The 56,918-nt window shown below is 41.9% G+C and carries 56 protein-coding genes, 3 tRNA genes and 1 pseudogene (2 of these 60 only partly in view); 27 read left to right on the forward strand and 33 right to left on the reverse strand.

The genetic code is table 11. The features are described 5' to 3' along the window. From QM738_RS14350 to miaB, 7 genes and pseudogenes are all read right to left on the reverse strand, one after another. Window positions 1–673, reverse strand: the 5' portion of a protein-coding gene (locus tag QM738_RS14350) for a YihY/virulence factor BrkB family protein (protein WP_462277416.1). Its footprint begins 299 nt before the window's first position; the window shows 673 of its 972 coding nt (coding positions 1–673); its start codon is at window positions 671–673; its stop codon lies beyond the left edge, outside the window. Between the two features lie 21 nt (window positions 674–694). Further along, the gene (gene mltG, locus QM738_RS14355; protein ID WP_462277417.1) at window positions 695–1,714 is read right to left on the reverse strand and encodes an endolytic transglycosylase MltG; all 1,020 of its coding nucleotides are present in this window, start codon (window positions 1,712–1,714) and stop codon (window positions 695–697) included. A 129-nt stretch (window positions 1,715–1,843) separates the two neighbouring features. Beyond that, complete coding sequence (secG, locus tag QM738_RS14360; protein WP_462277418.1) at window positions 1,844–2,212, reverse strand: preprotein translocase subunit SecG; 369 nt, start codon at window positions 2,210–2,212, stop codon at window positions 1,844–1,846. 1 nt (window position 2,213) lies between these two features. After that, on the reverse strand, window positions 2,214–3,281 hold the full coding sequence (locus QM738_RS14365; RefSeq protein WP_462277419.1) for a hypothetical protein: 1,068 nt from the start codon (window positions 3,279–3,281) through the stop codon (window positions 2,214–2,216). A 41-nt stretch (window positions 3,282–3,322) separates the two neighbouring features. Further along, entirely contained in the window at window positions 3,323–3,847 is a 525-nt protein-coding gene (lptE, locus tag QM738_RS14370) for an LPS assembly lipoprotein LptE (protein ID WP_462277420.1), read from the reverse strand. A 117-nt stretch (window positions 3,848–3,964) separates the two neighbouring features. Continuing rightward, a pseudogene (locus QM738_RS14375) lies at window positions 3,965–5,201 on the reverse strand (sigma-54 interaction domain-containing protein). A gap of 15 nt (window positions 5,202–5,216) precedes the next feature. Then, on the reverse strand, window positions 5,217–6,644 hold the full coding sequence (miaB, locus tag QM738_RS14380) for a tRNA (N6-isopentenyl adenosine(37)-C2)-methylthiotransferase MiaB (RefSeq protein WP_462277421.1): 1,428 nt from the start codon (window positions 6,642–6,644) through the stop codon (window positions 5,217–5,219). A gap of 159 nt (window positions 6,645–6,803) precedes the next feature. Here miaB and QM738_RS14385 point away from each other — a divergent pair, with 159 nt between their 5' ends. Beyond that, a complete protein-coding gene (locus QM738_RS14385) occupies window positions 6,804–9,245 on the forward strand; it encodes a TonB-dependent receptor (RefSeq protein ID WP_462277422.1) in 2,442 nt (813 codons plus the stop codon). On the opposite strand, the gene QM738_RS14390 is transcribed toward QM738_RS14385, so the two are convergent. The 3 genes from QM738_RS14390 to QM738_RS14400 all read right to left on the reverse strand — a co-directional run bounded on the left by QM738_RS14390 (window position 9,242) and on the right by QM738_RS14400 (window position 11,269). After that, entirely contained in the window at window positions 9,242–9,709 is a 468-nt protein-coding gene (locus QM738_RS14390) for a hypothetical protein (RefSeq protein ID WP_462277423.1), read from the reverse strand. The two genes, QM738_RS14385 and QM738_RS14390, sit on opposite strands and share 4 nt — an antisense overlap. A gap of 164 nt (window positions 9,710–9,873) precedes the next feature. Beyond that, the gene (locus QM738_RS14395) at window positions 9,874–10,383 is read right to left on the reverse strand and encodes a hypothetical protein (RefSeq protein ID WP_462277424.1); all 510 of its coding nucleotides are present in this window, start codon (window positions 10,381–10,383) and stop codon (window positions 9,874–9,876) included. 109 nt (window positions 10,384–10,492) lie between these two features. Next, on the reverse strand, window positions 10,493–11,269 hold the full coding sequence (locus QM738_RS14400; RefSeq protein WP_462277425.1) for a (Fe-S)-binding protein: 777 nt from the start codon (window positions 11,267–11,269) through the stop codon (window positions 10,493–10,495). A 90-nt stretch (window positions 11,270–11,359) separates the two neighbouring features. Between QM738_RS14400 and QM738_RS14405 the strand changes: the two genes are divergently transcribed. From QM738_RS14405 to QM738_RS14415, 3 genes are all read left to right on the forward strand, one after another. Continuing rightward, window positions 11,360–12,409, forward strand: coding sequence for a hypothetical protein (locus QM738_RS14405; RefSeq protein WP_462277426.1), 1,050 nt, complete (start codon window positions 11,360–11,362; stop codon window positions 12,407–12,409). 165 nt (window positions 12,410–12,574) lie between these two features. Further along, window positions 12,575–13,246 (forward strand): LysE family translocator, encoded by a 672-nt coding sequence (locus QM738_RS14410; protein WP_462277427.1) that lies wholly within the window; start codon window positions 12,575–12,577, stop codon window positions 13,244–13,246. Between the two features lie 18 nt (window positions 13,247–13,264). Then, window positions 13,265–13,759, forward strand: a complete 495-nt coding sequence (locus tag QM738_RS14415) for a DinB family protein (RefSeq protein ID WP_462277428.1) — start codon at window positions 13,265–13,267, stop codon at window positions 13,757–13,759. Between the two features lie 5 nt (window positions 13,760–13,764). On the opposite strand, the gene QM738_RS14420 is transcribed toward QM738_RS14415, so the two are convergent. After that, window positions 13,765–14,094, reverse strand: a complete 330-nt coding sequence (locus QM738_RS14420) for a DHCW motif cupin fold protein (protein ID WP_462277429.1) — start codon at window positions 14,092–14,094, stop codon at window positions 13,765–13,767. A 92-nt stretch (window positions 14,095–14,186) separates the two neighbouring features. Between QM738_RS14420 and QM738_RS14425 the strand changes: the two genes are divergently transcribed. The 3 genes from QM738_RS14425 (at window position 14,187) to QM738_RS14435 (ending at window position 19,320) form a co-directional block, all read left to right on the forward strand. After that, window positions 14,187–15,356 carry a class I SAM-dependent methyltransferase gene (locus QM738_RS14425; RefSeq protein ID WP_462277430.1) on the forward strand — a complete coding sequence of 390 codons (1,170 nt, stop codon included), beginning with the start codon at window positions 14,187–14,189 and terminating at the stop codon, window positions 15,354–15,356. A gap of 263 nt (window positions 15,357–15,619) precedes the next feature. Then, a complete protein-coding gene (locus QM738_RS14430) occupies window positions 15,620–16,960 on the forward strand; it encodes an exonuclease domain-containing protein (RefSeq protein ID WP_462277431.1) in 1,341 nt (446 codons plus the stop codon). Between the two features lie 113 nt (window positions 16,961–17,073). Further along, window positions 17,074–19,320, forward strand: coding sequence for a Tex family protein (locus QM738_RS14435; RefSeq protein WP_462277432.1), 2,247 nt, complete (start codon window positions 17,074–17,076; stop codon window positions 19,318–19,320). 62 nt (window positions 19,321–19,382) lie between these two features. Here QM738_RS14435 and QM738_RS14440 read toward each other — a convergent pair whose 3' ends face one another. Beyond that, window positions 19,383–19,976, reverse strand: a complete 594-nt coding sequence (locus tag QM738_RS14440) for an outer membrane beta-barrel protein (RefSeq protein ID WP_462277433.1) — start codon at window positions 19,974–19,976, stop codon at window positions 19,383–19,385. Window positions 19,977–20,097: 121 nt separating this feature from the next. Next, window positions 20,098–20,727 (reverse strand): leucyl/phenylalanyl-tRNA--protein transferase, encoded by a 630-nt coding sequence (gene aat / locus QM738_RS14445; protein ID WP_462277434.1) that lies wholly within the window; start codon window positions 20,725–20,727, stop codon window positions 20,098–20,100. A gap of 159 nt (window positions 20,728–20,886) precedes the next feature. On the opposite strand from aat, the gene QM738_RS14450 reads away from it, so the two are divergent. Next, complete coding sequence (locus QM738_RS14450; RefSeq protein WP_462277435.1) at window positions 20,887–21,762, forward strand: helix-turn-helix domain-containing protein; 876 nt, start codon at window positions 20,887–20,889, stop codon at window positions 21,760–21,762. Window positions 21,763–21,773: 11 nt separating this feature from the next. After that, complete coding sequence (locus QM738_RS14455; RefSeq protein ID WP_462277436.1) at window positions 21,774–22,253, forward strand: DUF983 domain-containing protein; 480 nt, start codon at window positions 21,774–21,776, stop codon at window positions 22,251–22,253. 25 nt (window positions 22,254–22,278) lie between these two features. Here the strand turns inward: QM738_RS14455 and plsX are convergent, their stop codons facing one another. The 3 genes from plsX to QM738_RS14470 all read right to left on the reverse strand — a co-directional run bounded on the left by plsX (window position 22,279) and on the right by QM738_RS14470 (window position 24,214). Then, on the reverse strand, window positions 22,279–23,223 hold the full coding sequence (gene plsX / locus QM738_RS14460; RefSeq protein WP_462277437.1) for a phosphate acyltransferase PlsX: 945 nt from the start codon (window positions 23,221–23,223) through the stop codon (window positions 22,279–22,281). 161 nt (window positions 23,224–23,384) lie between these two features. After that, window positions 23,385–23,579: a 50S ribosomal protein L32 gene (rpmF, locus tag QM738_RS14465; protein ID WP_462277438.1), complete on the reverse strand. Its 195-nt coding sequence runs from the start codon at window positions 23,577–23,579 to the stop codon at window positions 23,385–23,387. A 77-nt stretch (window positions 23,580–23,656) separates the two neighbouring features. Continuing rightward, window positions 23,657–24,214 (reverse strand): YceD family protein, encoded by a 558-nt coding sequence (locus QM738_RS14470; protein WP_462277439.1) that lies wholly within the window; start codon window positions 24,212–24,214, stop codon window positions 23,657–23,659. Window positions 24,215–24,406: 192 nt separating this feature from the next. Between QM738_RS14470 and QM738_RS14475 the strand changes: the two genes are divergently transcribed. Then, on the forward strand, window positions 24,407–25,483 hold the full coding sequence (locus QM738_RS14475; RefSeq protein WP_462277440.1) for a DUF3810 domain-containing protein: 1,077 nt from the start codon (window positions 24,407–24,409) through the stop codon (window positions 25,481–25,483). Window positions 25,484–25,515: 32 nt separating this feature from the next. Further along, on the forward strand, window positions 25,516–25,974 hold the full coding sequence (locus tag QM738_RS14480; protein WP_462277441.1) for a TspO/MBR family protein: 459 nt from the start codon (window positions 25,516–25,518) through the stop codon (window positions 25,972–25,974). Here the strand turns inward: QM738_RS14480 and dcd are convergent. After that, window positions 25,971–26,507, reverse strand: coding sequence for a dCTP deaminase (gene dcd / locus QM738_RS14485; protein ID WP_462277442.1), 537 nt, complete (start codon window positions 26,505–26,507; stop codon window positions 25,971–25,973). The two genes, QM738_RS14480 and dcd, sit on opposite strands and share 4 nt — an antisense overlap. 127 nt (window positions 26,508–26,634) lie before the next feature. On the opposite strand from dcd, the gene QM738_RS14490 reads away from it, so the two are divergent. After that, window positions 26,635–27,249 (forward strand): 4'-phosphopantetheinyl transferase family protein, encoded by a 615-nt coding sequence (locus QM738_RS14490; RefSeq protein WP_462277443.1) that lies wholly within the window; start codon window positions 26,635–26,637, stop codon window positions 27,247–27,249. 112 nt (window positions 27,250–27,361) lie between these two features. Here the strand turns inward: QM738_RS14490 and QM738_RS14495 are convergent, their stop codons facing one another. The 4 genes from QM738_RS14495 to QM738_RS14510 form a co-directional block, all read right to left on the reverse strand. Continuing rightward, window positions 27,362–28,291, reverse strand: coding sequence for a zinc-dependent peptidase (locus QM738_RS14495; protein WP_462277444.1), 930 nt, complete (start codon window positions 28,289–28,291; stop codon window positions 27,362–27,364). Between the two features lie 2 nt (window positions 28,292–28,293). Further along, complete coding sequence (locus QM738_RS14500; protein WP_462277445.1) at window positions 28,294–29,451, reverse strand: DUF2130 domain-containing protein; 1,158 nt, start codon at window positions 29,449–29,451, stop codon at window positions 28,294–28,296. Between the two features lie 82 nt (window positions 29,452–29,533). Further along, window positions 29,534–29,617: transfer RNA gene (locus QM738_RS14505), tRNA-Leu, on the reverse strand. Window positions 29,618–29,710: 93 nt separating this feature from the next. Continuing rightward, window positions 29,711–30,871: a sensor histidine kinase gene (locus QM738_RS14510; RefSeq protein WP_462277446.1), complete on the reverse strand. Its 1,161-nt coding sequence runs from the start codon at window positions 30,869–30,871 to the stop codon at window positions 29,711–29,713. 58 nt (window positions 30,872–30,929) lie between these two features. Between QM738_RS14510 and QM738_RS14515 the strand changes: the two genes are divergently transcribed. The 5 genes from QM738_RS14515 (at window position 30,930) to QM738_RS14535 (ending at window position 33,966) form a co-directional block, all read left to right on the forward strand. Next, a complete protein-coding gene (locus QM738_RS14515; protein WP_462277447.1) occupies window positions 30,930–31,958 on the forward strand; it encodes a glycosyltransferase family 2 protein in 1,029 nt (342 codons plus the stop codon). A 47-nt stretch (window positions 31,959–32,005) separates the two neighbouring features. Further along, the gene (locus QM738_RS14520) at window positions 32,006–32,209 is read left to right on the forward strand and encodes a hypothetical protein (protein WP_462277448.1); all 204 of its coding nucleotides are present in this window, start codon (window positions 32,006–32,008) and stop codon (window positions 32,207–32,209) included. A gap of 146 nt (window positions 32,210–32,355) precedes the next feature. Then, window positions 32,356–32,431: transfer RNA gene (locus tag QM738_RS14525), tRNA-Gly, on the forward strand. Window positions 32,432–32,471: 40 nt separating this feature from the next. Beyond that, window positions 32,472–32,557 (forward strand) — tRNA-Leu (locus QM738_RS14530). Window positions 32,558–32,673: 116 nt separating this feature from the next. Beyond that, window positions 32,674–33,966, forward strand: coding sequence for a nucleoside hydrolase-like domain-containing protein (locus tag QM738_RS14535; protein WP_462277449.1), 1,293 nt, complete (start codon window positions 32,674–32,676; stop codon window positions 33,964–33,966). Between the two features lie 158 nt (window positions 33,967–34,124). Here QM738_RS14535 and QM738_RS14540 read toward each other — a convergent pair whose 3' ends face one another. Further along, window positions 34,125–34,835, reverse strand: coding sequence for a YebC/PmpR family DNA-binding transcriptional regulator (locus QM738_RS14540; protein WP_462277450.1), 711 nt, complete (start codon window positions 34,833–34,835; stop codon window positions 34,125–34,127). A gap of 374 nt (window positions 34,836–35,209) precedes the next feature. Between QM738_RS14540 and QM738_RS14545 the strand changes: the two genes are divergently transcribed. Together QM738_RS14545 and QM738_RS14550 are read left to right on the forward strand one after the other, a co-directional pair. Next, window positions 35,210–36,202: a tryptophan 2,3-dioxygenase gene (locus QM738_RS14545; RefSeq protein ID WP_462277451.1), complete on the forward strand. Its 993-nt coding sequence runs from the start codon at window positions 35,210–35,212 to the stop codon at window positions 36,200–36,202. A 148-nt stretch (window positions 36,203–36,350) separates the two neighbouring features. Next, window positions 36,351–36,896 carry a transposase gene (locus QM738_RS14550; RefSeq protein ID WP_462277452.1) on the forward strand — a complete coding sequence of 182 codons (546 nt, stop codon included), beginning with the start codon at window positions 36,351–36,353 and terminating at the stop codon, window positions 36,894–36,896. Between the two features lie 69 nt (window positions 36,897–36,965). Here QM738_RS14550 and QM738_RS14555 read toward each other — a convergent pair whose 3' ends face one another. Together QM738_RS14555 and glmM are read right to left on the reverse strand one after the other, a co-directional pair. Beyond that, window positions 36,966–38,093 carry a cysteine desulfurase family protein gene (locus QM738_RS14555; RefSeq protein WP_462277453.1) on the reverse strand — a complete coding sequence of 376 codons (1,128 nt, stop codon included), beginning with the start codon at window positions 38,091–38,093 and terminating at the stop codon, window positions 36,966–36,968. A gap of 134 nt (window positions 38,094–38,227) precedes the next feature. Beyond that, on the reverse strand, window positions 38,228–39,607 hold the full coding sequence (glmM, locus tag QM738_RS14560; RefSeq protein WP_462277454.1) for a phosphoglucosamine mutase: 1,380 nt from the start codon (window positions 39,605–39,607) through the stop codon (window positions 38,228–38,230). 188 nt (window positions 39,608–39,795) lie between these two features. Here glmM and QM738_RS14565 point away from each other — a divergent pair, with 188 nt between their 5' ends. Further along, window positions 39,796–40,536 carry a class I SAM-dependent methyltransferase gene (locus QM738_RS14565; RefSeq protein ID WP_462277455.1) on the forward strand — a complete coding sequence of 247 codons (741 nt, stop codon included), beginning with the start codon at window positions 39,796–39,798 and terminating at the stop codon, window positions 40,534–40,536. A 75-nt stretch (window positions 40,537–40,611) separates the two neighbouring features. Here the strand turns inward: QM738_RS14565 and QM738_RS14570 are convergent, their stop codons facing one another. Continuing rightward, window positions 40,612–42,591, reverse strand: coding sequence for an LTA synthase family protein (locus QM738_RS14570; RefSeq protein WP_462277456.1), 1,980 nt, complete (start codon window positions 42,589–42,591; stop codon window positions 40,612–40,614). A 181-nt stretch (window positions 42,592–42,772) separates the two neighbouring features. Further along, a complete protein-coding gene (locus QM738_RS14575) occupies window positions 42,773–44,791 on the reverse strand; it encodes an LTA synthase family protein (RefSeq protein ID WP_462277457.1) in 2,019 nt (672 codons plus the stop codon). A 371-nt stretch (window positions 44,792–45,162) separates the two neighbouring features. Between QM738_RS14575 and QM738_RS14580 the strand changes: the two genes are divergently transcribed. Beyond that, window positions 45,163–45,450: a phosphatase PAP2 family protein gene (locus QM738_RS14580; RefSeq protein WP_462277538.1), complete on the forward strand. Its 288-nt coding sequence runs from the start codon at window positions 45,163–45,165 to the stop codon at window positions 45,448–45,450. A 6-nt stretch (window positions 45,451–45,456) separates the two neighbouring features. After that, entirely contained in the window at window positions 45,457–46,755 is a 1,299-nt protein-coding gene (locus QM738_RS14585) for a hemolysin family protein (protein WP_462277458.1), read from the forward strand. 107 nt (window positions 46,756–46,862) lie between these two features. Here QM738_RS14585 and QM738_RS14590 read toward each other — a convergent pair whose 3' ends face one another. Then, window positions 46,863–47,390: a DUF6702 family protein gene (locus tag QM738_RS14590; RefSeq protein WP_462277459.1), complete on the reverse strand. Its 528-nt coding sequence runs from the start codon at window positions 47,388–47,390 to the stop codon at window positions 46,863–46,865. An 85-nt stretch (window positions 47,391–47,475) separates the two neighbouring features. Between QM738_RS14590 and QM738_RS14595 the strand changes: the two genes are divergently transcribed. The 3 genes from QM738_RS14595 (at window position 47,476) to QM738_RS14605 (ending at window position 51,434) form a co-directional block, all read left to right on the forward strand. Further along, on the forward strand, window positions 47,476–48,054 hold the full coding sequence (locus QM738_RS14595) for a HupE/UreJ family protein (protein WP_462277460.1): 579 nt from the start codon (window positions 47,476–47,478) through the stop codon (window positions 48,052–48,054). 59 nt (window positions 48,055–48,113) lie between these two features. After that, on the forward strand, window positions 48,114–50,522 hold the full coding sequence (locus tag QM738_RS14600) for a M1 family metallopeptidase (protein ID WP_462277461.1): 2,409 nt from the start codon (window positions 48,114–48,116) through the stop codon (window positions 50,520–50,522). 96 nt (window positions 50,523–50,618) lie between these two features. After that, entirely contained in the window at window positions 50,619–51,434 is an 816-nt protein-coding gene (locus QM738_RS14605) for an alpha/beta hydrolase (protein WP_462277462.1), read from the forward strand. Between the two features lie 8 nt (window positions 51,435–51,442). Here the strand turns inward: QM738_RS14605 and QM738_RS14610 are convergent, their stop codons facing one another. Further along, complete coding sequence (locus QM738_RS14610; protein WP_462277463.1) at window positions 51,443–51,898, reverse strand: hypothetical protein; 456 nt, start codon at window positions 51,896–51,898, stop codon at window positions 51,443–51,445. A 27-nt stretch (window positions 51,899–51,925) separates the two neighbouring features. Then, window positions 51,926–52,612 carry a hypothetical protein gene (locus QM738_RS14615; protein WP_462277464.1) on the reverse strand — a complete coding sequence of 229 codons (687 nt, stop codon included), beginning with the start codon at window positions 52,610–52,612 and terminating at the stop codon, window positions 51,926–51,928. A 316-nt stretch (window positions 52,613–52,928) separates the two neighbouring features. On the opposite strand from QM738_RS14615, the gene QM738_RS14620 reads away from it, so the two are divergent. Further along, window positions 52,929–53,759 (forward strand): adenine nucleotide alpha hydrolase family protein, encoded by an 831-nt coding sequence (locus QM738_RS14620; RefSeq protein WP_462277465.1) that lies wholly within the window; start codon window positions 52,929–52,931, stop codon window positions 53,757–53,759. An 8-nt stretch (window positions 53,760–53,767) separates the two neighbouring features. On the opposite strand, the gene QM738_RS14625 is transcribed toward QM738_RS14620, so the two are convergent. Genes QM738_RS14625 through msrB form a run of 3 tightly spaced genes read right to left on the reverse strand, consistent with a single transcriptional unit; the run spans window position 53,768 to window position 55,742 of the window. Next, a complete protein-coding gene (locus tag QM738_RS14625) occupies window positions 53,768–54,523 on the reverse strand; it encodes a molybdopterin-dependent oxidoreductase (RefSeq protein ID WP_462277466.1) in 756 nt (251 codons plus the stop codon). A gap of 6 nt (window positions 54,524–54,529) precedes the next feature. After that, a complete protein-coding gene (locus QM738_RS14630; RefSeq protein WP_462277467.1) occupies window positions 54,530–55,252 on the reverse strand; it encodes a cytochrome b/b6 domain-containing protein in 723 nt (240 codons plus the stop codon). A gap of 28 nt (window positions 55,253–55,280) precedes the next feature. After that, entirely contained in the window at window positions 55,281–55,742 is a 462-nt protein-coding gene (gene msrB, locus QM738_RS14635; RefSeq protein WP_462277468.1) for a peptide-methionine (R)-S-oxide reductase MsrB, read from the reverse strand. Between the two features lie 129 nt (window positions 55,743–55,871). Between msrB and QM738_RS14640 the strand changes: the two genes are divergently transcribed. After that, on the forward strand, window positions 55,872–56,036 hold the full coding sequence (locus QM738_RS14640) for a DUF6728 family protein (protein ID WP_462277469.1): 165 nt from the start codon (window positions 55,872–55,874) through the stop codon (window positions 56,034–56,036). Here QM738_RS14640 and lpxB read toward each other — a convergent pair. Beyond that, window positions 56,022–56,918, reverse strand: the 3' portion of a protein-coding gene (gene lpxB / locus QM738_RS14645; RefSeq protein ID WP_462277470.1) for a lipid-A-disaccharide synthase. It continues 228 nt past the right edge of the window; only the last 897 of its 1,125 coding nucleotides appear in the window; the start codon falls outside the window, past its right edge; it ends in the stop codon at window positions 56,022–56,024. The genes QM738_RS14640 and lpxB overlap by 15 nt on opposite strands.

Below are 56,918 nucleotides of genomic sequence, written 5' to 3' on the forward strand. Positions count from 1 at the left end.
TATAAATGAATGCAATGGAATAAAACACCAGCGCAATGATCACGATCCACCGCACATAATAAATAAAGTCTTTCCAGAAATCGCTTTTTACCCCGAACCATTTTAATACAGCACCCTGTGTAATGAGCAACAGCAGGCAGCCCAGCACCAAACCAAATATTAATACGGTAAGCCGGATGGCTATCCAGCGGGTATGTAATCCTTTTCTTTTTTCGAAGCCGATATAATTTTTATTGAACGAACGCATCAAACCCATCATGGCATTGGAAGCAAAGAATAATGCCAGTATCAAACCAAATGACAACAGGCCGATCTTGTTGCCATCAATAAAAGAATCTACAAATTTTATGATGTTGCTGTTGTATCCTTTTGCAGGAACGATATCAGTGATGAGCGCATGCAACTGTATCTTCATGCTCTTCCTGGAAATGAACGGAAGATTGGGAATTAAAGTGAACAGGAATAAAAAAGAAGGCGGAATAGCCATGATAAAATTGTAGGAAATGGCTGCGGCCCTTTCCGTAAGTCCCACAGTTTTTATCTGCCTGTAAAAGAATTTTATTACATCGTATAACGGAACGCCCTCAAAGCCCGGCAGGTACCAGTGCTTGCTTTTGCGTAAGATAAAAGCAAATGGTGTTTTGGTCACCAGTATGCGTTCCAGTTTTGTCATGCAGTGTACAAGATACTAATCTCATTTTATATTTACACTATCCAGGAAATGCTGATAATTCCTGGCATTGATCTTATGCACCTCGTAATCATCCGTAAAGTTGGAAAGCCTTGACCAGTCTGGCTTTGCCACAAAGAAAATATAGTTGGTGCTGGGTGCATTTAAAACCGCATCGATACTTTTTACAGAGGGGGTGCAGATAGGACCCGGCGGTAAACCGGCATTGAAATAAGTATTGTACGGGGAATTTGCTGCTGCCTGTTTATGAGAATCTCTTATTCTTTGTAAGGCAAAATTGCGTAAAGCAAATTTTATAGTGGGATCTGCTTCCAATCTCTGCCCTTTCCTGAGGCGATTGATATAAACACTGGCAACATTGCCCCTGTCTGCATCCATAACCGTTTCTTCCTCCACAATACTTGCCATTGTGTACACCTGCTGAGGCGTCAGGTTCAATGCAGCGGCTTTTTGTTTGCGTTCATCGTTCCAGAATTTCTGCTGATCGTTGTACAGTTTTTTAAAGATCTTTGCAGGAGCGGTGTTCCATAAAATGCTGTAGGTATTAGGTATTACAGCAGTCATTATGGTGTTGCTGTCTAAATTATATTTTTTGAGTGAATCTTCATTGTTCAAAAAACTGATCATACTCAATGAATCACATTCAAAATTAGCTGCTATCTTTTTGGCCAGTTCTTCTTTTGTCCGCAGCTTGGTGATCACCAGGTTTACCGGCGATTGATTGCCTGCCCGCAACATACGCACCAGGTTAAAGATGCTCATGCTATTCTTTATTTCATAACGGCCGGCTTTTACCATCTTGGGATAATCGAGTTTTTTGGCTACGAGGTTGAACCAGAATTCGCCGTTGATTATTTTTTCTGCTGCAAGATTTGTTTTGATGGTCTCATAACTGTCGCCGGTATGGATATAAAAATATTTTTTTTCGGGTGCAGATACAGCGGGGCCAAATAATTTCCAGCATATAAAACCACCGGCGATCAGTAAAATGGCGAGTACGGAGAGTATTGTTTTCTTTTTCATTCCTGCTATAAGATTTGGCTTTTGATCAATGCGGTACAATCTGAATGGCCGGCATCAATTTTTTTCAAAGTAAAATAAAAAACCCCGGTGTTACCATCGGGGCCTTTAAATATTTTTATAAAATTACGCTTATTTAACGCTGTCAGTTTTTTGAGGAGTTGCAGCCCCAGTTCCGGTCATTGGAACGGTAGCGTTTGGTGTAGCTGCAGGTGCAGCAGGGGCGGCCTGCCTTGCCGGAGCATTTACGTCTTTTAATATATTAGAATCAGAAGGTTTTTTCATAAATGCAGGAGATACCAGGCAAAGGATACCTACGATAGCCGCAAATAACCAGGTACCTTTTTCCAATACATCTGTGGTTTGTTTTACACCCATCAGCTGGTTGCTGAAACCACCCAGGCTGGCTGATAATCCACCACCTTTTGGATTCTGTATCAATACGATCAGGCCCAATACTACAGAAGCTATGATCACTAGAACTCCGAATAAAATTAACATGTTACGATCCTTTTAATTGTTCAATTTTGGCTGCAAAGTAAGCGTTTTTGGAGGGATTGAGCAAACTTAATTTTTTATACACTTCCACCGCTTTACCCGCCTTACCCTGCTGGGCCAGCACCTCGGCCATGGCTTCGGTGACCACTTCGCCTTCCTTATTGCTTTTTTCGGCCAGGTTTTGTACCGTAATGTCCTGGTTTACAGCAGGTACACCCGCTGCAGGGGCATGTATCTTCTTCATGGTTTTAAGCCATTCGGTAAAGCTTTTCAGCTGTTTGCCCAGCTTATCAGCCGTTTGCGCATCCTCGCTGAGTTTAATGCCCTGCGATGCAAAATAATCCACCATGTGCATGGGCTCAAAACTGAGTTCATTGCCGGATGTCTGCGGTATTACCGGCGCAGGTATGTTGATCTTCATAGGTTCAATAGTTGATTCGGTTTGTGCAATTTCCTCGGCACTCGTGTCTTCAATAGTCTCTGCAGGTAACGCTGTTTCCGCTGTTGCTGTTATTTCTTCTGTATCATTTGTAATGGGCAAGGTGGTTTCCTGTATTTCTTCAGCAATATGTATGGTATCAGTTGTGGCTTCACTTGTCTCTGCCACTGTCACCGGTTCTTCCATCACCGGTTCGGTTATTTCATTGGGGATTATCACTTCTTCAGCAGAGGTATCCAAAGCAGTATTATCTTCAGTAGCCGGTGTATCAGTAATGCTATCCTCCGGCAATGTTTGTGCAAGCGCTACTGCAGTGATGGCCTCGGTTTCATTTACAGGTATTGTTGCTGCCTCGGGCTCTTCTGCCTCAATAAATGCTTTTGGAACGATGACTTCCACCGCTTCTTCTTCCTGCAATTGAAAATGCAGCCAGTAAGGATTGTTGAACAAAATGCCTGTTCGGGTTGCCTGTTGCTGGTAAGCGGCATCCTCCTGCTTTAACTGCTGCAGGTAAAAAAACTGAACGGGTGAAAAATAAGGGTATTGCCTGGCGGTCTTCTCCAAAAGATATTTATCGGTAATGCCGGGATCTTTTTCTTTTAACAATACTTCAAGTAAAGCGGAATGCTGCATTATTCAAAACTAAAACACAATGCACAAACAGCCAATTGTTTTTACCAGTTGGCAAAGATTTTATTGAATATCTCGTCCACGATATTGCCGACGATCTTGGTGAGGTTGCCCGCTTCTGCCTGTGCAAGACTTTGTGATGCAGGGAAATCGACATAGGTGCTTACATCTGCTTCAAAATTCTTTTTTTCATCCAGTGTGTTCTTAAAAATAAGATGGAAAGAAATATTGAGCCTGTTGGTGGATGCATTGGTGCCGGTGATACCGGTGGTGCTGGTATAATACTGGCTTACATTACCGCTGATATCGTAATGGGCATCATCGCTGTTGGTCTGCCGCAGGCGGGTGGTGTTGATGATCTTCTGCTTTAGTTTTTCGGTTATCTGCGGAGCCAGCTGCGGGTTTACATATTGCGCCCGGTTGGTGAGTGGGTTTACCCGGAATGTTTTTACTTCGGGTGGTATAGGGGCAGTGTCTTTAAAACCGTATTTGCAGGTGGAGTAGGAGAAGCATAATAAAATAAAACAGCAGGCAATCAATAATTTCCATTTGCTGTATAGTAAACCCATGTTATTTGATCTTTTTAAAAGCGTCTCCATTTTTATAAGCAGCAAATTACTCAGATTATTGTAGTTTTTTTGTTAAAGAAGCGATAAGGCATAAGGTTGTGAAAGTATCTGCCATTCTTACTCCTCAATATCATACTCCTTCAACTTCCTGTATAATGTTCTTTCACTGATGCCAAGGTCAAGCGAAGCATCTTTGCGTTTGCCTTTATGTTTTTTGAGGGCTTTAATGATCAGTTCTTTTTCTTTATCCATGATGCTCAGCGATTCTTCCACATCTTCATGATGGTGGATATCATCGTGGTTGCCACCCTGGTGAAGAATTACCGGCTGGTTGGTAACTGCGGGTAATACATTACCGTTGCCGCCATTGTACTCTTTCATTTCGTCGGCAAATACGGGTGCATGTGTGGCCATACCGGGATTCTGTAAAAGATCGAAGAACATTTTCTTCAGTTCGTTCACATCTTTCTTCATGTCGAAGAACAGCTTGTACAGGATCTTCTCTTTCGTTGGCAAATTCTGTTTGGCTTACGGTACTGGCGCCACCGGATAATGCCGGGAGGCGGGAATAATTATGTTCCGGTAAAAAATTTCTTAACTGAACTGCATTTACATTTTTATTCTGGCTCAATACGGATATCTGTTCTGCAATATTTTTTAACTCTCTCACATTGCCTGGCCAGGTATAATTGACCAGTACATTTCTTGCTTCATCATCCAGCTGCACCGGTGGCGCTTTGTATTTGTCTGCAAAGTCGGCCACAAATTTCCTGAACAGTAAAGGAATGTCTTCTTTCCGGTCGCGTAAAGCAGGCACCCTGATGGGTACGGTATTCAAACGGTAATACAGGTCTTCCCTGAATTTGCCGGTCTGTGTAAATTCTATCAGCTCTTTATTGGTAGCAGCAATTACCCTTACATCCGTTTTCTGCACTTTGGATGAACCCACACGGATATACTCACCGGCCTCGAGTACACGAAGTAAACGTGCCTGCGTACCCAGCGGCATTTCACCGATCTCGTCTAAAAAAATAGTACCACCGTTCACTGTTTCAAAATAACCCTTGCGACTGTCTACCGCACCGGTAAAACTTCCTTTTTCATGGCCGAATAATTCACTATCAATAGTTCCTTCGGGAATGGCGCCGCAGTTAACCGCAATAAAAGGATTGTGTTTTCTTGCAGATAAGGCATGAATGATCTGTGAAAAAACTTCTTTACCCACACCACTTTCACCATTTATCAAAACCGAAAGATCGGTATTGGCTACCTGTGCTGCTATATTCAGGGCATAGTTCAATGCCGGCGAATTGCCGATTATGCCGAAACGGTTTTTAATACTTTGTAGATCCATTTGCTTGTCTTTAAATTAATCTTTTACTCCTACCGCTTTATTACTGAATAAAGTGCCGGCGGTACATTTATCTATTGTTACGTAAACATATTCTCCCTTCTTAAAATGCGCTCTTGGAAAGATCACCACTTTATTATGATCCGTTCTTCCCTGCAATTCGTTCTCATCTTTTTTACTCGTGCCTTCTATCAATACCTTAAATGTTTTGCCCACATCCCGCTGCATACTTTGTAATGAATGAATGCGGTGCAGGTCGATCATTTCCTGCAGTCTTCTTTTCTTCACTTCTTCCGGGATATCATCTTTAAATCTTCTTGCTGCTAAAGTACCCGGGCGCTCACTGTAAAAATACATGTAGGCCAGGTCGTAATTACAATATTCCATCAGGCTTAAAGATGCCTGGTGATCTTCTTCCGTTTCGGTACAAAAGCCGGTGATCATATCGGTGCTCAGTCCGCAATCGGGCAATATTTCGCGGATGCGGTTCACTTTGGCGATATACCATTCGCGGCTGTATGTTCTGTTCATCAGCTGCAACACACGGCTGCTGCCGCTTTGCACCGGCAGGTGAATATAGTTACAGATGTTCTCGTATTTCGCCATGGTGAACAACACTTCATCCGTAATATCTTTTGGATGCGAAGTGGAGAATCTTACTCTTAACAACGGCGATATCAACGCCACTTTTTCCATCAGCAGGGCAAAGGAAACGGTCTCGTTATTCTTTTCATCGATCCAGTGATAACTATCCACGTTCTGTCCAAGCAAAGTCACTTCACGGTATCCCTGTTCAAATAATTCTTTACACTCGTTCACAATGCTGGCGGCATCGCGGCTTCTTTCGCGGCCACGGGTAAATGGTACAACACAAAAGCTGCACATATTGTTGCAGCCCCGCATGATGCTTACAAAAGCATTCACGCCATTACTGTTCAAACGGATGGGGGCAATATCTGCATAGGTCTCATCACGGCTCAGTAACACATTCACTGCTTTCTGGCCGGTCTCGGCTTCTTCAATAAGACCGGGCAGGCTGCGGTAAGCATCAGGCCCCACCACCATATCCACCAGTTTTTCTTCGTTCAGGAATTGGGCCTTTAATCTTTCGGCCATGCAGCCCAGTACACCCACCAGCAAAGAAGGATTACTCCTTTTAAATTTGCGGAATTCGGTCAGTCTTTTTCTAACCGTTTGCTCCGCTTTATCGCGGATGCTGCAGGTGTTGATGAAGATCAGGTCGGCATCTTCCACGTTCCTGGTAGCGCCAAAACCCCTTTCATTCAGTATGGACGCCACCACTTCGCTGTCGGCAAAGTTCATGGCACAGCCATAGCTTTCTATGTAAAAATGCTTTTTAAATGTGTTCACCTCGTTGGAAAAAGGCGCATAGGCTTCCCCTTGCCTGGCTTCGTCATGTTCTTTATGTGTCAGTGTTTCCAGCATCTGCCGCTTTTTTTAAGAGTGCAAAGATACATCAAATCGTATAAATTATGACAGGATGGCAGGAGTGTGCTTTCACATAAAATTATACAACCGTTGATAATAAAAACCCTGTCTTTTTGTTGATATAGGATAAATTTGTTCAATAAAACCCTGCTTTACTTGAAATTTATTTTTTCGGCCATTTCCCTCTTACTCTTCCTTACTGTAAGCGCACAAAAAGATTCTGCGGCCAGGGCTGCTGACCCGGGTATCATCATTGGTACGGTGCTGGACAATGATAATTCCAAAGCAGTTACCCCAGCCACGGTTTCACTGACCAGGATGGGCGACAGTACCGTGACCAGGACGATGATCACGGTTAAAGACGGTTCCTTTATGTTCGACCACCTGCCGTATGGTTTTTACCGGCTGCAGGTAAGCATGCTGGGGTATAATAACCTGCGGCTGGATAGTATCAATATCCGTTCGGATAGGTTTGATTTTGACCTGAACGATATCAAGCTGCACCGCAAAAGCACGGATATGGATGAAGTGGTGGTATTTGCCGAAAAGCCATTGATCGAGAATAAGGATGGTAAGATGATCTTCAATGCGGGTGAGTCGGCATTAAGCGCCGGTTCTTCTGCAACAGAATTATTAAAGCAGGCGCCGCTGGTGAATGTGGACAATGATGGTAAAGTGCAACTACGGGGCAAGGATGTAAAAATACTGATCGATGATAAGCCGGTAGAGCTGAATGGCAAACAACTGCAGGACCTTTTGGAAAGTATGCCCGGCAGTATGATCGACAAGATAGAAGTGATGACCACGCCGCCGCCACAGTATGCCAGCGAAAGGGGCGGGGTGATCAATATTGTTACTAAAAAAGGGCGGGTAGGTATGAGTGGCCGGTTGAATGTAAGCTATGGTACCCGTGGTGAGAATGGTGTTACTGCAAGTTTCAGTTATCGCAAGAATAAGATATCATTGAATGCCAATGCCGGCTTTGGCTACAATGCTTTTGAAGGCAGCAGTTACAGTTACCGGCAGAATATTTATGCTGATTCCACCAACTTTTTTAATACTACCGGTACCAATGGCAACAATGCCCTGCGGCCCAATGCTAGGGTAAGCCTGGATTATGATATGAACAAACGCAATGCGTTCAACTTTACTGCTTTTTTCAACAGCAGCAGTATGGAGAGTAATAACAGTAACCAATACACGAATATAAGCAGCCTGAACAATATTTATAAAGCCAGCAACCGTTTTATCAATACCAACAGCAGCAGCGCATCGCCTAATTTTAATGTTACGTATACCGCAAAAGGTAAATTGCCTACCACTGTTTTTAAAGTGATCACCGGGTTGAATTTTGGCAACAATGACAATGAAAGAGGCTATTACCAGCAATATTTAAATCCAGATTATACTTTTAACGGCACTGATAGTACACAACAGCAAAACACGAATATAAAGAACAGTACCATCAGTATACGCCTGAATTATGACCGCCTGCTGAAGGGTGATAAATTCTTCCTGAACCTGGGCAATGGTTTGATAAGGGCTAATAATCACAATCTTTTAAATACTTCGTTTTTAAGAAAAACGGATAACGTGTTTGTAAAGAATGACCTGCTGAGTAATGATATTGAATTTCACCAGAACATCTTCTTTTACAGGGCAGCACTGCGCTACAGCATACAACCCGATTTTAATATTACCGTAGGTACACAGCTGGAGCAGACGACCACTAAATTCAACCTGGTGAATGATACCAGCGATTATGCCAATAATTACTGGAGTGCATTGCCTTTTTTAACTGCCTTAAAAAAATGGGAGAATGACCTGAGCATTACGTTGAGTTATAAACGTACCATTCAGCGGCCGGGCCTCAACCAGCTGAACCCGAGCGTGGATTACAGTGATCCATATAACAAACGCTTTGGTAATCCTTACCTGCAGCCTTATTTCGCTGATAACTTTGATTTTATCATTGGTAAATGGACCAAAGCCTATTATGCCAACATATCATTAGGATACAATATCCTGCAGGATATTTACAGTTCGATAAGAACATTGCAGGCAGATGGTACCACCACTACCACCTGGCAGAATATCAGCGGCAGAAAAGAATATGAAGTGAATACCTGGGGCGGCTATACGATCAATAAAAAAGCCAAAGTGAATTTAAGCCTGGGCTACAGTTACAATGCCTACAGCGAGCACGATAAAACAGTGAACCGTTACCATGATGGAGGTTCCATATTTTCCACTTTCAACGGCAGTTACCAGTTCAATCCATTGCTGAATGCGAATATCAGCATTACGTTTAACCGTTTTGCCAATCCGCAGGGAACGGTGCGTAGCACGCAGAGTATGAATGTAGGCGTGCAACAAAAAATGTTCAAGAAAAAACTCACTCTATCATTGAGTATGATCAATCCTTTCCGCCAGCAGCAGAACAGGAATTATACCTATGCGCCCAATTTTAACCTGGAAAGTTATAATACCACCAAAACAAAGAATTTCAGGATAGCAGTGAGTTATCTTTTTCAGAAGAAACAAAAGAGTAATAATGCCAAAGCTGACCTGATGAAGACTTTAAAAAAACAAGGCTAAAATCTTATGGCAACGGGCTCACTCCAGGTATAATCTTTTGTTGAGTATTTGGGATCGTATGCAAGCCGTGAAAGATCATGCTCCATACTTTTTATTATAAGATCTGAAGTCGTCGCCCAATGCTCATCACCTGGTAGTACTACTCTAAAACCAACGGTTACCGGCAGCGAATTGTTAAGCGTGCTGTCTGAAATTTTGAACCTGCCTGATAATGTATAAGATTCATTTGGCTTCAAGCTGATCGCCTGTGCAATATTTTTGGGACATCCTTCATAGTCCCTGTAAATAATTTCCGGTTTAAAACTGATACAACTGTTCCAGGAGCAGGACATTAGTAAGAAAGAGAATGCAGTGTCTGCTTTGTTTGTAATGATGATCTTTAAATTATGCGCATGATCTTTACTGGTACCGGTATCAGTGTTTTCCAGTTTTATGTCTAAAGGATAGATAGCAGGACTTGCCAATGTATTTACCTGGCAGAAAACTGTTGCGGATAAGCAAATACAAAGAAAGACCAAAAGAGATTTTTGTACCATAACAGAAAAAGGGCTAACTACACTTTAGACGACAACCTCTGTTTTAATTGTCGCAATTCAGCAGGGATCATTTCTTTTGGAATGAGGAGATGTTATACTTTGGCCGATAATCTCTTTGCCAGCCAGCTGTCTTTAACAGGAACGATCCATTTTTCCAGCAAATCTTTTTTGGTAAGAACGGTGTTGTTGAAGTACAGGGTATCGCCGTTGATAAAATTATTCTCTGCGGCATAGTTCAATTGTGATAAAGGCAGCAACTGCACTTTTTCTTTGATAATGAAAGCCAGGTTCTGCCTGTTGAACATATCCACCTTGAATTTTTGTTCAATATCTTTTATCAAATGCACGGAACTATCGGTGCTGCAACCGCTCACGCCGCTTTGTGTTTCATCGGCCATAATAACAATGAATTGCCCGAAAAATAAATTGGCAAATCCCTTTACTTCGTCGCCATGACTTTTCCAGTTCGCCACAAAAGCATGCAGCATATCTTCCATTTCAAAAGCTTCGCTCATTAAGAATAAACGGCTGCTTTGATAGATCCACACTTTGGAATTATCGTCGAAATCTGCGGGGATATGTTCGGTTATGTCGATGTTCATCTTTCTAAATTTTATTTTTATAGTTACGGGTTTATTTCGTTTTTGATCGTTAGCGAAGAATAGCATTCAAAAAATCCGCAAACGATCAAAACCCGCAACTCGTAACTTTTTAAATAGAAGCCGCCACTAGCTCCGCAATATCCAGCACCTTCACACTCTCTTCTTTTTCATTACTCTTTACACCATCCGTAAGCATCGTATTGCAAAAAGGACAGGCAGCTGCAATTACAGCAGCACCGGTATCCAGGGCTTCTTTGGTTCTTTCCAGGTTGATCCTTACATCGCCCTTTTCTTCTTCTTTAAACATTTGTGCACCACCGGCGCCACAACATAAACCATTGCTGCGGCAACGTTTCATTTCCACCAGTTCTGCATCCAGCGCTTCCAGTACTTTGCGGGGTGCTTCGTAAATATCATTTGCACGACCGAGGTAACAACTATCGTGGTAAGTTATTTTTTTGCCTTTAAAGCTGCCGCCCCCTTCCATTTTTATTTTGCCTTCATCGATCAGTTGCTGTATGAAGGTGGCGTGATGGATCACTTCATAACTGCCGCCCAGTTCGGGGTATTCGTTCTTTAAAATATTAAAGCAATGCGGGCAGGCCGTAACGATCTTTTTTATACCATAACCATTCAATATTTGTATGTTCTGGTACGCCATCATCTGGAACATGAATTCGTTACCGCTGCGCCTTGCAGGATCGCCGGTACACATTTCCTCTTTCCCCAAAATGGCGTATTTAATACCCACTTTATCCAGTATGGTAACAAATGCCTTTGTTATTTTTTGCGCCCGCTGGTCAAAACTTCCGGCACAACCCACCCAGAACAATATTTCGGGGCTTTCGCCGCCTGCCATCATTTCGGCCATTGTTGGTATATGCATACAAAAATGTTTGGTACAGCAAATGTATTAATAGTTTTACGATTGCCATTTGCGGTTAAGGTTTTATTTTTGAAGTTTATAATTAAGCATTTGAAAAAGTTCCTGCAAAAGATCACTAATTGGGAGGCCTGGCCTTTCAAATTAATATATGCTCCCATTACACCCGTATGGCTATGGTACATTATAAAGTCCCGTGCGGTATGGTTCTTTACTCCCAGTAATCCCAAACTTACTTTTGGTGGTATGGAAGGTGAGCCTAAGAAGGAGATGTACGACCTGTTGCCAAAGGAGTTGTATCCTGCTACATTCAATGTGTTGCCTAAAGAAGATTTTTCTTCCATCAATGCAAAGCTACAGCAGCATGGCATTGTATATCCATTGATCGTAAAACCTGAAGTAGGCGGGCAAGGTATACTGTTCCGCAAGCTGGATACAGAAGCTGAATTTTTGCATTATCATTCCCTGATGCCGTTTGAATATATCGTACAGCAGCTGGTACATTATCCCATGGAAGTAAGTGTGTTCTATATACGGCATCCCAAAGATGCAAAAGGTATTGTTACAGGCTTCCTGCACAAGATTCCTTTGCAGGTGGTGGGTGATGGAAAACATACATTGGAAGAACTGGTATTGCAACATCCCAAAGGCAATAAAAGAGTGGGAGAGCTGCATAGCAAGCACAAGGGTAAATGGAATACGGTAATACCTGTCGGGGAGAAGTACATGCTGAGTTATGCGGCTAACCATAACCGTGGTGCTCACTTTGTTGATCTGAAAGAACATATTGACGAAAAGCTGGTGAGTATATTTGACAGGATCAGTCATGGTATCAATGATTTTTTCTATGGCCGATACGATATCATGTGCACCAATGTAGAAGACCTGAAGAATGGCAAAAATTTTTCGATACTGGAATACAATGGTTGCGGTGCAGAGCCGAATCATTTTTATGATACGGGTTATACCTTGATAAGGGCGTACAAAGAGATACTGAAACACTGGAAAGCTTTATACCAGATCAGTAAGTACAACAGGCAGCAGGGTATAACTCCCTGGCCATTGCAAAAAGGCAGAAAGTTTTTAAAAGATACACAACAGCATTATAAGCTGATGAAGGAAGTGGATGAACGGATCGGATAAGGGGCGACACGCTTAAGGGGCGGGACGCTGCAAGCGACCTGAACCTTAAGCCTAATATCGAATGTACGAATGTCGAATGTAAGCTCAAACTTAGAAACATTCGATATTCAACATTCGCACATTCGACATGGGTCGATATTCGACATTTGAAAATTCAGCATGCAAATGAAAAAATTAGTAAGAATATTTGGCTGGGGCTTAGTGATAAGCTTTTTAGGTTCGCTGCCATTGGGTACGCTGAATGTAGCTGCCATGCAGATCGGCATACAGGAAAGTATTAAAGAGGCCATCTATTTTTCATTTGGTTCTTTGCTGGTGGAAATGGTGTATGTAAGAATATCATTGGTGGGTATCGACTGGGTGCGCAAGCAGGATAAGCTGATGAAGATAATGGAATGGGTAACACTGGCGATCATTGTGGCATTGGCAGTAGGCAGTTTTGTGGCAGCAGCCAAAGGCGGTGGCGAAGCAAAAAATGTGTTGCTGAAAAATAATATGCACCGCTTTTTATTGGGTATGCTGATGTGTGCCATCAACCCGGTGCAGATACCATTCTGGTTTGGATGGAGCACGGTACTGTTCACTAAAAAAATACTGGAGCCTAAAAAGGAACAATACAACAGTTACATTGTAGGCATTGGTTTGGGAACACTTTTAGGCAACTGTGTTTTTATATTTGGCGGCAAATGGCTGGTGCAGCGTATTGCCAACAGCCAGCAATACCTGAACTGGGTTATCGGGGGCATATTCGCATTAACGGCCATTATACAACTGGTGAAAATGCTGCTGCATAAAGACAGCATCTCTAAATTCCAGGAAGAGGGTGAAACAACTTAATTGCTTAAAAAAAATACGATGTCTGTAAAAACAGCCTTCATTGCCGAACTGCAACACGAAGCGGCATTGACAAAAAAAATGCTCGAAAGGGTACCATTCGATAAAAAAGACTGGAAGCCGCATGAAAGATCAACCACTGTGGGCCGACTGGCTACGCATATTGCCGAGATCACTATCTGGATATCGAGGATCATGAATGCAGATGAATTCAATTTTGCCACAGCCCCGTTCAAAGCCTATACTGCATCATCAACGGAAGAGTTGCTGGAAATTTTTGAAACCAATCTGCAAACCGCCATTAATGATCTTGAAAAAGCAACGGATGCGGAATATGACAGGATATGGACCGTAAAAGCAGGAGATAAAGTAATGATGGAATTGCCCAAAAAGGTTGCTGTAAAAAGCTGGACGCTCAATCATTTTATACATCACCGCGGTCAATTATCGGTTTACCTGCGTTTGCTGGATGTACCGGTGCCGGGTATGTACGGGCCTTCTGCCGATGAAAGATAAGGAGATCAGTCTACGATCAATAATTTGCAGCCATTTACTGAGGAGGAGCGGTGTGCTTCGCAATCGTCGCCAACATGATAGGTCATTCCTTTGGAGAATTTGAACACCCTGCCATCTTCCAGCTTGGTTTCCATTTCCCCATCAATGCAATAGATAACGTGACCTTTATGACACCAGTGATCGGCTAAATAACCGGCAGAGTATTCGGTCATCCTTACCCTGATATCGCCCATAAAAAATATCTTGGAAGTGGCTTTGCCGGTAACCCCATCACGTTCTTTAACGTCCATATCGGTCCAGTCTACGATGGTAAAGGGAAACTTGTCAATTTTCATGCTGCAGAATTTTATCGTTTTTTTTAAAATAGTGTAACAAGCACTGCTATACAGAATAGGTTACCTTTGCAATGTCGTAAAAAAATCAATTCATGTTAAATAATGTGCCATCTTTTTTGGCGGAGGTCGCCACCAGCTTTAGCCGACAGGAGTTGTTGAAAATAACGCTGGGCAATAAAAGAGTGAAGACGGCCGATCTGAAGAATATTTTTATTAAACCGGTGAAAATAAAAAATGCAGATAAGCTTTCTTTTACTTACCGCAATCCCACGCAGGATATTTTTAAGAATTACGATCTGCAGGAAGGATTGGCATTGCTGGATAAGATGCTGCAAACGGATTTTTTTAATGCCGATCTTTTTACCACCACGCAGGATCATCACCTGGCGATGGATAAAAAAGGCGCAGTAAAGATCATTACAAGGCCTGCAAGTTTATCGGCCACTGCCAGCACAGGCTTACACGATAAGCAAAAGAAAAGAATAGTAAATGCTGCCGCTGCCGGTTACCTGCAGCAACTGGGCATTACTACAGCCGAAGGAGTTGTTAAGAAAGACATGCAGGATAAATTCAAACAGATCAACCGGTATGTTGAAATTATTGAAGGCATAATAAAAGATACGAAACTTGGCGAAAGTATAACGGTTGCAGATATGGGCAGTGGCAAAGGTTATTTAACCTTTGCATTGTACGATTACCTGGTGAATAATTTAAAACTGGACGCAACAGTTACAGGTGTGGAATTACGGGAAGACCTGGTGAACAAATGTAACCAGGTGGCAAAGCAATGCGGCTACAACAAACTGCAGTTTGAAAAAGGCAGTATTGAAGAAGCGGTGATCCCTTCCATCGATATGCTGATAGCATTGCATGCCTGTGATACCGCTACAGACGATGCCATTTTTAAAGGCATACAAAGCGATGCAGCCATCATTATCTGTGCGCCCTGCTGCCATAAGCAGATACGCAAACAAATGGCGCCAGAAAATGAATTGAAAAGCATTACCAAGCATGGTATCTTACTGGAGCGCCAGGCCGAGATAGTAACCGACAGTATCCGCTCGTTGATACTGGAAGCGCATGGCTATAAAACCAAAGTATTTGAATTCATCGCTACAGAACATACTCCTAAAAATGTTTTGATCGTTGGCATCAAAGCCAATAAAACGGAAGCTTCCAGAAAAGAAAGCCTGGAAAAAGTGGAAGGCTTAAAAAAACTCTTCAACATAAAGAACCATTATTTAGAAACATTGTTCTCTTAAAGCAGCTTTACTGAAATTTAAACTGCGATCAAGTCCCATCGGGACGATATTTTGGTAACACTATAAATATAAATGCTCTAAGCCCCGTAGAGGCGGCATTATACACTCCGCTCCGGGAAACCCTGGCCTGAATGGAGAGCAGCAACCATTCCCGGCATTTTTGTTACCAAAATTTCAGCGTTGCAGCTTTTCTTTCTAAATAACTAAAATAATTAGTAAATTGCCTTTCTTTTGAGCTAATACATCCTGGATAAACAATTTTAATGTACGCCATAGTAGATATAGAAACAACCGGTGGATATGCTGCAGCCAGCAACATTACGGAGATATCTGTATTCATACACGATGGTACAAGGGTGGTAAAACATTTCGAAACACTGATCAATCCAGAACAAAGCATTCCAAGGTATATAACAGCATTAACAGGTATAGATGATGCTATGGTGGAAGATGCACCTACATTTGATGAAGTGGCGGATGTGTTGTTCGAACTTTTAAATGAAAATGTTTTTGTTGCCCACAGTGTCAACTTCGATTACAGTTTTGTAAAACACCAACTCAAAAATTCAGGCTACGATCTTACTGCAAAAAAATTGTGTACCGTGCGCCTCGGCAGAAAGATATTTCCCGGCCTGCCTTCTTATAGTCTCGGTAATCTTTGCCGCTCCCTGAATATTGCTATTGAAAACCGGCACCGGGCAGGCGGTGATGCCAAAGCCACCGTTACACTGTTTGAATATTATCTTGCGAATAACGGTGAACTGTATATCAATGAAATGCTGAAAAGATCTTCCAAAGATCAATGGCTGCCCTTGCACCTGGATAAGAAGGAGATCGAACAATTGCCAACAAAACCGGGCGTGTATTATTTTCATAACAGCAAGAACAAAATTGTGTATGTAGGCAAGGCCATCAATATCAAAAAAAGAGTGAGCAGCCATTTTACACACAATGACCCCGATCGCAAGCGGCAGAATTTTTTACGCAATATTCATAAAGTAACGTATAAAGAATGTGCCACCGAACTGGAAGCGCTGGTATTGGAAAGCACGGAGATAAAAAGAATATGGCCGCTGTATAACCGGAGCCAGAAACAACCTTTGCAGAAATACGCCTTATATCATTTTGAAGATGCAAGAGGCTATATACGTTTGGCGATCGATAAAAAGAAAAAGAATATACCGGCGCTGTATGTATTTAATTTATTGCACGAGGGATTAGTGATGCTGAAAAAAATGGTGGAAGAATTTGAACTGAATGAAAAATTATGCTTTTTAGATAAAACAGCATTTACCATCAGCGATTATGAATTTTTGGAACCACCGGCAATTTATAATGGAAAAATAAACCGTGCACTGGAAGCGCTGAACGAACAATTGCCCACATTTGTAGTAGTGGATGAAGGCATCAGCACCGATGAAAAATTATGCCTGCTGATAGAACGGGGAAGTTTCTGGGGCATGGGCTATATTCCCAAAAAATTGAAACCGCAATCGTCGGGCGAATTAAAGAACTATTTAAACCCTTATGCCGATAATGATTATATACGAAACAGCATTTATTCCTTTGCCGAAGCCAATCCGCATAAGAAAATATTGCTTTAGCTAATTGTATCCAGTATTCCAATTTTTTATTTCGGTGCACAACACTAAATTCGCAGCCCTAAATAATTTTTTGATCCGTGACAGGAAAATCATAACAATAAATATTTCAATTGATGTCAGAGTTTGTTCAGCCGATTGCGCAAAAATTTAATTTTAAGATACAGCAGGTAGATGCGGTGCTTGCCCTGCTGGAAGAAGGCGCTACAATTCCGTTTATAGCCCGTTACCGTAAAGACAGGACCGGTGCACTGGATGAAGTGCAGATACAGCAGATACAGGAAGAAGCGAAATTTTTAAAAGAATTTACAGAACGCAAAGCCTTTATAGAAAAAGCCATTACCGACCAGGAAAAAATGACGGAGGCTTTGCAGGAAAAGATCAATAAAGCCACCACACTGGCAGAGCTGGAAGATATTTACCTGCCCTATAAACCCAAGCGCAAGACCAAGGCGCAAACTGCCCGTGAAAACGGTTTAGAGCAATTGAGTAATTTAATATTGGAACAAAAGGATATTGACCTTACTGCTGAAGCTGCAAAATTCATCAACGATAAAGTGGCAGATGCAGAAGCTGCATTGCAGGGTGCAAGGGATATCATTGCAGAACTTATTAATGAAGATGCACAGGTAAGGGCTAAAATGCGTAAACTGTTTGAAACAGAAGCCACGTTGCAAAGTAAAGTAGTAACCGATAAAGAAACGGAAGGCATTAAATACAAAGATTATTTTGAGTTCAGCGAACTCATCAGCAAGATACCGTCGCACCGGATACTGGCAGTGCTGCGTGGATTTTTAGAGGGCTACCTGCGCATAGCAATAGCTCCATTGGAAGAAAATGCGCTGGAGATGGTGGAGGATATGTATATCAAAGGCATGAGCAGTTGCAGCGACACCATACGCAAAGCCATCAAAGATGCGTACCGCAGATTGTTACAACCAAGCCTGGAAACAGAGTTCCGCACAGCATTAAAAACAAAAGCGGATGAAGAAGCGATCAATGTTTTTGCAGAAAACCTGCGCCAGTTATTATTAAGTTCTCCATTGGGCAGTAAAAGAATACTGGCCATCGATCCCGGTTATCGTACCGGATGTAAAGTAGTTTGCCTGGATGAGAAAGGCAACCTGCAAAAGACCGATCTTATTTTCCCGCATGAGCATAACCGTGCAGCAGCAGAAGAGATCAAGATCAAAAATTTAGTGCAGCAATATGGCATAGAAGTTTTTGCAATAGGTGATGGGACAGCTGGGAGGGAAACAGAACAGTTCATAAAAAAACTCAACTTAAACCTGCCCGTATTTTTAGTGAATGAAGATGGTGCCTCCATTTATTCCGCCTCTGAAATTGCCCGGGAAGAATTCCCGAATGAAGATATTACAGTACGTGGTGCGGTAAGTATTGGCCGCAGGCTGATGGACCCGTTAGCAGAACTGGTAAAGCTGGATCCTAAAAGTATAGGAGTGGGGCAGTACCAGCACGATGTGAACCAATTCCGTTTAAAAGAAAGGTTGGATGCAACTGTAATCAGTTGTGTGAACAATGTAGGCGTAAACCTGAACACTGCCAGCAAACATTTATTAAGTTATGTAAGCGGTATCGGTAATACCCTTGCAGATAATATTGTAAAATACCGCGACGAGATAGGGAAATTCAGCAGCCGCAAACAATTATTAAAAGTACCAAGACTGGGCGGCAAAGCATTTGAACAATGCGCCGGTTTTTTACGTATCAAAGATGGGGAAGATGTACTGGATGGCAGTGCTGTGCATCCTGAAGCATATATGGTAGTGGAAAATATTGCGAAAGATTTAGGTATTGCAGTAAATGCCATCATTGGAAAAGAAGATCTTTTGAAAACGGTGGATGCCAAAAAATATGCTACCGAACAAATTGGAGAACTAACGATAAAGGATATACTAAATGAATTGAAGAAGCCTGGATTAGACCCCCGCAGCGAAGCACAGCAGTTTGAATTTGCCAACATCTACAGTATTGATGATGTGAAAATAGGTATGGAAGTACCGGGTGTGGTAACCAATATCACCCGCTTTGGTGCCTTTATTGATATTGGTGTAAAACAGGATGGACTGGTGCATGTATCAGAAATTTCACATACTTATATCACTGACCCGAACGAAGCATTAAAGCTGAACCAGAAAGTACAGGTAAAAGTGCTGGAAGTGGATACGGTAAGAAAAAGAATTGCCTTGTCCATTAAACAAACCATGGAAGCACCTGCAAGGAACCAGCAGCAACGCCCCAAATTCAATGGGCAGCATTCAAATAAGCCGCAACAAAAATCGGTAGCTGATATGCCATTGAATGATGCACTCGCTGCATTGAAACAAAAATTCGGTAAATAGAATTTAAATAATACAATAAAAAAGCGCCTCTGAAAAAGGCGCTTTTTTATTGCCGCTTAAAATTATTTTCTTTTGGATGGACCAAAGTTTTTGGAAATACCCACATTCACCTGCTGGCCAAAGGTCAATGAAAAAGAACTGCTGGAGTTGGCCCCGCTTACATCGGCTTTAGCAGTAGTATAATCAATACCACCAAAACCAAAGTTGAGTGCAAAACCATTAGAGACATTTACACCCACTGCAGGAAAAAGATTGATATCAAAACCATTTACAGTAGTGCTGGTGCCAACAAAGGGTTTGTACTTGGTGGAAGAATAATTAAAATTGGCATGACCAAAAATACTGAAGATGCTGCCCAGGCTTTTGGTATAACGTACAAACGGGCCTGCAAGAAAACCGGAAGTTTTATTGTAGTTGCCGGAAGTACCGATCTCATCTTTACTGCCATTGATACCCAGGTTGATACCGGCGGTCCATTCATCAGCAAACTGGTAGCCAATACCGGGCGTTACTGAATAGGAAGAACTTTTGGAATTGCTGGCATCTTTGTCTGATTTTACAGCGAGATTACCATACAATAATACCGATCCTTTTTGTGCATTTACTGCCTGCGTCAGTAATACTAACGATAACGCAGCTACGAATACTTTTTTCATTTTTTTTGTTTTAATAGTTAATGATTAAAATGTTTACACCTAAGGCTGCATTCAATGCATAATGGTTGCATAGCTGCAATCTTTTTACTTTCTCTTAACTTTTTTAAGTAAGGATAAATGATCAGTGGATATTAGCAGAAAGTATACCAGAAAAGTCTTTTCTTGGTATCATTCTTGCCCCGAGGCTTTCTAAATGAGGCGTATACACCTGGCAATCGATGAGTTGAATATTTTTTTGCAGGTATTGTACAAATTTGATAAAGGCAAATTTACTGGCATTGCTTTTTTTACTGAACATACTTTCGCCAAAAAATATTTTATCCAGCAATACACCGTATAAACCGCCTACCAGTTCATCGCCCTGCCATGCTTCGGCGCTGACTGCAAAGCCCTGCTGGTGTAATTTTGTATATGCAGTAATTACTTCCGGTTGTATCCAGGTACCATCCTGGCCTTTTCTTACAGCAGATTTGCAAAGTGCAATTACTTTATCAAAAGCTTTATTGATCGTGAATTGAAAACTACCGTTATTTAAAACGGTGTGCATGCTCTTGCTGATTTTTAATTCTTTGGGAAATAAAACAAACCGTGGATCGGGGCACCACCAGCAAATGGGTTCATCTTCATTATACCAGGGAAAGATGCCGTTTTTATAAGCCAGCAATAAACGTTCGGTACTCAGAATCGCCGCCAATGGCCAGTAACCCATCCTCATCGGCCATTGCAACTGCAGGAAAAATAATTCTTTCATCTAATACAAACATGCTTAAAAATAATAAAAGTCCGGTTAATAATCTTTAACCGGGGCCACCTGCTGTAAATTAAGCATCAGTAAAAAGTACCACAAAACAGCTAAATAGCACCTTTACAATTATTGCAGCAATTGTAATTTTACAATATAAACAATCAAATGGCAAAAAATAAACTCCCGGTATATGATATCTGCAATATTGCAGGTGATGCAGATGAATTTATGATCGACCGGTTTGGACATTATTTGGAAGAGCATAAAGACCTCCATTTTCCGCACAAGCATTCCTTTTATCATTTGGTTTATTTCAGTAAAGGTTCCGGCAGTCATGCGGTGGATTTTGTACGGTTCCAGGTAGTGGCAGGGCAGTTATATTTTATGGTACCGGGGCAGGTGCATACCTGGAATTTTAAAAATGCACCGGATGGGTTCATCATCAACTTTTCTGAAAAGTTTATACAGGAATTGGTTGCAGCAGCACGGTATCTCGACCGGTTCCATTTCTTTTCGGGTGTTGCAGCGGAACAGGTGATCCATATTCCCAGGGCGGGGCAAAAAGATATTGTACAATTGTTTGAAGGCATATTGGCTGAGGCTGCAGCAGCAAAAAGATTCAGCGGTGATATGATAAGGGCATTGATGATACAACTGTTTATATCCGTTGACCGCTATTCGGTAAAGCAGGATAGTCTGCACAACAACAATTATAATTCGGTAGTATTTAAAAATTTCAAGCAACTGGTGGATATTCATTACAGGGAGAAAAAACTCACCAAGGATTACGCGGCCCTGTTGTATATAACACCCAATCACCTGAATGCACTTACAAAAGATATCACCGGTCATCCCGCTGGAGAATTGATAAGGGACAGAATCTTACTGGAAGCAAAACGCATGCTCATCAATAGCGAAATTACCATTGCAGCAATAGCAGATACGCTGGATTTTGCTGATAATTCTTATTTCTCCCGTTTCTTTAAAAAATATACCGGTATTACTCCCGAAGTATTCCGGAAACAAAATATCACTCAATAAAAATCAAGATCATGGAACAGCTTATTGATACTATTGCACAAAAGGATAAACCTGCAAAAAAAACTGTGTTAAATGTCTTTGCATGCAAATGCCCCCGTTGCAGGGAAGGGGATATGTTCGTTAATAAAAATCCCTATGTATTAAAAGAAACGATGAAGATGCATCAGCTTTGCCCGGTTTGTGGCCAGCCTTTGAATATTGAAGTAGGTTTTTATTTTGGTTCCAGCTATATCAGCTATGCTTTAACTGTTGCCATAAGCGTGGCCACTTTTATTGCATGGTGGGTGCTGGTAGGATTATCATCAGATGATAACAGGATATTCTACTGGCTGGCATTGAATTCACTGTTGTTGCTATTGCTGCAACCTTATTTAATGCGACTGGCAAGAGCCGGCTGGCTGTCTTTTTTTGTAAGATATAACCGATATTGGAGAACAACGCCGGTTAAAAACTATGAAAGAGTGAATGAAGCGATGGAGAATAATTGGTAAACAGGAAATTCAACAACCCGATCTGTTAACCCTGTACAAAACTTCCTTTCATCTTTTCCAGCAGGTCAGTCTCTATCATACGTTGTGCGATGCGAATCATGTTCTTAAAGGCTGTGGCATGCGAAATACCATGGCCGATTATAACGGGCTTGGATACCCCAAGAACAGGAACGCCTCCATATTGTTCAAAATTAAAGCGGTCAAAATGTTCATCATGAATATTGCGGCGCTTTACAATATCGTAAATACTTTCGGCCAGTTTTAATACCACGTTGCCGGTAAAGCCTTCACAAACCAGCACATCTGCCTTGGTCATTAAAATATCCCTTCCTTCAATATTGCCAATGAAATTGATCTGGTTATTCTCTTTTAAAAGAGGATAAGCGGCCTGTGCCAGTAAATTGCCCTTGCCTTCTTCTTCGCCCAGGTTCACCAATCCCACTTTAGGATCGGCAAAATTTAAAATATGCTGCGCATATAAAGAACCCAGCACGGCAAACTGGTTCAGGTTCTCAGGTTTGCAATCAGCATTCAAGCCAACATCCACCAGTAAACCCAAGGTGCCATCTTCGCGGGGCATATAAGCGCCAATGGTAGGGCGTAATACGCCTTCAATGGCTTTGATGCTGAATAAAGAGCCCACCATCATAGCGCCGGTATTACCTGCACTGATGAACGCATCAATTTTACCGGTAGCCAGTAAATAAAAACCTATGGCAATGGAAGAATCTTTTTTTTCTTTTAAGGCCTTGGTGGGGTGTTCGTTCATTTCAATTACCTGCGTGGTATGAACGATGCTGTATTTTTCTGCAGGGAGTGTATGTGCGGAAAGATGAGTTTTGATCTGTGCTTCATCACCTATAAGGGTAAGGTGAACAGCACCCGTATTATCAGCCAGGAAAGCGGCTGCGCCTTTTACTGCTTCCAGGGGGGCAAAATCACCACCCATCATATCAAGTCCTATATTCATTTCGTTAGCTTTTATTATTCCTGCTGAAATATAGTAAAAACAATCGAGCAGGCAGAAAGTTATATACTCCTGAAAATAAAAATTCTAAACTCCATATCCGTACACGAATGTAGAGTTTAGAACCTACCTGCCGGCAGGCAGGTGCAAAGCTAAGAATTTATTTAGGCTTTAAGTGGTGCTTTTTCTGCCACTAATTTTCCTTTGTAGAATAATTTTCCTTCGCTAACATGTGCACGATGACGTACGTGAGTTTCACCAGTTGTTTTATCAACACTTAAAGTAGCTTCTACTGCTTTGTAGTGAGTCCTTCTTTTTGCACTGCGTTGCTGACTGTGGCGCCTTTTTGGATTTGGCATGACGTATAAATTATGAATTATGAATTATTAGTTATGAATTATAAGTTTTTGTTCTTATAATTTTTACTCTGTACTCTCTACTTCTTCGTCTTCTTCTTTACTTTAAACTGTTCCAGTCCTTTCCACAACTGGTTGCTGTTGGTTTCCTGCTGACCGGCTTCCATCTTCTTCAATTTTTCCAGCACTTCTTTATTGCACATTGGTCCGCCCATTTCTTCGTCGCTGCAGGTTTTCTGTATCGGGAAACTCAGCAGCACAAATTCATAGATCCAGTTGGTTACATTGATGTGGCTTTCCGTACGGGAGATATAAAATACATCAGGATCTTCTTCCTGGTCATTCATCTCTTCCGGGTTTTCCACCAGTTTCACCAGCATGTTGAATTCGTCCCAAATGTCCATCGGCAAAGAGTTGCCGCAACGGTCGCAATTCACATCTGCCTTACCACCGATCTCGAACTTCAGCAGCATAAAACTGCTTTTTTTATCCAGGCTCAGCTTGATGTTGGCGTGGCAATTGGTAAAATCTGTAGCACCTTTTTCAGCAAAGAACTTGTCGTCCACCTCGTAATTAAACTCATGAATGCCGGGCTTCAATCCCACAAAAGCTATCTCAAATCCCCGTTTATTAGCCATTACGGATAGTTTAAAGGACGGCAAAGGTAAAGGATTTTTTTGGATTTTTGATTGCTGATGGCGGATTTTATTAAGATTTAGCCCTTATCAAGGCGTTGTCTTGCCATCTATTTCACGGATTTTGCCAAAAAATTGCAATATAACGGCAAAATGGGCCAAAATCTGTTGCCCAGCACCTAATTTTAAGGCTGTATGAAGAAAAAAGCCTGGATCCTTGCGACCATTCTAGTGGCGCTGGTCATCATCATCCGCCTGTTCAGTGCCAACCAGTTGCGGGTGGAAGAACAGTATGCATCAGGCATTTACCCTGGTTTTTCGGCTTTTTTACGCCTGTTGTTCGGTTGGCTGCCCTTTAGTATCGGCGATATCCTGTACGGGCTGGCAGCTTTATGGCTGGTATGGAAAGTATTTAAAGCAATAAAAGCCCTGGTAAAAAGAAAAGTTACCCGGCAAAGTTTTACAAAGGGGCTGATCAAAACAGTGGCTATTCTTTTGATCGTCTACATTGTATTCAATATTTTCTGGGGCATTAATTACAACCGCAAGGGCGTTGCGTACCAACTGGGTTTAAAGATGGACAAGTACAGCACTGCCGATCTGCAGAACATCAATGCCATCCTGCTCAGCAAAGTGAATGCAGCGAAGCAAAGTATCATCGATCATAACATAACCTATCCTTCCACCAAAGAATTGTTTGCAAAAGTGGAACAGAATTACCTGCTGGCAGATAGTATGTTCCCATTCCTGCATTACCATCATCAGTCTTTGAAGACCTCGCTGTGGGGATGGTTGGGTAATTACACCGGCTTTACAGGTTATTACAATCCGTTTACCGGCGAAGCGCAGGTGAACACCACGGTTCCCCAATTTTTGCAGCCTTATACAGCTTCGCACGAAGTGGCGCACCAGCTGGGCTATGCAAAAGAAATGGAAGCCAACTTTGTAGGATACCTTGCTGCGAGTAATTCGCCAGATACTTTATTTCAATATTCTGTGTACCTCGATCTTTTTTTATACAGCAACCGCAACCTGCGGAGCCTGGACAGTGTGAGCGCCAATGCTTACTCACGGCAACTGATACCCGAAATTAAAAAAGACCTTGCCGAATGGCGAGACTTCAGCCGCAGGCACAGAAATCCCGTAGAGCCGGTGGTGCGCTGGATGTACGGCAAATACCTGCAAAGTAACCAGCAACCGCAAGGCGTATTAAGTTATGATGAAGTGACTTCTTTTTTAATTGCCTATTATAAAAAATTCGGGAAGATATAAAACTGGCATGCTTTTGTAATGATATGCGTATAATGCGATTGATCATATCCATACTGATACCATTGCTGGTTGGTTTTGTTACCGGTTTCATCACAAGGCCTGGTGTTGAAGGGTGGTACGCCTTTATCAATAAACCATCATTCAATCCACCCAACTGGGTATTTGCACCTATATGGACGATCCTGTATATACTGATGGGTATTGCCTTTTACATAATATGGAAAACCGAAGCGGACAAAAGGATCAAACGTACCGCTATTATTTTTTACGGTATACAACTGGCGTTGAATTTTACCTGGTCACTTATATTTTTTAGTCTGCATCAGCCTGCATGGGCGCTGGCTGATATTTTTGCATTGCAGTTAATGATATTACTCACCATTGCCTGGTTTGGAAAAATTTCCCCGCCTGCATCGTGGTTACTGGTGCCGTATATCTGTTGGGTAAGTTTTGCCGCAGTGCTGAATTACGCGGTTTGGAAAATGAATTAAAATTTATTCTTCCACATCATACTCTCTACCGGCTTATTGATCTGCCCGCTGTATTTGGCATTTTTCTTCTGGTTATATTTTACAGCGATCTCACCATCCACCGGAAAATAAATAAGCTGGCCAATGGGCATGCCCCTGTACACTCTTACAGGTTGCTTCACTGAAATTTCCAGTGTCCAGTTACCGCAAAAGCCCACATCGCCTTTACCTGCCGTGGCGTGTATGTCAATACCCAGGCGGCCGGTAGATGATTTACCTTCTAAAAAAGGAACATGCGCATGTGTTTCGGTATATTCCAAAGTAACGCCGAGATAAAATTCGTGTGGCTGCAATACATAGCCTTCTTCAGGTATCTCAAAATGTTCGATGGTGTTGTGTTTTTTTGCATCCAGCTCTTTATTTACATAGCGGGCAAGGTCTTTACCAAGATGCACATCATAACTATTGCTGCCGAGGCATTCCCGGTCGTAGGGTTCAATTTTAATAGTGCCTTTTGCTATTTCTTCCAGTATCCTCGTGTCGCTTAAGATCATGATGGGTTAATTTGTTTATTGGTTAACTGGTTTGCCAGTTGATCCGTGAAATTAGTGTAATCCGTGTTTGTTGTAATTTTGCAAATATTCATTCAATAATCTGCAATCTAAAATCTAAAATCGCATTATGCCGTTGGTTTATCAACAAAATATTAACGCAGGTACTAAAATAGCGGTATGGCATATTACAGAAGCCGAGGATTTTTTTGCAGCAATACCATTGCAAAAAACTATTACGCATCCGCAAAAAAGATTGCAGCACCTGGCCGGGCGTTTTTTATTAAGAGAAATGTATCCTGATTTTCCATTGGCGCTCATCAAAATAGCGGATACCCGTAAACCATTTTTAGAAGATGAGGCGTATCATTTTTCCATTTCGCATTGCAGGGACTATGCAGCCGTGCTGATCAGCAGGTCGCAAAGGGCAGGGGTGGATATTGAAAAGATCAGTGAAAAGATCGGGTCGATACTCCATAAATTCTTAACTGCGGAAGAAAGTTTTTTAATGCCCCGTGGCGCTATTGAAAAAACGGCCACACTTTTCTGGAGTGTAAAAGAAAGCATCTACAAATGGCAGGGCACAGGCGGCACCGATTTTAAGGAACATATCCGCATCGAAAAATTTACCGGGCAACTGGATGAAGGTGTGGTGCATTGCATTTTCAATAACAGTATTTCGCTAAAGGTGCATTATCTTTTCTTTAATGGTAATTTTCTTACCTGGGTATTGAGTGACCACTAATACTTTTTGAATTCACTTCGTGAATTGATTTGGCCACGGATTACACGAATTGACACGGATAAGAACTGCTGTATTTTAATCTGTGAAAATCCGTGCAATCCGTGGCTGCAAACTACAAAGTAGTTTCTGTAGCGATCTTGTTGTAGGGATCCTGGTTGAGTAAGAGTTTGATGGTATCGTACAGCTCGGGGTAAGCGGCTTTCATGGCAGCAGGCTTTTCAAAAAATATTTCAGCGCTCTCTGCCCAGAATTCCTGGAAGTTCTTTAAGGCATAATCAGAATACAGGTCGTTGCCGGGTTTTGATTCCTGTGCAAAAACCTTGTTGCCATTAATATTGAAATCATCAAAGCCATTCCTGAAATTGTTATCAATATTTTCTTCTACAATAAAAGTCTGGTAGTACAGTGCATGCGCCAATTCATGCAATCCTACATTTTGTCCGTCATCAGGCGTGGCATAACCTTCTAAAAAATGCTTCCACGATAAATTGATCGCATGGCCTGATACATTGCCTTCGAGAAAACAAATGGTATCGTGTATGCGTACAAACTCTTCGGGGTAAACATGGATGAATTCAAAATTGGGCAACAGGTATTTCTTTAAACCAAAAGTGAGTTGTATGGCGGCAGCGCTGATAAGCACCGGCATTTCTTTAAAACCTGTTTTATCATGAATTTTAAAGACCTTATTGGCAATAAAATCCTGCAGGCGTTCTAAAAATCTTTCTTTTTGTATAGCAGATAATTGGTTGTAATAAGGAAATCGCTTTGTAAGAATGGCTTTCAACTCTTCATCCGAAAAATTCAGTTCATCACCATGATAAAGCTGGTAAGGCGTACGTGGAATACCCGAAGCTGTTGCAATGCCGGAATTATCCGGTTCTTCGGATTGATCTTCTCTTTTAACCACGATAAAGAACATGATATAACCCACCATCAGCAGCAGGGTGAAAGAACCGTCCCTGAAATCGTTGTTGAATGCAAAGCCCACTGTAATGGCAAACAGGATAAGAGGTACAGTATATTTTAAACGGTCGTTCATAGTTATTCGGATGGAATGTCTTCCTCATCGCCGCCTTCCAGTAAAGGAATATTACTTACCGAAGCGCCTGCAATACCTTTAACGCTGCCATACAGTCCGCTGGTACTGATGAGTACTTTTTCCAGTTGTTTTTCTCTTTCTTTCCACAGTTTTTCCATTTGTATGCGCTCTTTGGTTATGGATTGCTTCATGGCCACAAAACCTTCCACAATGGCCTCCATTTGCCCGCGGAACTCGTTGCCGGTCAGGTAATCGTACAGCATCTGCATCTTATCGCCCTTGTTCTCCTGGCTCTTTTGCACTTCATGAATTTTAATGATGCCGTTGCGCAACAAATAAGCAACGCTGGATACCTCGCTGAAATTGCATATCCATATCCCGTCTTTTTCCCCAAACTTCTCCATGTCCTTCGGAAATACCTGCGATACCAGTATGGCCACATCGCTGCCACTGCTGCGTTTATCGTTCTTCAGTTTATCGATCCAGTTATTGCTCCAGGCCTTGGTGCGTTTGCTTTCGTAAATGATGCGGCCACAGGTAACACCGCTGTTATTGCGTACCACCTGTATGCAATCGGCGCCTTCCACGCCTTTGCCTACCTCTTCGATCAGATCGAATGGAAAATTTTCTTTCAGTATTTCTTCCAGCAACAGTTCCTGGCTTTCGCCCTGTAATTGCATGCTGCCCTGTTCACTTTTTCGTTTCAGTTCTTCAATTAATTTTTGCTGCTGGTCCATCTGCACCCTGAATTCTCTGGTCTTCAGATCAAATAATTCCTGCTCTCTTTTTATCACCACATCCTCTATCTCTTTTCGCTTTTCTAAAAAACGTTTTTCTATCTCTATCTCTAAATTCTTTTGTTTTTCTTCCAGCGCTGTTTTATCTCTTAAAAGATCCAGTTCTTTTTTCTGCAGGTCCTGTAGCTGCTGTGTTTTGGTCTTTGCTTCTTCTTCCAGCGATCTTAATTTACTGGCGGTTTCCTCGCCGGCTTTTTTTAATGCATCACTTACCAGCAGGGTCTTCTGTTTTTCAAATTCTTCTTCCTTTCTTTTTTGCCAATCGAGCATTTTTCCACGCAGTTCTTTTTCCACCTCGCTTTTAAGGCTTTCGTTCAGTTCAAACTGGTGGCCGCAATTGGGACATTTTATTTCTGCTGCCATTACTATTTTTTTACAAGTTAGCTAAAAATACACCTAAATCTTAAGCATAAAAAAAGCGAAGTGAAACTCCGCTTTTAAAAAGTGACCGAGACTGGATTCGAACCAGCACGCCGTTGCCAGCGCCACCACCTCAAGGTGGTGCGTCTACCAATTTCGCCACCCGGCCATGATTTGGGATTGCAAATTTAATAGATAAAATACATTTAGCCACGGATTACACGAATTATCACAGATTTTTTTATCAATGCGTGAAAGGGTCTTATTTCTTCAATACGATCTTAAATGTGGTTCCTTTTCCCACTTCGGAGTGTTTTATAAATAATTCGCCCTTGTGGTATTGTTCAATGATCCTTTTGGAAAGGCTGAGCCCAAGCCCCCAGCCGCGTTTTTTGGTGGTAAAGCCCGGTTTAAAAACATTAGGAATATTTTGCTTGCTGATGCCTTTACCGGTATCGGTCACTTCAATAACAATAGTGGCCGTTTCATTTTTTACGGTGATATCAATACTGCCCTTGCCTTCCATGGCATCCAGTGCATTCTTCAACAGGTTTTCAATCACCCAGTCAAACAAGGGCGCATTCACCATGGCAATGATCTCGTGTTCATTAAAACTGTTGATAGAGAAACTCACTTTTTCGGGTGCCCGCCTTTTGATGTAGGCCACCATATTTTCTATCAGTTCAATGATATTTTTTTCTTCCAGTTGCGGCGTGCTGCCGATCTTGCCAAAGCGGTCGCTTACCAGTTTTAAACGGTCCACATCTTTGGCCATTTCTGTAGCGATCTTTTCACTGGCCGGATCTTCTTTCAGCATTTCCACCCAGCCTTGCAAAGAAGAAAGCGGCGTGCCCAGCTGATGTGCTGTTTCTTTTGCCATACCTGCCCATACCTGGTTCTGTGTGGATTTATTGCGGGTGGATACCGTGATCAATGTTATGAGAATGAACAGTGCAACGATCACCAGCTGGATGATAGGGTAGTAGCGCACTTCCTGCAACAACTGCGAATCGCCGTAATAATATTTATTTACATAATGCGGGTCTTTGCTGATCTCCACTGTAATAGGCTCGTGCTGGTTACGGAATTCCTCGATCTTATTTCTTAGATAATTGGTATCCGATCTTATCTTGACAGAATCAAGATTGGCCACATCATTTGGCCCCAAAGGATTATCCTTTTCATCCGTGGCAATAATGGGTATCTCGTTATTTTCGGAAGTAATGATATTGGTAAGCTCCATGGCGGATTGATCGCTGGTATTGCTGCGTGTTTTTAAAGACTGCACCCATACATTTACTTTTCTTCTTTCATCCGCTGCAATTTTTTTTGCCAGGTAATTGGAATAAAAAATGGTACCGGTCACAATAGCAATGGCCACCAATGCCAAAGCCGATCTCCAGTTAAAAAGTTGACGTACCATTACTGTAAAACTAAAATCTTAAATCTGAAAACTAAAATCTTTTATGTTTGCAGAATAAATGAAGCCTGCTCCATCTGTTGCGATAGTGATACTGAACTGGAACGGAAGAAAATTCCTCGAACAATTTCTTCCTTCGGTAATGGCATCTGTATACAGCAATAAAAGAGTGATACTGGCTGATAATGCTTCTACGGATGATTCCATTGCATTTACGCAGCAACATTATCCCGCAGTTGAAATAATAATAAACAACAGCAACGAAGGCTTTGCCAAAGGATATAATACTGCATTAAAACAGGTGCGAAGCGATTATTATGTTTTGCTCAACAGCGATGTGGAAGTAACACCCAACTGGATACAACCTGTTATCGACCTGATGGAAGCAGATGACAGTATTGCTGCCTGCCAGCCCAAGATACTGGCTTATAATAATAAGCACCTGTTTGAATATGCCGGTGCCAGCGGCGGCTGGATAGATAGTCTAGGCTATCCCTTTATGCGGGGAAGGGTATTTGATGTTTGTGAAGAAGATAAGGGCCAATATGATGCAGCACAGCAATGCTTCTGGGCCAGTGGTGCGGCATTGTTTGTAAAAGCAAAATTATATCATGATGCAGGCGGCCTGGATGAATACTTTTTTGCACACCAGGAAGAGATCGATCTTTGCTGGCGCCTGCAGCTGGCAGGATATAAAATTTTTGTGCAGCCGGCATCTGTGGTGTATCATGTAGGCGGAGGTACATTGCCCAAAGGCAACAGCCGTAAGACCTATCTTAATTTCAGGAACAACCTGATCATGCTGGCCAAAAATCTTCCACCGGGCAGCGCATGCTGGAAGATACCCTACAGGCTGGGGCTGGATGCTATATCTGCCTGGCAGAATTTATTGAAGGGCGATGGCGGCTATTTTGTGGCTATATTGAAAGCGCACCTGCATTTTTTAAAATGGCTGTTGTTTGAAAAGAAAACCAAGCGTACAGTAAAGAGGAGGAGCATAAAAGGCAGTGGTTATTATACAGGCTCTGTAGTATGGCAATATTTTGTAAAAAAGAAAAAAACCTTTTCAGAAATTGTTGATAATAAATAGTTTTTTTAAGCTGCTACACCTTATTTTTGCAATGCAAATTTTAAAACATGGAACAGGAATTCATTGATACTTCGCATAAAGATTTTACTTATAACTGGGTATCATCTTCACGTTTTATCTGGTTTTGCCAGGTTTTTTTAGCCGTGGCATTTGTTTTGGGAATGTGCTATAATTTGTACACACACCGCTATAAAGGCAAGCCTGAAGTGCATGTACCAGAAAATACCCTGTATAATCCAAAATATAAGTAAAAAAATTTTTGTTGTAGCGATACAACCCTTATTTTTGCCGTCCGAAAAAAATGGTACACGGAAGCTCCAGCTTCCGGATACAAACAAAAGTTCTTTTTAACTGCAAGCTGGTCCAACGGACTCCTTTGGAAAGCTTACAGGTACACGCGGAAGTAGCTCATTTGGTAGAGCACGACCTTGCCAAGGTCGGGGTGGCCGGTTCGAGCCCGGTCTTCCGCTCCAAATTATCCCGATTCGTCGGGATTTTTTTTCACTACCATACACTCGGGTGGTGGAACTGGTAGACACGCAGGACTTAAAATCCTGTTCGCAGCAATGCGAGTGTGGGTTCAACTCCCATCCCGAGTACGCACAACAACAGAAGCCCTGATAGTATTGACTTACAGGGCTTTTTCTTTTTTACATTGCGCTATTCTTTCCCCAGGCTTATTTTGCTTAGAATATTAATGCTTTATTTTTATAGCATGAAAAAGCTAGTTTTCTTATCCCTTCTATATTTTCAGTTGAATGAACTGGCAGCGCAGCAACCGGTGCCGGTAAAACCCCGCATATTGGTAAGTACTGATATTGGCGGTACCGATCCGGACGATAACCAATCGATGGCACACCTGCTGATGTACAGCGACCGGTTCAATATTGAAGGATTGGTTTCTTCACCCTCTTATGGAAAAGGCAATAAAGAAGAGATATTACGAATGATCGGCCTGTACGAAAAAGACCTGCCTAAGCTGCAGACGCATCAAAAAGGCCTTGCAACGCCCCGTTATTTGCGGTCGGTGGTAAAGCAGGGCAGGCAGGGTAATGCGACGTATGCAGGTTATACTGCTGCTACAGAAGGTTCCAACTGGATCATTCGCTGTGCGAAAAAGAAAACAGCACAACCGTTGTGGGTATTGGTTTGGGGTGGACTGGAAGACCTGGCACAGGCATTACACGATGCTCCCGAAATTCAAAACAAAATAAAAGTATACTGGATCGGCGGCCCCAATAAAAAATGGAGTGCTAACAGTTATGCCTATATCACTAAAAATTTTCCGGCGCTCTGGTTCATTGAAGTGAATGCTTCTTACTATGGTTTCTTCTCCAACAATAATAAATTAGACAGTATAAAAAGTACCGGCTACTATGAGCAATATATTCAGTCGGCAGGCTACCTGGGTAAAGATTTTAAAAATTATTACAATGGCGAAGTAAAGATGGGCGATACGCCTTCGCTGTTGTACATGATGGACGGAGATCCCAATAACCCGCTGCGTGAAAGCTGGGGCGGCAGTTTTGAAAAGTTTGATCACAGCTCCCGGGTTATTTTCAACAACGCTACCACTGTATCAGATACGATTGCATTTTGCGCCATCATAGAATTTAATTTTGAAGGGCCAAAAGTGAACCTTCCTGCAGATTCTGCTTGTTTCTGGATGGAAGTGCCCTACGGTAAAACTGCTGTACAAAAATGGCCCGGCTATTATCTCGGCAATGGCCAGTATGCGTTGCGGTATATTCCCAAGCAGGCGGAAACATTACGTTATACTTTCACCTCCTCCATACCCGGTTTCCCTTTGAAAGAAGGAGCAATAGTGGTTAGTAATCTCTGGCCTGGTAAACGCAACGCAACTGATTACCAATTGGGCAACAATTGGTATACGGATAAGTCCGATCCATCACTGTACAATGGAAAGATACAGGGCGGCGAAACGATCTCTAAATGGCGGCAGGCGGTATTGCTGGATTGGGCTAAGCGGTGGGAGTGGCTTAAGTGATTCTTTTTTTATAATTTTCGGGTATCCTATATGTTTAGTAAAGCAAAAATGAACTATTCGAAATTTTAAATTGCCTATGCGGGAAGGTAAAAAAATGATACAAAAGAAAAACCGTCCCTCATAAAGTAAGAGACGGCTTTCAACAAGATCATTTATGATTATTTCAGGTTATGATACACTTTCTGCACATCATCATCCTGTTCCAGCATATCCACCAGTTTCAGCACTTCATTACTTTGTTCTTCATTTAATTCAACGGTGGTATTAGGTATCCGGGTAAGTTCGGCGCTGATCACTTCAATGCCTCTTTCTTCCAATGCCTTATTCATATTACCGAATTCGTTATAAGCGGTACGCAGTACAATATTGCCGTCTGCATCTTCGCCGATCTCTTCCAGGCCATAATCTATCAGGTCCAGCTCCAGGTCTTCAATATTCTGGCCGGCGCTTTTAAGTTTATATTCGCCCATGCGGTTAAAGGTAAAAGCCACCGAGCCGCTGGTGCCCAATGCGCCGTGACCCTTGGTAAAGTGCATTCTTACGTTCGCAACAGTACGGGTAGAGTTGTCGGTAGCTGTTTCCACCATTACGGCTACACCATGAGGTGCATAGCCTTCATATACAATTTCATCGTAATCTGTTTTGTCCTTACCCATAGCCCTTTTAATAGCCGCTTCTACACGGTCTTTTGGCATGTTGCAGGCCTTGGCGTTAAGGTAACACCTTCTTAAAGCAGGATTATTTTCCGGGTCGGGGCCACCGGCTTTTACAGCTATAGCGATCTCTTTACCGATACGGGTAAAGTTTTTAGCCATTTTATCCCAGCGGGCAAACATGGCGCTTTTTCTAACTTCAAATATTCTTCCCATGAATTATCGTGATTTACTATCGGGTGGCAAATTTAAGAAAATAGCTGCTAAAACACATATAAAAAGCGGCACCCTTTTACAGGTACCGCTTAAACCTAAAGTATAGCCATTAAAAACTAAAACCAGAGAAAGTTTAACTACGTGATTATATGTTTAATAGTTGTAGTAATTGTTCAATAGATCATTTTATTGCTGTAACAGTTTTTTTAATTACTGCCTGATTATATTATTACAATAGCATGCCATAGTGCTTCTATTTAGATAAGAAAACGTTAAAGGAATTTTTTGTTCACCAGTCATTAACAAATACAGTGCAGTAAAAAAATATTTTTTACGCTGATACATTGCTTAAGTTTGTTCACCAAAATATTGTTATGGAAAATAATGTAGTGTACTACAGTGAATATTTGCAACTCGATAAAATTACCGGCGCACAGGAACCGGAAAGTTTTAAAGAAGGTAAGATAGCTGCGCATGATGAAATGCTTTTTATCATTATTCACCAGGCGTATGAACTGTGGTTCAAACAAATTCTGTTTGAAGTGAATTCTGTGATCGATATCATGAATCAACCTGCATTGAATGATAATTCTCCCGAAATGCAAACCGTGGTGCACCGTTTAAAAAGAGTGGCCACTATTTTAAAAGTATTGGTACAGCAGATAGATATTATGGAAACGATGACCCCAATGGACTTTTTGGATTTTCGTGATATGCTGCGCCCTGCATCGGGTTTTCAGAGTTACCAGTTTAAAGTAATGGAAGCAAAGCTGGGCTTGAAATTCGATCAGCGGCATGGCCAACACTATTACACTTCTCAATTAAAAGAAAAAGATATTGCAATAATCAAAGCAGCAGAGAATGGTAAGTCGGTGCTGGAACTGATCAACGCATGGCTGGAAAGAATGCCTTTTATCACCGAAGAATTCTGGCAAAATTATCAACAGGTATATGTGAGCAGCCTTGCAGATGCAGAAAAAGACAATGCTGCTTTTTTTGCTGCCGTATTTGATGACGAACCTGAAATGCCCGGAAGGAATTTATCGCCCCGGGCCAGCCGTGCAGCATTGTTCATTATGCTGTACCGTGGTTATCCTATGCTGGAATTACCCTTTCAGTTATTGGATACATTATTAGAAATAGATAACCAGTTGGCCAACTGGCGCAACCGGCATATCAATATGGTGCGCCGTATGATCGGCACCCGTATTGGTACCGGTGGCAGTACCGGTGCCGGTTACCTGAAAGCCGCCATGGACAAACATTATATTTTTAAAGAGCTGGCGCAGCTGAACAGTTTTTTAATTGACAGGCGGCAACTGCCGGTGTTACCAAAGGAGTTGGTGGAGAAATTGGGGTATTCGTAGGAATTTGCCTGTGGCGAATTCAATTTGCCAAAGGCAAATTCCGTTTTCGCCCATGGCGAAAACAAAATACGCCGCAGGCATGATCCCGCATGCAACCATTTCCTTGATATCCTTATCATAGAAAATAATCAACTATCCGATTATTTCTATGTACAAAAAACACAAACAATATCGGTTATACAACTACGATTATTCCCAGGATGGATATTATTTTATAACCATCATTACTAAAGACCGGGCACATTTTTTTGGAAAGATCAAAAACCAGCAGATCACACTATCTGCTATTGGATCATACCTGAAAGATAATATCCAGCAATTTTACCCGGATGAAACTTTAGAAAACCCTTATACAAACAACCCATTGTATATAAACAGTAGCCCAACTATTATTGCCATTACAGAATGGGCCATTCTTCCGGACCATATTCATCTTATAGTTGAGATACTCAATTTAGAAAATAAAGCATACACTAGTGTCACAGGTTTATCTCCATTGACAAAAGGTTCAGTAAGTTCTTTTATCAATCATTTTAAAGGGAATGTAAAGAAGTGGTGTAATGAAAATGATTTTGCTGGTTTCAATTGGCAACAGCGGTTTCATGATCGTATCATTCGAAATAAAGGAGAGTATGAGCGGATTGCATGGTATATCAGAAACAATGTGTTAAACTGGAAGGGAGGCGATACGTAAGATCACGTCTTTGGCGTGCTCCGTAATTGCCTGTGGCAATTACCAATCGAACATGCCACAGGCATGCTCTTACACCAACTCTTTCAATTTCCCTACCACCGCATCCACTTCTGCTTTAGTATTGTGTTTGCTGAAACTAAAGCGCACCGTTACCTGGTTAGGATTATTGTTGATAGCACGGATAACATGACTGCCCTGGTCGGCGCCGCTGGTACAGGCGCTGCCGCCACTGGCACAGATATTATTGATATCAAGATTAAAGAGGATCATTTCTGATTTTTCCGTCTTGGGAAAACTTACACTCAGCACAGTATACAAGCTTCTGCCTAAAGTATCCCCATTAAAAGCCACACCCGGAATATTTTTTTTCAGCTCATCCATCATGTAATATTTCAGTGTGCCGATCAGTGCGCTGTCTTCTTCATAACCTGCAGTAGCCAGTTCTAAAGCTTTTGCAAAGCCAACGATACCATACAGGTTTTCGGTACCGGCACGCATGTTGCGTTCCTGGCTGCCGCCGTGTACAAAAGGTTTTATTTTTACATTTTCATTGATGTATAAAATACCCACACCTTTAGGGCCATGGAATTTATGTGCAGCGCCGGTAATAAAATGTACCGGTGTATTTCTCAGGTCAAAAGGAAAATGACCCACAGTTTGTACTGTATCGCTATGAAAAATGGCATTGTACAATTTGCAGAGATTACCTACAGCATGCATATCAAGGATATTACCAATTTCGTTATTGGCATGCATTAAAGTAACCAGTGTTTTTTCTTCGCTTTGTGCCAGTAATTTTTCAAGATCATCAATATCCACATGGCCATTCGGCAGCAGTTTTACATAACTTACTTTGGCTGCGTCGAGGTTATCAATATGCTCAACCGAATGCGATACAGCATGATGTTCAATAGGAGAGGTGATGATATGCCTGCAGCCAAGATCCCGGATGGCTGCAGTAATAGCAGTATTGCTGCTTTCGGTACCGCCACTGGTAAAGAATATTTCTGCAGGGTGTGCATTTAAAATTTTAGCTACAGATTTACGGGCCGCTTCAATAGCCATTCTCGTTTCCCTGCCATAGGAATAAATAGAAGAGGGATTGCCGAATTTTTCTGTTAAATAAGGCATCATGGTTTCCAGTACCTGTGGATCCAGCGAGGTAGTGGCAGCGTTGTCGAAATAAATTCTGTTCATATACCCCTGTCCCCTAAAGGGGAACTTAGTTTGTTAGTTTATTAGAAATAAGTTATCACTTTTACTATCATTCTACCTAATGCTTCGCATTAATCTCCTCCATGATTAGTTCCCCCTTCAGGGGGCGGAGGGGGTTACATCATCTGCCCAATATCCTGCATCAGTCTTTTTGCAATATTATCGGCCGTGGTTTCAAAATTACTTTCTGCATAAATACGAACGATAGGCTCGGTATTGCTGGTACGTAAATGCACCCAGTCCGAATCAAATTCTATCTTTAAACCATCCTCTGTATTGATAGGCTGGTTTTTGTATTTTACTTTTATCTTTTCAAAAATATCTTTTACATCTGTACCATTTTCCAAAGCAATTTTATTTTTGCTCATGAAATAATCAGGATAGGTGTTCCTTAATTGTTTGATACTTTTTTTGCTATTGGCCAAATGGGTTAAAAACAACGCAATGCCGATCAGGGCATCCCTGCCGTAATGAAGATCGGGAACAATGATGCCGCCATTACCTTCGCCGCCAATAACAGCATTGGTCGCTTTCATTTTGTTCACTACGTTCACTTCACCAACAGCGCTCGGCGTGTATTCGCCACCGTGCTTTACAGTTACATCTTTTAATGCCCTGGTAGAAGACATATTACTTACCGTATTGCCTTTTCTTTTACTCAACACATAATCAGCCACGGCTACAAGCGTATATTCTTCACCAAACATGCTGCCATCTTCACAAACAAAACACAAGCGGTCAACATCCGGGTCAACGGCAATACCAAGGCTGGCATTTTGCTTTACCACTTCAGCGCTTAAGCCGGTCAGATGTTCCGGTAATGGTTCAGGGTTGTGTGCAAATTTGCCATTCACTTCCTCATTGATCACAGTAATATCTTTTACACCCAATGCTTTTAACAATGCAGGCACCGCTATGGCACCGGTACTGTTCACTGCATCTATTACAATTTTGAATTTGCTTTTTTTAATAGCCGCTACATCCACCAGTTCGTAATTTACAATGGCGTCAATATGCTTTTGTAGCGATGTTTCTTCTTTGGTATAAGTTCCTAATTTATCCACTGCAGCAAAATTAAAATCTTCTTTTGCAGCAATATCCAGTATCAGTTTCCCTTCATCGCCACTAATGAATTCACCTTTGCTGTTGAGTAATTTTAAAGCATTCCATTCTTTGGGGTTATGGCTGGCGGTTAAAATAATGCCGCCTGCAGCAGCTTCAAATTTTACTGCCATTTCCACGGTTGGCGTAGTGCTCAGGCCCAGGTCTATAACATCCAGTCCCAATCCAACCAGTGTATTTACCACCAGGCTGCTCACCATTTCGCCACTTATTCTGCCATCTCTTCCAATAACAATTTTATGATTACTGCTTTGCTGCATCAGCCAGGTGCCGTATGCTGCGGAAAATTTTACTACATCCAGCGGTGTAAGGTTATCATTTGTTTTTCCGCCGATAGTACCTCTTATTCCGGATATGCTTTTTATCAATGCCATACGCTTCTGTTTTAGGGATGGCAAAGATAAGGAAAAGTTGGGGCAGGAGGAGTTAGGGTTAAGACGCAAAAAAGTTACGGGTTACGGGTTATTTGATCGTTGCCGAATGACTGGTTCTTTTACAAAATCAACTATCAAATAACCCGTAACTATTTAACCCGTAACATTTTAACCCGTAACTTTGCCCTATGCAACAGCCCTGGTTCAAAGATTGGTTCAATTCTCCTTATTATCACCAGTTGTATTTTAACCGGGATGAAAAAGAGGCGGCTGCTTTTATCGATAAACTGATCGACTACCTGAAACCTGCTGCCAAAAGTACTATGCTGGATGTTGCCTGTGGCAAGGGCCGGCATTCCATACAACTGGCGGGCAAAGGCTTTGATGTTACCGGTATCGACCTGAGCGAAGACAGTATCAAAATAGCGCTGGAGCACGAAAGCGAGAACCTGCATTTTTACCGCCACGATATGCGCCTGCCTTTCTGGATCAATTATTTTAATTACGCCTTCAATTTTTTTACCAGCTTCGGGTATTTTAAAACCCGGCGGGAGCATGATAATGCCATCCGTACCATTGCACAATCCATAAAACCTGGCGGTTGTTTTGTAATGGATTACCTGAATGTACATTATGCAGAAGATCACCTGGTGCATCAATCCGAAAAAGAGATCGATGGCATCAACTTTGTCATTACCAAATGGTATGATGAAACGCATTTTTATAAAAAGATAGTGATTGAAGATGAGTCGATGAATGAGCCAATGGTGTACACAGAAAAAGTAGCGAAATTCTCTTTAGGCGACTTTACCGAAATGTTTGCCTACCAGGGCCTGCAGATACAGGAAGTGTTTGGGGATTATAATTTCTCTAATTACGATATCAAAAAAACACCAAGGCTTATTATGATAGCCAGGAAAGGGGTATAGCTGCAAGCTACAAGGCAAAAGCATACTCTTCAAACGAAGTACTTATCCCTTGCGGCTATTCTTCTTGTAGCTTTCTTACTTCTTCTTATTATTCACCAACATCCATTTGCTGGTTTCAAAGATTGCAGAGGTCAATTCTGATAATTGTTTCTTTACAGAATCTGATTGTTGCGGTGTGAGTGGTGGCAGATCGTCTTTTACAGGCACCAGTTCCTGCTGGCTGATGTTGATATTCTTTACAAAATAATAATCATCTGTTACCACACCGATATTGCCTTCGTCGTGATGAATGATAAATGCCGCATGCAGTATATCCTGCTGGTTGATCACGTCCCTTCCTAAAGTAGTATTGATATAAGGCTGGTGTATCATTCCTGCAAGCGTCGGTAACACATCCACCTGCGAAACGGTGTAATGATAAGTTGCCGGTTGTAACAAAGATGGTGCATAATACAACAAGGGCACATGCTCATCACTCAACCGGTGCGAATTCCATGCCTTGGGATAAACTGCGCCTGATTCGCCTTCCACTCCATGATCGCCAATGAAAACAAAGATGGTATTATTGAAATAAGGCTGTTGTTTGGCGGCTTCCATGAATTTTTTAAAGCAGAAATCAGTATAGCAGAAAGCTTCATACTCTGCCTGTGATTCAAAACCGTTTTTAGCAAGGGTTTCCTTGTCTGGCTTATCGCAGGTAAATTCTTTTTCACCGGCAGGTATCATAAAGGGGCGATGGTTATGCGCTGTTTGTATCACCGCAAAAAAAGGTTTGTTTTGCTGCTGCAAAACAGTACCTGCCTCTGCAAAAAGATCTTTATCACTGATGCCCCACACATTTATCTCGGAAGAATTGTAACGGCCTTTCTCATAAATATCAATACCATCCACATTGCTCATCAGTCCGCGGAAATTATTGAACTGGCTCCTGCCTCCTATAAAATAAAATTTATTATAACCATCAAAATTATTGATGATGGTTTGCTGGTTGACCGCTTCTGGATTTTGCGTGGAGAATTTAGCCAGCTGTACATCGGGTATGCCGGTAATGGTTGCAAAAATACCCCTGGCAGTACCGAACGTAGGCGTAAAGCAATGATCGAAGAAAACACCGTTCTTGCACAGTTCGTTAAAGTAAGGCGTACTGTTCAGTCTGTTGCCACTCATGCTGCTTTTATACATGCTGAAGCTTTCGCAAAGTACCAATACAACATTGGGCTTGCTTTCCAGGCTGTGGCTGTTGGGCTGTATAATGCGTTCGTAATTATATTTTGAACGGGTAATGGAATCGAGCTGTAAGTAAGATGCAATGGATGGGTAATATTTTGCTGCGGCGCTGGTATTAAAATCGGGGCTGCGCTGTTTTAACGAAGTAATAAAATTCTGGAAAGGATTTAGTGCCAGGTAGCTTTTAAAATTATCATTCAGTTTATAAGCATCCTGCCTGGTTAAAGGCCTTAATTGCAAAAAACCAAACACGAACCAGCACATCAGCAGCAATGCAACAAGGTACCACCTGCGTTTGTATTCAAACTTGTGCCAGTAATTATTGGCATCCACAGCGCCGTGTGTACGACGGAACAGTTTTGCAGTAAAGAAAACCGCAATGCCCAAAGCGATCAGTATCCATACAATAGGATAGGTTTCCCAAACCATGCGGAACATTTCATAAGGATCGTCTTTAAAATTTAAAGCGCTGGCGCCAATGCGGGTGTGATTGTAACTGAAATTACCAAAATCGGCCCCGTAAAAAAACATGATGACCAGTGTGATCACTGCCAGATAAATGGTCCATATTTTTTTTGTTTTGGCAGAATGAAAGGGAGAGAACCTTTTAAAAATAGATAATACAATGATGGGCGAAAGCACAATAGCGATCCACCGCAGGTCGTATTTTAAGCCCAGCCAGAAAGAAGGCACCAGTTCCAGTATGCCAATGGTCTTCGGTTTAAAAAGAATAGCCGTAGCAATACGGAATGCCGTGAACATACACAGGTAAATGACAAACAGGTTTATCATCCACTGGATAGTTTTAGACACTTTCCATTTATTCATAGTAGGCCAGGTTCTTTTTTAATGAGTGCGAATATAATGATCAAAAGGGAAAAATATGGGTATATAATGATAAAGGGCAAGAGTATAAAGGTTACGGGTTAACGGGTTACGGGTTATTTGTTTAAATATTACTTTAATCATTCGCAAACAATCAAACCCGTAACACGAAACCCGCAACCCGTTATTTCTTTTTATTATTGAGTAACAGGTATTTCGAAGTTTCGTAATAAGCATCGGTTAGCCTGCTGAGGTAGTTCCTTACACTGTCGGTATGGGCATTTTTTTCAACAGGGTTATTATTCAGCATGGATACAAAATCTTCTTTGCCTGTTTTTAAATTCTTCAGAAAATAATACTCATCCGATACAAGACCGATCGTTCTTACATCATGATCGATAACGAAAGCATATTTTTCACCACGCTGAATGGATTTATATTCTGAAAGCGGCACGAATGTATCCACCAGGTTGCGCCCAAAAGTATTATTGCGGTAAGGCGTTTTTGTGATGGCGGCAATGGTGGGCAATACATCGGCCTGGCTGCAAACCTCGTGTATCTTTTTTGGCTGTAATAATTTAGGCGCATAAAATAACAGGGGCACGTGCTCGCAGCTCAAACCCTGTTCCGTCCAGCTTTTGGGAAAATATTCCAGCGTACCGTTAAAACGTATACCATGGTCGCCCACAAACACAAAAACGGTATTACCAAAATAGGGTTCTTTTTTAGCGGCTTCCATGAACTGCTGGTAACAAAAATCTGTATAACGGAAAGCGTTCATTTCATCATTGCTTTCAAAGCCAAAACGCTTTAATGAATCTGTTGAAAAAGATACTTTATTAAAAGCGGCGTCATCTTCTGCGGGTATAGTGTAGGGCCGGTGGTTGTCTGCTGTCTGTATAACCGCAAAAAAAGGCTTGTTCTGTTCTTTCAAAACTTTATTGGCCTCTAAAAATAAATTCTTATCGCTGATGCCCCATACATCTATCTTATTGGCTTTATAATCCTGTTCTTCGTATAAATGCAGGCCATTGATATTATTGGTAAGCAATCCACGTATATTGGCCCAGGTAGCACTGCCGCCCAGGAAATAATAATGTTCGTAATTATTAAAATCATTGATAATGGTATGCTGGTTCACTGCATTGGGGTTACGGCTGGCAGTACTCGGACTTTCCACATCCGGTATACCCGTAATGGTGGCCCATACACCTCTTGCCGTACCATAGGCAGGCGTAAAACAGCGGTCGAAGAAAATACCGTTATTGCACAGTTCATTAAAATACGGCGTGGTATTTAAAGGATTGTTGTACATGCTGCTTTTATAAGCACTGAAACTTTCGCAGATCACCAGCACCACATTGGGCCGCTTACTGCTATCTGTAAAAGTGTATTTCCTTTCATAATTGAGTGTGCTGCTGTCAGGATTTTGCACGCCCAGGTAAGATGACATGAGCGCATAATCCTCCTTTACTTTTTTAATATCATACGTAGAATGGCGGAAGCTCAGTGTACTGAAAAAACTCTGGAAAGGATTCAGTGCGAGGTTTGCTTCAAAATCTCCTTTTAACGTAAAGGCATCGCTCCAGCGTAAAGGGAACTGTCCCGACATCACCACAATCTTACCAATGATGATCTGCGCCAGCAACAAAAAAGAAATGATATACAGCAATACGCCTTTTCTCTTATAAAAACTGTCTTTTGTAATATAGGATTGCAACAGCCTGCCAAAAATAAATCTTGCGGCAAGCACCAGCACAATAATGGCAATCGTAACTTTTACCAGCGGGTAAGTCTGCCACATCATCTGCCAGGAAATGCCGGCATCCTGCAAATAATTCAATACAGAAGCGTTCAAACGCTGGTGCAGGTAATCAAAATGATAAAAATCCACGAAATAAAAAAACACCAGTATAGTAAATGCCAGCGGCAACAGGAAGTTCCAGAATTTTTTTGCGCCCGCATTTTTAAAAGGATTTAAGAACGGAATAAAAGTGAGTATTAAAACGGCCAACCCAACTATACAGGCTATCCGGGCATCAAAACGCAGCCCCATTATAAAAGCAGAGCCGGAAAATGCTTTACCTGGTGGATTGTATTTAAAGTAAAAAATAAAGCGGAAGACCGTCATGGTAAACAACAACAGCAGCACAATTGAAAATATCCAGCGCAGTAAACGGGGTATCCTTTCTAAAAAAACCATTTTTATAATTTATCAGGATGCTAAATTAGTTTAATTATTTTTGGATGATCATAATTTAACAGATCAGCGGAGGAGCCGCGGGGAAATACCAATAATGCAACAGCTATTATCATACGACAGGGAATTGTTCAGGCTGATCAATTACAAATGGCACAACAGTTTTTTTGATGGCTTAATGCCCATATTACGCAGTGCCAGTACCTGGTACCCGCTGTATTTTTTTTTATTACTGCTGGTAGTGAGTAATTATAGAAAAACAGGCTGGTGGTGGGTCATTTTCTGTGCCGGTACCGTTTTTTTGGCAAACGTGGTAAGCAGTCAGCTGATAAAAGAAAAATTTTCATCGCCTAAGGCCCTGCAACGAGCCAGCCATTGCAGGCTGGGTAAGGGTATTGGTGGGCTACAGGCCGCAAAGCAGCAGTTTTACTTCTTCACACGCCACCAATCATTTTGCATTTGCCATGTTCTGGTATATTACATTGAAAAATGTACTGGGTAAATGGACCCTTTTGTTCTTTTTATGGGCATTTTCCATTTGCTTTGCGCAGGTATACGTAGGGGTACATTATCCACTGGATGTTACGGCAGGAGCGGTTATTGGAATACTTATCGGATATTTGTCCGGAAAATCGTTTAACAGAACCTACGGATTACTATAAAAAACTATGGGCCCATTAATTATTTTACTGGTACTTATTATCCTGAACGGACTTTTTGTAATGAGTGAAATTGCGTTGGTAAGTGCAAGAAAAGCAAGGCTGGAAAGCCAGGCAAACAAAGGCGATACCAAATCCAAAACCGCACTGGCGTTGTCAGACAATCCTGAAAAATTCCTGGCCACTGCCCAGATATTCATCACCCTCATTGCTATTTTATCGGGTGTGTACGCCGAAAGAAGGCTGGGCCCTTATGTGGAACCTTATATTGGCAGCATACAGCTATTTAAGCCTTATGCCGAAACCATTTCCACCGTGCTCATAGTAGTGGTGGTAACATTTTTATCCATCATTTTTGGAGAGCTGATACCCAAAAGGCTGGGTATGCTGCAGGCAGAAAAAATTGCCCGCCTGGTGGCAGGCCCCATGAATTTTTTATCTACCATTACATTACCCATTGTATGGTTGCTATCTAAAATATCTCAATTATTTTTTAAGCTCATCAATATAAAACCCTCCAACGATAATGCCGTTACGGAAGAAGAGATCAAAGCAATGATCACCGAGGGTAGCGAGCACGGCACCATTGAAGAGGAGGAAAAAGAGATCATTGAAAGGGTATTTCATCTCGGAGACAGGAATATCACTTCGCTGATGACACACCGCACGGATATTGCCTGGTTTGATGGCAACGAAACCGTGCAGCAGGTAAAAGATAAGATCGACTCCATCATTTACTCCAGCTACCCGGTATGCGATGAAACAGTGGACAATATCAAAGGCACCATCAATATCAAAGACCTGTTGAAAGCCGCACCGGGCACACTGTTGAAAGACATTACAAAACCCGCTTTGTTTGTGCCGGAAAATAATACGGCTTACCAGTTACTGGAAAAATTCAAGGAAACAAAGATCCACAGCTGCTTTATAGTAAATGAATATGGAACGCTGGAAGGGATGATAACGCTGAACGATATACTGGAAGCGATAGTAGGCGATGTGCCCCAAACAGGCCAGGATGAATATGAAATTACCGAAAGGGCCGACGGAAGCTTTTTAGTAGATGGACAGATACCTTTCTATGATTTTTTAACCCGCTTTGAAAAAACCGAATGGATGAATGAAGCGGAACATGATTTTGACACACTCGCAGGCTTTGTACTGCATGAACTGGAACATATCCCCGTTGCCGGCGAAACCTTTGAATGGCGCGGCTTTGGCTTTGAGATACTGGATATGGACGGCCAGCGCATCGATAAACTTTTAGTAAAAATATCGGAGGAAATAAAGGAAGAAATGGAAGAGTGATAGTAGTTGCTAGTTCAAAGTTGAAAGTTGAAAATTCAAAGTTGATAGTACTCTAATCTTCAACTTTCAACTTTCAACTTTGAACTCTGTACTCTTAACTCTGTACTTTAAAACTCAAAACTCGCCTTGTCGTCAGGGTTATTCAGCTTAGTGCTTTTTCGGTTACCGTCCACCGTTACATGTATAATGCCGATCTGTTCTTTTTTGTAATCGTAGAGTATATTATCCGTGATCTCTATTTTGTTTACAGCGGTAATATTGCTGGCCTGGTAATAGCTTAAAATACCTTCTTCCTGTTTCTCATAACCAATAAACTGCAAGCTTGTTTTTTTACCATTCACTGTTATAGTAAAATGTTTTTGCACATAATCATTCACCAGTTTATTCATGGCCTCTTTGTCTTTTGGATTAATAAGGTCAACCGTGGTGTTATAATTCTGGCGCAATGTTTTTTCAAAATCATCGGTAAATATCTTGCAGCTGATCTCCAGTGTTTTTTCCTTGCTGTTCAGTTCAATTTCCGTAACGCTCATAAAAATGGGGTGCATACCAGTTGCAGCAGCTGTTTCAGCCGGTTGGGCAGGTGTGCCGAACAGCTGTAGTAAAAGCAACCATTTAAATAAAATTGATACCATTTAGCAAAGATATTAGGTATTAAAAACCAGTTTAAAGATATTTGAACAGCAAAACTAACACAAACATTCAAGCCGCAGGTCTTTAATGCAGGATTTTACATTTTATTTTAAACTGGGGTGGGAGCATATCATCAGCTGGGATGCGCTGGATCATATACTCTTCGTATTAGCTTTAAGTGCTATATACTTGTTGAAGAACTGGAAGCAGGTATTGGTACTGGTAACCGCTTTTACCATCGGCCATTCCCTTACCCTGGCATTAAGCGTTTACGAGATCATTAAAATAAAAGACAGCCTGGTGGAATTTTTAATACCCTGCACCATTGTCGCTACAGCTGTCTTCAACTTTTTTCAGAAAGATTTTGAACCCCGCAATTTAAGGCTCAACTATTTCCTGGCGCTTTTTTTTGGATTGATACACGGCCTTGGTTTTGCCAATACCATCCGCTTTATGCTGGCAGGAGATCAATCCATCGGCTGGAGCTTATTTGCATTCAATATCGGGCTGGAAGCAGGGCAGGCGATAGTGGTATTGTGCATCCTGTTATTAAGTTTTTTAATAGTAAATAAATTAAAGATCAAAAGAACCTGGTGGGTGTGGACGCTGTCGGCAATTGCATTTGGTGTAGCATGTAAAATGATTGTGGAAAGATGGATCGGGTAATAACAAAAAATGAAAGTAGTTTGCAAACTCAAAAAAAATTAAAACAACATAAAATAAGCATGAAACAATTTACAGCCTTAGCAATTTTATGTTCATGTATGTTTTCGGCCAATGCCCAGGATATAAAAAACAATCCCGGCAGCAACCACGGAAACAGGTTTGAACAGTTGGGAACCATTCTTCCAACGCCCAACGAATACCGTACTGCAAGCGGTGCACCCGGCCCAAAGTACTGGCAACAGCGCTGCGATTATGATATTACCTGCGAGCTGGACGAACCCAACCGTCGCCTTACCGGTAAAGAAACATTGACCTATTACAATAATTCGCCCGATGTATTGACCTACCTGTGGCTGCAACTGGACGAGAATTCGCACAGTTCGGTAAACAATGCAGGTTACGAGAACAGCAGCTATATGCCCACCAGGGTAAACGAAGCCAGCATACAGGCATTTACCGGAAAGGTGGATAAAGACAGGGAATACGGCGATAATATCACCCGTGTGGCAGATGCAACAGGAAAACTATTAAAGTACACCGTTAATAAAACCATGATGAGGGTGGAACTGCCGCAACCATTAAAACCGGGTCAGCAGTTTATTTTTAAAATCGACTGGAATTACAATATCATCGAACGTACCAAGTATGGCGGTCGCGGCGGTTTTGAATATTTTCCCGAAGATGGTAACGACCTGTACACAATGACGCAATGGTATCCGCGCCTTTGTGTGTACAGCGATTTCCAGGGCTGGCAGAACCACCAGTTTACCGGTACCGGCGAGTTTGCACTCACCTTCGGTAATTTTAAAGTGGCCATGACCGTTCCTGCCGATCACGTGGTAATGGGCACCGGCCAATGCCAGAATTATCCTGCTGTACTTTCTGCCAATGAATTAAAAAGATGGACAGCTGCACAAACCGCTACGGACGTTACAGAAATTGTAAATCTTGCAGAAGCCACCGCAAAAGAAAAAACAAAATCAAAAGCTACAAAGACCTGGATATTCAAAGCAGATATGGTACGTGATTTTGCATGGGGTTCTTCCCGCAAATTTGTTTGGGATGCTATGCCTGCTATAGTAGAAGGAAAAAAAGTAATGTGCATGAGCGCTTATGGCAAAGAGGCTTATAACCTGTACAGGAAATACAGCACCAAAACGGTAGCACATACTATCAAAACGTATTCAAAATTCACCATCCCGTATCCATATCCTGTAGCGCAAAGTTTAGAGGCTGCTAACGGTATGGAATACCCGATGATATGCTTTAACTATGGCCGTTGCGAAAAAGACGGCACTTACAGCGAAGGTACCAAGAACGGTATGCTGGGTGTGGTGATACACGAAGTGGGACATAACTTCTTCCCGATGATCATCAACAGTGATGAAAGGCAATGGACCTGGATGGACGAAGGTTTGAACTCATTTGTGGAATACCTTACAGAAGAACTGTTCGATAATAAATATCCTGTGAGCAAAGGACCTGCTTATAAGATAATCGACTATATGCGTTTGCCCAAAGATCAGCTGGAGCCGATCATGACCAACAGTGAAAATATCATTCAGTTTGGACCTAACGCTTACAGCAAACCTGCAACCGGTTTGAATATCTTGAGAGAAACGATCATGGGCCGCGACCTGTTCGACTATGCTTTTAAAGAATACGCAAGACGCTGGGCGTTTAAACACCCAACACCTGCCGATCTTTTCAGAACTATGGAAGATGCCAGTGGCGAAGACCTGGATTGGTTCTGGAGAGGATGGTTCTATGGTACAGATGCCTGTGATATTTCGCTGGATACAGTTAAATGGGCCAATTTAAGCACCGAGCCGATGCAACGCGGCGGAGGCGGTAATTTCAATAATGGTGGTGGTAACAAACAGGCGGTACCCAAACCGATCCTGAATACATTTGATGATATATCCAAGATCAGGAACAGGGAAGATAAAAAGATCGTATTTGCAACTGATGCGGATGAATCATTGAGGGATTTTTACTGGAAGTACGACAGGGGACTTGCTAAAGTAGACAGTACACCATTTGAGATACAGGCGCCTCCAATGGCGGCTATCGATACTTTTACTGAAGCAGAGCGTTTTGCAATTGCTGGTAAGAAAAATATGTATGAACTCACCTTCAGTAACAAAGGTGGCTTGATAATGCCGATCATAATTGAATGGACTTATAAAGATGGTACAAAAGAGATTGACAGGATACCTGCCCAGGTGTGGCGCAAAAATGAGAACAAAGTAGTGAAGACCTTTATGAAAGATAAAGAAGTGGCTTCTATAAAACTGGATCCATTGAGGGAAACGGCTGATATCAACGAGAATAATAACAGCTGGCCAACTGTAACAGAGCCAAGCAAGTTCCAGTTGTTCAAAGGAAACGGCGGCGGACGCGGTGGTGGTGGCCCAAGAGGCGCTGCAATGGGTAATGGCAACCCGATGCAGAAAGAGATCAAATAAACGATCCGTAATACAAATATTTAAAAGCTGTCCCCGACTTGTTGGGGACAGCTTTTTTAATGGAACGATCTGTATCTTGCCGTATAAAATGTTTGCATGAAAAAGAATATGGTATTTGCTGCAATGCTGTTGAGTACAATTTCAGTAACTGCTGCCACGGTTGATACCGTTGCCGTATACAGCAACAGTATGCACAGGGCAGCTAACTGTGTAATAATAAAACCAGCGGCCTATAAAAACAAGCAAGCACATTTTGCAACCGTGTACCTGCTGCATGGCTACAGCGGCAAATACAGCGACTGGATCATCAAAGCGCCGGAATTAAAAACAGTGGCTGATGAAGACAGCATCATTATCGTTTGCCCCGACGGTGGCTTCAGCAGTTGGTATTTCGACAGCCCTGTAGACAGCAGCTTCCGTTATGAAACTTATGTGGCAACGGAACTGGTCAATTATATAGACCAGCATTACCGCACTATTGCCGATAAACAGCACCGCGCCATCACCGGTTTAAGTATGGGTGGCCATGGCGCCTTATTCCTTGCATTACGCCACCAGGAAATTTTTGGCGCAGCAGGATCCATGAGCGGGGGAGTGGACCTTAGTGAAAGCCGTAACCGTTTTGATATCATGAAACGTATTGGCGATACTACCGTAAATGCAAAGAACTGGCACGATTACTCTGTAGTGAACGTAATTGAAAATTACACCAATACTTCATTGAAGATGATCATTGATTGCGGGATAAAAGATATATTTATCAATGGCAACCGCCTGCTCAATCAAAGAATGCTGGAGCTGAAAATACCACACGAATACATTGAAAGACCGGGAGAGCATAACTGGATCTATTGGAAAAATGCGGTGGTGTTCCAATTGTATTATTTTAGAAATTTTTTTAAGGAAGCTTAAGCGTATCCTTACCTTAATTCAAAGTAAAACAAATTGTCAAGAGGGTCTTTGCCGGATAAAAAAGTTTCAACATCTTCAAGGGGCAACTGTTTTGTTTTATTGTTGGCGGGGTTGTTTGCAATTGATCCATTCACCAATACCGTTGCAGCAGGAAATTCTTTGTAAACAAAAGCGTATGTTTTGCCGGTTTTGTTGGTAAGTAAAATAGTGTTGTTCTTTATTGCAAATTTACCACTATCTGTTTTTATAGCGGGTTCAACACATTGAAAATTATAAAAAATAGCAAAGCTATCTTTTGAAATAAGTTCTAACAAATAGCTTTTATTGCTTAGTCCTAACCGGTAAATTCTTTTATGTTTCAGCAGGTCATAAGTGATGGTGCTTTGGGTAGCAGTTTGCGAATGAACGGATATACTAACCGCTATGCAGATCAAAATAAATAGAAAAGACCGGCTATTTTTCATACTGAGTTATATGTAAATCATCCTTAGCTACATTCCCGTTCGCCCGTCTCGCAACGCATTCTTTTTGCCCTTATTCTTTTTTTCCCATTCCAGCATTTCCGGCGTTTTTTCCGGTTTTTTTGTTTTGTCAGGTGTGGCAGCAACCGGCGTTGTTGGTACGGCATTGGGTTTTTCCAGTGCACCACGGAAGTATTTTTCACTCTTTATCAGCCTGCCGGTGGAAGGATCAAAATATTTCCATTCACCATGCTTTACGCTGTATTGCTCGGCTTTTACAATTTTATAATCCACGATCTCTCCATTACCGGCACCATACACAGGTACGGTGTCATAAGGCGCATCGGGGTCGTAGCCACGCCAGCTTTCTTCACGGTACAGGTCGCCCAGGTAAGTGTAATATTGCTGAATACCATCCTTGCCGCCATTTTTAAAATTCTCTACACCAATAAGGTCACCGGTTAAATTATACAGGCGCCATATACCTTCTTTTTTATCATTTTTAAAAAGACCTTCTTCCTCGTAACCAGGTTCGCCACGCAATTCCTCCACCCGGTTCACCCATTTGCCCTGCTTCTGGTCTTTTTTGTCAATAGCATTCAGTGTGTCGCCTTTTTCAGACAGCTTATAGGTTTTGTATTGTGCAAACCCGCTCAGCACAAATAAGGTTTGTACAAAGAAGAACAGGAAAAAATGTTTTGCTTTAAATAACCTCATAAAAAATGATTTTATTGATATGCTTTTTTTAAATTCCAGGTTGCCTGTTATACAAATTTACAATTTTACTGTTACCTGTAAATGTTAATATCAGCACAGCTAAAACGACCGACGATGGCGGAAATTGCGCTTGAAAACCACTTTAACTGTTTATTGGAAAAATGACGGGCCTGTCAATGTGCGTAAACTGCTGATGCTTTTAATTTTAATGGCACCGTTTTTGAGATTTTTCCTGCAGTTACTGTTGTTTGCTGCTGACCTTATGCAGCCAGACCATAACGTTACAATTGATTTTTATCAGTTTAAACAACTTACTATGAAAAAGATATTGATCGCACTCGACGGAGAGCACTTTCCGCATGGCGCCCTCAGGTTTGCCGAATTCATTAATAAACAGGAAGAAATACTATTGGCAGGCGTTTTTTTAAGCCCGGTGGATTATTCCAAGCTGATGGCGTACACAGCCGGTGTGGATGGAGTAGGAGTTATGCCTGACTGGCCGGCAAAAAGCGATGATGCTGAATTGATAGCCGCTAATATCCACTTATTTGAAGAGGCCTGTAATGAACGCGGCATCAATTACCGCATACATAAAGACGATGATCTTACAGCATTATCATCACTGGTAAAAGAAACCCGCTTTGCCGACCTGTTGCTGGTGAGCAGCGAACTGTTCTATAAAAATGTATCGGCCGAACAACCTAATTATTACCTGGAGGAAGTGTTGAAAGATGCCGAATGTCCCGTAATGCTGCTGCCCGAAAATTTTGTGCCTTCCACCACGGTGCTGATGTGCTACGACAGCGGCGCTTCCTCTTTATTTGCCATCAGGCAGTTTGCTTATCTTTTCCCCAATCTTGCAGGAAAAAGATCGGTACTGGTTTGCATCAATGATACCAAAACAGAAGACCTGCCGGAATATGAAATGCTTTCTGAATTATTGGAAGGGCATTATCCTTACCTGCAGATACACAATATCAGGGAAGCGGATAAAAAACATTTTGCCGAATGGCTGGCGGGGCAACCCAACAGTTACGTGGTAATGGGCGCTTTTTCAAGAGGCATGTTGTCGGAAATATTCAGGAAGAGTTTTGCAAAAGATGTTATACGGGATATCAGGATGCCTTTGTTCATATCACATAAATAACAGGGGCTTTACAGGCCACCATAATAATCATAGCCTCTTTCGTACCAGTAATCGGCAGGTTTCTCATCACTGAAAAAAATGGTGCCAATGCGTTTGATATTTTTAACACCGTACTTAACGGGAATGATCAGACGAAGTGGATAGCCCTGGTTCATAGGCAATGGTTTGCCGTTCATTTCGTAACACAATAATGTTTGTGGATGCAAAATGCTTTGCCGGTCGATGCCTACATAATATTCCTTATCGGGTGTATTGAGGCCTACATATTTTAAACTGCTTTCCGCATCCAGGTGATATTTCGCTACAAAATCGGTGAATTTAACGCCGGCCCAGCGGGTAACCTGGCTCCAGCCTTCAATACATTTAAAATCAAAGATGATCTCTGTTTTGGGCAATGATTTTATTTCATCCAGTGATATCAGCAAGGTGTCACCGGTATTACGCACCACCTGTAATTTCCAGTTGGCAGCATCAAAATTATCGCCCATGCCTGCATCACCATTCACCCTTACCCTGGGCACCACATCCTTTAAAGGGAAAGATTTTGCCAACCTGTTATTGGCAAACAGCGAAGTAAATATCTTTTCATTGGCGCTTAAAACTTTTCGTAAAGGTCGGGGAGTATCATTGTCTTCCGGTTGCCTGTAGATCCACTTCCAGGTAAACACACAAGCAGCAATAAACAAAAAGAAGAACAAGAACGACAGGAGGGTTTTATTCCTGATCGTACGGCTATCTACTATTTTTTCTTCCAGTGTTTTCATGTGCATTTAGTTTGATGCAGTGTTTTCCGTTGCAGCCGTTGCCGCATTTTCTTCTGTTGCAATTACCGGTGGTATCTTTTTAGTTTCAAAACCCCGGATCATTGCTGCAAAATTATTCCAGCCGGCAAGCGCCACCTGTATGATATGTACCAAAAAGAAAAGACAGAATAATAAAGTGAGAATAAAATGTTCGGCCCTTGCCCATTCATAACCACCCAGCAGCCAGCATAAACTACCGAACTGTATGGGTTTAAAAATGGCCAGACCGGTAAGCAGTGAGCCCAACCCCATAAAGATCACGCCGGTATAAGCAATGCGTTGTGCGGCATTGTATTTTTTCTGCGGTGGTAATCCTTTTTTTATATGCAGGTCGTGCAGTAAAACCAGCCATGCTTCTTTTAAAGATCTTTTATTGGGAAAGATGAGTTTATATTCCTTTGAAAATAAAAGATACAGCACATAAGCAAGGCCGTTAATAGCAAACAACCACATAAATACAAAATGCAGGCTCATCCCCTCCGCCAAACGGAAGGGAATATTCAATGCCTTATTAAAAGAATCGGGAAAAAATTTTAAGACCGTGGTATCACCCCATCCCAACCGGTATACATCATTGGCCCAGTAGATCAGCATACCGCTCCATATCATTACTGCCAGTACCGGAAAATTGATCCAGTGGAACCACCTTATTGCAAGCGGGTGCTTTTGTATGATCTTTTTTTCGGACATGCGTAGCAGCTATATTTAAACAGCAATATTATTTTTTTGGAACAAAGCTGAGGCTGGCAGAATTCATGCAGTATCTTAAACCGGTAGGTTTGGGCCCATCTTCAAAAACATGCCCTAAATGAGCGCCACACCTGCTGCAATTCACTTCGGTACGCTGCATGCCATAGCTGTTATCTTCCACTTCTTCCACGTTGTTCTTTACAAGGGGTTGCCAGAAACTGGGCCAGCCGGTACCGCTGTCAAATTTTGTATCAGAGCTGAATAATTCCTGTCCGCAGCAAATACATTTATAAATACCTGCTTTATGATTATCCCAATATTTACCGGTATAAGCCTGTTCAGTTCCTTTTTTACGGGTTACATTGAACTGTTCGTCGGTTAACTGTTTGCGCCATTCCGCATCAGTTTTTTTAACCGGGTAGCTTTTGTTTTGCGCAGTAGAGCAACTGATGGCGGTAAAGCAAATCGCAACTAAAAATATATTCTTCATAACTTTTTTATTTAGATAAGATACGAAAGCTGAAGGATTTTAGTTTTTTAAGGCCCGAACTTTTAACAAAAAACTGTGTTTAACAAATTTACAGTTTAATTTAGTTGTCGAAATATAATCTTTGTAACAATGGGCATACTAAGGCAGATAGCAGAATATTTATACCTTAAAAAAAGCGACCCCGACAGGCGCAAGACCGGGTTCATAAAATATATGCACGGCATCAACCGCCTGTCGATACTGCTTTTTATAGTAGCAATGATCATACTGGCGATAAAACTATTGCGGAAGTGAGGTAAGGAAATTATAAATGCTTTTGGCAGCATTGGCCGAAGCATGACCGCCTTCGCTCAGCAGTTTTTTCAGCGCTGTATAATCTGTTGCCAGTTGTTGTTGTTTCTTTTCATCGTTTAAAAGCAAGGTCAGTTCTTTGGTAAGATTTTCCACTGTAAGATCATCCTGTATCAGTTCCTTTACTACTTCCTTATCCATTATTAAATTTACCAACCCGATAAATTTTATTTTGATCAGCCGCCTTGCTATCTGGTACGATACGGCATTGCCTTTATAACAGATCACTTCGGGCACTGCAAATAATGCCGTTTCCAAAGTGGCGGTGCCGCTGGTAACCAGCGCTGCTTTGGATTGCGACAACAGGTCGTAAGTTTTATTCACCACCCACGAAACATTGGTATAAGGCGCTAACAGTTCGTTGTAAAAATCTTCATCCAGTCCAGGTGCCTTACCCACAATAAACTGCAGGGCCGGAAAGTGCTTGGCCACCTCCAGCATAATGGGCAGCTTTTTCAGTATCTCCTGCTTGCGGCTGCCGGGCAGCAGCGCCACAATACCCGATCTGCCTGCCGGTATTGGAATGGCATCATGCGCAGTGGCTGTAAAAGTATCTATCACTTCCACCAGCGGATGCCCAACATACTCCACATCGTACTGCCATTTTTTATAAAAGTCTTTTTCAAAAGGCAGTATCACCAGCATCTTATCCACGTTCTCTTTAATGCCTTTTACCCTGTTCTCCTTCCAGGCCCATACCTGCGGCGAAATATAATACACCACTTTTAAGCCCTGTTGCCTGGCCCATTTTGCAATGCGTAAATTAAAGCCGGGGTAATCAATTAAAATAAGTACATCGGGCCGGTATGCTTCAATATCTTTTTT

Origin of the sequence: Ferruginibacter sp. (genome assembly GCF_049840995.1) — a bacterium.
GTDB lineage: Bacteria > Bacteroidota > Bacteroidia > Chitinophagales > Chitinophagaceae > Ferruginibacter.

What these genes read in the sequence shown, in the direction of transcription:
- QM738_RS14595 (WP_462277460.1), top strand. Translation starts at nt 47,476, where the DNA reads ATGCAGGATTTTACATTTTATTTTAAACTGGGGTGGGAGCATATCATC.
- QM738_RS14625 (WP_462277466.1), bottom strand. Translation starts at nt 54,523, where the DNA reads ATGAAAACACTGGAAGAAAAAATAGTAGATAGCCGTACGATCAGGAAT.
- QM738_RS14490 (WP_462277443.1), top strand. Translation starts at nt 26,635, where the DNA reads ATGCCGTTGGTTTATCAACAAAATATTAACGCAGGTACTAAAATAGCG.
- QM738_RS14620 (WP_462277465.1), top strand. Translation starts at nt 52,929, where the DNA reads ATGAAAAAGATATTGATCGCACTCGACGGAGAGCACTTTCCGCATGGC.
- QM738_RS14510 (WP_462277446.1), bottom strand. Translation starts at nt 30,871, where the DNA reads ATGGTACGTCAACTTTTTAACTGGAGATCGGCTTTGGCATTGGTGGCC.
- plsX (WP_462277437.1), bottom strand. Translation starts at nt 23,223, where the DNA reads ATGAATATAGGACTTGATATGATGGGTGGTGATTTTGCCCCCCTGGAA.
- QM738_RS14575 (WP_462277457.1), bottom strand. Translation starts at nt 44,791, where the DNA reads ATGGTTTTTTTAGAAAGGATACCCCGTTTACTGCGCTGGATATTTTCA.
- QM738_RS14585 (WP_462277458.1), top strand. Translation starts at nt 45,457, where the DNA reads ATGGGCCCATTAATTATTTTACTGGTACTTATTATCCTGAACGGACTT.
- QM738_RS14610 (WP_462277463.1), bottom strand. Translation starts at nt 51,898, where the DNA reads ATGAAAAATAGCCGGTCTTTTCTATTTATTTTGATCTGCATAGCGGTT.
- aat (WP_462277434.1), bottom strand. Translation starts at nt 20,727, where the DNA reads ATGAAAGAATTATTTTTCCTGCAGTTGCAATGGCCGATGAGGATGGGT.
- QM738_RS14545 (WP_462277451.1), top strand. Translation starts at nt 35,210, where the DNA reads ATGGAAAATAATGTAGTGTACTACAGTGAATATTTGCAACTCGATAAA.
- QM738_RS14400 (WP_462277425.1), bottom strand. Translation starts at nt 11,269, where the DNA reads ATGCATATACCAACAATGGCCGAAATGATGGCAGGCGGCGAAAGCCCC.
- QM738_RS14435 (WP_462277432.1), top strand. Translation starts at nt 17,074, where the DNA reads ATGTCAGAGTTTGTTCAGCCGATTGCGCAAAAATTTAATTTTAAGATA.
- miaB (WP_462277421.1), bottom strand. Translation starts at nt 6,644, where the DNA reads ATGCTGGAAACACTGACACATAAAGAACATGACGAAGCCAGGCAAGGG.
- QM738_RS14555 (WP_462277453.1), bottom strand. Translation starts at nt 38,093, where the DNA reads ATGAACAGAATTTATTTCGACAACGCTGCCACTACCTCGCTGGATCCA.
- QM738_RS14590 (WP_462277459.1), bottom strand. Translation starts at nt 47,390, where the DNA reads ATGGTATCAATTTTATTTAAATGGTTGCTTTTACTACAGCTGTTCGGC.
- QM738_RS14615 (WP_462277464.1), bottom strand. Translation starts at nt 52,612, where the DNA reads ATGAGGTTATTTAAAGCAAAACATTTTTTCCTGTTCTTCTTTGTACAA.
- QM738_RS14415 (WP_462277428.1), top strand. Translation starts at nt 13,265, where the DNA reads ATGTCTGTAAAAACAGCCTTCATTGCCGAACTGCAACACGAAGCGGCA.
- QM738_RS14470 (WP_462277439.1), bottom strand. Translation starts at nt 24,214, where the DNA reads ATGGCTAATAAACGGGGATTTGAGATAGCTTTTGTGGGATTGAAGCCC.
- QM738_RS14515 (WP_462277447.1), top strand. Translation starts at nt 30,930, where the DNA reads ATGAAGCCTGCTCCATCTGTTGCGATAGTGATACTGAACTGGAACGGA.
- QM738_RS14565 (WP_462277455.1), top strand. Translation starts at nt 39,796, where the DNA reads ATGCAACAGCCCTGGTTCAAAGATTGGTTCAATTCTCCTTATTATCAC.
- QM738_RS14550 (WP_462277452.1), top strand. Translation starts at nt 36,351, where the DNA reads ATGTACAAAAAACACAAACAATATCGGTTATACAACTACGATTATTCC.
- QM738_RS14455 (WP_462277436.1), top strand. Translation starts at nt 21,774, where the DNA reads ATGGAACAGCTTATTGATACTATTGCACAAAAGGATAAACCTGCAAAA.
- msrB (WP_462277468.1), bottom strand. Translation starts at nt 55,742, where the DNA reads ATGAAGAATATATTTTTAGTTGCGATTTGCTTTACCGCCATCAGTTGC.
- QM738_RS14450 (WP_462277435.1), top strand. Translation starts at nt 20,887, where the DNA reads ATGGCAAAAAATAAACTCCCGGTATATGATATCTGCAATATTGCAGGT.
- QM738_RS14420 (WP_462277429.1), bottom strand. Translation starts at nt 14,094, where the DNA reads ATGAAAATTGACAAGTTTCCCTTTACCATCGTAGACTGGACCGATATG.
- rpmF (WP_462277438.1), bottom strand. Translation starts at nt 23,579, where the DNA reads ATGCCAAATCCAAAAAGGCGCCACAGTCAGCAACGCAGTGCAAAAAGA.
- QM738_RS14640 (WP_462277469.1), top strand. Translation starts at nt 55,872, where the DNA reads ATGGGCATACTAAGGCAGATAGCAGAATATTTATACCTTAAAAAAAGC.
- QM738_RS14475 (WP_462277440.1), top strand. Translation starts at nt 24,407, where the DNA reads ATGAAGAAAAAAGCCTGGATCCTTGCGACCATTCTAGTGGCGCTGGTC.
- glmM (WP_462277454.1), bottom strand. Translation starts at nt 39,607, where the DNA reads ATGGCATTGATAAAAAGCATATCCGGAATAAGAGGTACTATCGGCGGA.
- QM738_RS14410 (WP_462277427.1), top strand. Translation starts at nt 12,575, where the DNA reads ATGAAAAAATTAGTAAGAATATTTGGCTGGGGCTTAGTGATAAGCTTT.
- QM738_RS14495 (WP_462277444.1), bottom strand. Translation starts at nt 28,291, where the DNA reads ATGAACGACCGTTTAAAATATACTGTACCTCTTATCCTGTTTGCCATT.
- mltG (WP_462277417.1), bottom strand. Translation starts at nt 1,714, where the DNA reads ATGAAAAAGAAAACAATACTCTCCGTACTCGCCATTTTACTGATCGCC.
- QM738_RS14395 (WP_462277424.1), bottom strand. Translation starts at nt 10,383, where the DNA reads ATGAACATCGACATAACCGAACATATCCCCGCAGATTTCGACGATAAT.
- QM738_RS14570 (WP_462277456.1), bottom strand. Translation starts at nt 42,591, where the DNA reads ATGAATAAATGGAAAGTGTCTAAAACTATCCAGTGGATGATAAACCTG.
- QM738_RS14500 (WP_462277445.1), bottom strand. Translation starts at nt 29,451, where the DNA reads ATGGCAGCAGAAATAAAATGTCCCAATTGCGGCCACCAGTTTGAACTG.
- QM738_RS14540 (WP_462277450.1), bottom strand. Translation starts at nt 34,835, where the DNA reads ATGGGAAGAATATTTGAAGTTAGAAAAAGCGCCATGTTTGCCCGCTGG.
- QM738_RS14630 (WP_462277467.1), bottom strand. Translation starts at nt 55,252, where the DNA reads ATGTCCGAAAAAAAGATCATACAAAAGCACCCGCTTGCAATAAGGTGG.
- QM738_RS14600 (WP_462277461.1), top strand. Translation starts at nt 48,114, where the DNA reads ATGAAACAATTTACAGCCTTAGCAATTTTATGTTCATGTATGTTTTCG.
- QM738_RS14605 (WP_462277462.1), top strand. Translation starts at nt 50,619, where the DNA reads ATGAAAAAGAATATGGTATTTGCTGCAATGCTGTTGAGTACAATTTCA.
- dcd (WP_462277442.1), bottom strand. Translation starts at nt 26,507, where the DNA reads ATGATCTTAAGCGACACGAGGATACTGGAAGAAATAGCAAAAGGCACT.
- QM738_RS14535 (WP_462277449.1), top strand. Translation starts at nt 32,674, where the DNA reads ATGAAAAAGCTAGTTTTCTTATCCCTTCTATATTTTCAGTTGAATGAA.
- QM738_RS14425 (WP_462277430.1), top strand. Translation starts at nt 14,187, where the DNA reads ATGTTAAATAATGTGCCATCTTTTTTGGCGGAGGTCGCCACCAGCTTT.
- QM738_RS14480 (WP_462277441.1), top strand. Translation starts at nt 25,516, where the DNA reads ATGCGATTGATCATATCCATACTGATACCATTGCTGGTTGGTTTTGTT.
- QM738_RS14440 (WP_462277433.1), bottom strand. Translation starts at nt 19,976, where the DNA reads ATGAAAAAAGTATTCGTAGCTGCGTTATCGTTAGTATTACTGACGCAG.
- secG (WP_462277418.1), bottom strand. Translation starts at nt 2,212, where the DNA reads ATGTTAATTTTATTCGGAGTTCTAGTGATCATAGCTTCTGTAGTATTG.
- QM738_RS14430 (WP_462277431.1), top strand. Translation starts at nt 15,620, where the DNA reads ATGTACGCCATAGTAGATATAGAAACAACCGGTGGATATGCTGCAGCC.
- QM738_RS14520 (WP_462277448.1), top strand. Translation starts at nt 32,006, where the DNA reads ATGGAACAGGAATTCATTGATACTTCGCATAAAGATTTTACTTATAAC.
- QM738_RS14365 (WP_462277419.1), bottom strand. Translation starts at nt 3,281, where the DNA reads ATGCAGCATTCCGCTTTACTTGAAGTATTGTTAAAAGAAAAAGATCCC.
- lptE (WP_462277420.1), bottom strand. Translation starts at nt 3,847, where the DNA reads ATGGGTTTACTATACAGCAAATGGAAATTATTGATTGCCTGCTGTTTT.